A 53,534-nucleotide genomic window follows, 5' to 3' on the forward strand; every position below is an offset into this window, starting at 1 on the left:
ACGTAGACCAGCGCCCGCGCGCCCGAGTCCTTGAACTGGTGGCGCATCTCGCGGGCGGTGTACAGCGGGTTGGTGTTGACCACCACCAGGCCGGCGCGCAGGGCGCCGAACACGGCGATGGGGTATTGCAGGATGTTGGGCATCTGCACGGCGATGCGCTCGCCGGGCTTGAGGTCGGTGTTGCGCTGCAGGTAGGCGGCGAAGGCGGCGGACAGGCGGTCCAGCTCGGCGTAGGTGAGGGTCACGCCCATGTTGCTGAACACCGGGCGGTCGGCGAAGCGCTTGCAGGAGCGCTCGAACACTTCCACCACCGATTTGTAGGCGCCCAGGTCGAGCTGGCTGGGCACGCCGGCGGGACGTTTGTCGTTCCAGAATTCCGCTTGCATTGGCTGTTGTCCTCTTTATTACCTGCAAGGCTGTTCCCGGCCGGCTCCCTCGGGCATCCGGCGCAGGGGCATCCGTCGCAAAGTAGCAGTTGCCCGGTGCAGCGCAAATACTTCGGCCGTTCCCATTTACTTCGTGAATCTTGCGCCACCGCCGGCGGGATGCTGCGCGGCGCCAGGCGCTGCTAGAATGCCGCCACCCCGAGCCGGCACAAGGATTGCCCATGCCGTACGCCGCCTACTGGCTGACCGCCAGCGACCAGACCCCGCTGTACACCCACCATTGGACCGCAGACGCAGCCAAGGGAGTGGTGATGCTCTCCCACGGCATGGCCGAGCACGCAGGGCGCTACGCCCGCCTGGGCGAGGCGCTGAACGCCGCCGGCTGGTCGCTGCTGGCCATCGACCAGCGCGGCCACGGCCGCACCGCCGAGCACGGCGACCTGGGCCACTACGCCGACCAGGGCGGCTGGGGCAAGGTGGTGGGCGACCTGCTCAGCCTCAACCGCCACGCGCGCGAACAGCACCCCGGCCTGCCGGTGGTCCTGCTCGGCCACAGCATGGGCAGCTACATCGCCACCGCCTACCTGCTGCAGCACAGCGCCACGCTGCAAGGCGCGGTGCTCTCCGGCTCCAACTACCAGCCGATAGCGCTGTACCGCGCCGCGCGCCTGGTGGCCCGCTTCGAGCGCTGGCGCCAGGGCCCGCTGGGGCGTAGCGCGCTGATCGAGTTCCTCTCCTTCGGCTCGTTCAACAAGGCCTTCAAGCCCAACCGCACCGAGTTCGACTGGCTCAGCCGCGACACCCGCGAGGTGGACAAGTACATCAGCGACCCGCTGTGTGGCTTCCGCTGCAGCAACCAGCTGTGGCTGGACCTGCTCGGCGGCCTGGAGGACATCACCCCGGTGCAGCACCTGGCGCGCATCGACAAGGCCCTGCCGCTGCTGATCATCGGCGGCGAACGCGACCCGGTCAGCCAGGGCAGGCGCCTGCGCGACCTGGCCGGGGCGCTGGGCCGCGCCGGGCTGCGCGACGTGCAGACGCAGATCTACCCCGAGGCCCGCCACGAGTTGTTCAACGAGACCAACCGCGACGAGGTCACCCGCAACCTGATCGCCTGGCTGGACGGAGTCCTTTCCGCAGGCCAAGGCGCGAACCACGAGGAAAAGCCATGACCCAGGTGCAGAACGTTCCCTACGCCGAGCTCGAAGTCGGGCAGAAGGCCAGCTTCCAGCGCCCGGTCGGCGAGCGCGACATCCAGCTCTTCGCCGAAGTCTCCGGCGACCGCAACCCGGTCCACCTGGACGCCGACTACGCCGCCACCACCCTGTTCAAGGAGCGCATCGCCCACGGCATGCTCAGCGGCGCGCTGATCAGCGCCGCGATCGCCACCACCCTGCCCGGCCCGGGCACCATCTACCTGGGCCAGAGCCTGCGCTTCACCCGCCCGGTGAAGATCGGCGACGTGCTCGACGTGGAGCTGGAAGTGCTGGAAAAACTGCCGAAGAACCGCGTGCGCATCGGCACCCGCGTGCTCAACCAGAACGGCGAGGCGGTGGTCGAAGGCGAAGCCGAGGTGCTGGCGCCGAAGCAGAAGCTGGACATCGAACTGCCGGCGCTGCCGCCGATCACCATCGGCTGATCAGCGCCCACAAAAAAACGCCGCTTTCCCCCGGGGAAAGCGGCGTTTTTCATTGGCCAACCGTAGGGCGCATAACGCCTACGGCGTTATCCGCCGCCTGGCCCTGGTCTCCGGCACCTTCGGGGCCAACCTTGGCATCGACCGTGGCCCCGGCGTATCGGCGGATAACCGCGAACGGTTATGCGCCCTACTCTTCAGGGACGCACGGTCGTAGCCGACTGCGCCGAGATGCTTTTCGTAGGATGGCGTTTCTCCTACCCTACCCGGCCCCATGAAAAATCGCAGGCAAAAAAAACGGGCGACCGAAGTCGCCCCAAGTGCCTTGCGTGCTCTGTGATCGGGAAGGAGATCAGCCCTTCTTGTGGCTGTCCTTCCAGATGAAATATCCGACTCCACCGCAGAACAGGACCATCAGACCAACGGTGACAATGCCGGCGAGAACCACTTCGTCGATGAACATGATGCTGGCCTCCTGATTCCCTGTGCGTTTTGAAGATGAGCTCAGGTTAGCGTCGGCCGGGGGCGCGATATTGACCTGGATCAATGGCCGCAAAGCCCCGGTTCACGGGGCTTCGGATAACTGATCCAGATCAAGTTCGGGGCGGGTTGGGATGCGGTGCATGGCCGCGCGGGGCGGCTTCTGGCGGGATGTTCGGAACGGGCGGAGCGGATTCAGCGCTTCTTCGGCTTGCCCTTGCCCTTCTTGCGTGCCTTGCCCAGCGGCAGGGCCTGCTCGAAGGCCTTGCGCACTTCCTGCAGGCGCTTCTCGTGGACGTCGTGGATGCGCTTGTCGCGCTCGGCGTTGAAGTCGATCAGCTTGTCGTCGTTGCTCATGATCAGGCATGCACCAGGCGGAAAGTCAGGTTCAGGCGGGGGGCGACCGGGCGCCGCGTCTTGGCCACCTGATGTTGCCAATAATGCTGCGTTGCGCCGGACATGACCAGCAGGCTGCCGGAATCCAGTTGCAGGGAGTGTTCGATGGCCGCGCGGCCCTTGCGGCGCAGGTCGAAGCGCCGCGTGCCGCCGAGGTTCAGCGAGGCCACCAGCGGGTTGCGGCCCAGCTCCGGCTCGTCGTCGCTGTGCCAGCCCATGGAATCCTGGCCGTCGCGGTAATAGTTGAGCAGCACGCCGTTCAGGCGCTGGCCGGCCTCGGCCTGCACGCGCTCGCGGATTTCCGCCAGCAGCGGCGTCCACGGCAGCGGCCGGTGGACCAGGCCGGAATAGCGGTAGCTGGCCTCGGCGTCGCCGTACCAGGCCAGCAGGCGCGGCACCGGGTAGTCGCGGCCGTGCAGGTGCACGCTGGGCTGTTCCCAGGGAGTGTGCTCGACCAGCTCGGCGAACCAGGCCGTGGCGCAGGCTTCATCGCACCAGTGCGGGATCAGGCGCAGCTCGGCGTGTTCGAGGTGGATGGGCGCGTCGGCGAAGAGCATGGCGGTGACAGGAGGCAGGTCGGAAAGAACAGCTTACTACGCGGCGCGCTCAGACCTCGATGTCGATCCACACGCCCTTGCGCGGCGCCTCGCCCAGGCCGTCGTCGGCGGGCTCCTCCGGTGCCTCGGGCTCAGCCTCCTCGCCCTGCGCCTGCTGCCGGCGCCGCTGGTGCTGCGGGTACTCTTCCTCCGGCGTCATTTCCGCCGGGCGGCGCTCCAGGCCCACGGCGGCATCGCCCGTGGCAGGAACCACCGGCGCCACCGGGGCGACGTCCGGGCGCGAGCGCGCCGGGTCCTGCTGCGCGGTGACCGGCAGTACGTCGCTGGGGATCGGCGGGATCATGGCTGTCGCTGGCTCCTCGCGGGCTTCAGGTTGTCGGCTGGCGGCGGCAGGCGCCGGGGCCGTCGCTACACTTCACGGAACAATCCGCATCCATCCCGGTCCTGGCCGGCGGCGCGGAGCCGGCGCAGGCCCATCGCCCCCCGAGGCGGCGATGCCACCCGGCCGCTGCGTGCGAACGGGCGTCGCTGAAAGCCGCGTGTTCCGTTACCATAGCCGGCTTTTTGCGGGAGGTGTCCATGGCGCAGTATCAACCGGGTCAACGCTGGATCAGCGACAGTGAAGCAGAATTGGGGCTGGGCACCATCCTGGCGCTCGACGGACGGCTGCTCACCGTGCTCTATCCGGCCACCGGGGATACCCGCCAGTACGCCGAACGCAACGCCCCGCTGACCCGCGTGCGCTTCGCCCCGGGCGACGAGGTGACGCATTTCGAAGGCTGGAAGATGACCGTCCGCGAGGTCGAGGAGGTCGACGGCCTGCTGGTCTACCACGGCATCAACTCGCACAACGACGCCAAGATACTCCCGGAAACCCAGCTGTCCAACTTCATCCAGTTCCGCCTGGCCAGCGACCGCCTGTTCGCCGGGCAGATCGACCCCATGCCCTGGTTCGCCCTGCGCTACCACACCCTGGAACACCGCACCCGCCTGCTGCAATCCTCCCTCTGGGGCCTGGGCGGCGCCCGCGCCCAGCCCATCGCGCACCAGCTGCACATCGCCCGCGAGGTCGCCGACCGCATCGCCCCGCGCGTGCTACTGGCCGACGAAGTGGGCCTGGGCAAGACCATCGAGGCGGGCCTGGTGATCCATCGCCAGCTGCTTTCCGGGCGCGCCAGCCGCGTGCTCATCCTGGTGCCGGAGAACCTGCAGCACCAGTGGCTGGTGGAGATGCGCCGGCGCTTCAACCTGGAAGTGGCGCTGTTCGACCGCGAGCGCTTCGCCGAAAGCGACGCCAGCAACCCCTTCGAGGACAGCCAGCTGGCCCTGGTGGCGCTGGAGTGGATCCGCGCCGACGAGCGCGCCCAGGACGCCCTGTGCGCCGCCGGCTGGGACCTGCTGGTGGTCGACGAGGCCCACCACCTGGTCTGGCATCCGGAGCAGGCCAGCCGCGAGTACCAGTTGGTGGAAACCCTGGCGCAGATCATCCCCGGCGTGCTGCTGCTCACCGCCACCCCGGAACAGCTGGGCCTGGACAGCCACTTCGCGCGCCTGCGCCTGCTCGACCCGGACCGCTTCCATGACCTGGAGGCCTTCCGCCGCGAGAGCAGCCAGTACCGCCCGGTCGCCGAGGCGGTGCAGGAACTGATCGACCAGGGCCGCCTGTCCCCCGCCGCGCGCGAGGCCATCCATGGCTTCCTCGGCGCAGCCGGCGACGAGCTGCTGGCTGCCGTCGAGGGCGGCGACGACGATGCCCGCGCGCGCCTGATCCGCGAACTGCTGGACCGCCACGGCACCGGCCGCGTGCTGTTCCGCAATACCCGCGCCGCGGTGCAGGGCTTCCCCGAGCGCCAGCTGCACAGCTACCCGCTGCCCAACCCGGTGGAGTACATGGAGCTGCCGGTCGGCGAGCACCCGGACCTGTACCCGGAAGTGAGCTTCCAGGCGCAAGTCGACGACAACACCGACGAGAACGCCCGCTGGTGGCGCTTCGACCCCCGCGTGGAATGGCTGATCGACACCCTGAAGATGCTCAAGCAGTTCAAGGTGCTGGTGATCTGCGCCCACGCCGAGACCGCCCTGGACCTGGAAGACGCCCTGCGCCTGCGCTCGGGCATCCCGGCCACGGTGTTCCACGAGGGCATGAGCATCCTCGAGCGCGACCGCGCCGCGGCCTACTTCGCCGACGAGGAATTCGGCGCCCAGGTGCTGATCTGCTCGGAAATCGGCAGCGAGGGCCGCAACTTCCAGTTCGCCCACCACCTGGTGCTGTTCGACCTGCCGGCCCACCCGGACCAGTTGGAACAGCGCATCGGCCGCCTGGACCGCATCGGCCAGCGGCACACCATCCAGATCCACGTGCCGCACCTGGAGAACAGCCCGCAGGAACGTCTGTTCCAGTGGTACCACCAGGCGCTCAACGCCTTCCTCGCCACCTGCCCCACCGGCAACGCCCTGCAGCACCGCTACGGCCCGCGTCTGGTGGAACTGCTCGAAGGCGGCGACGACGACGCTTTCGCCGCCCTGCTCGAAGAAGGCCAGGCCGCGCGCCTGGCCCTGGAAGCGGAAATGCACAGCGGCCGCGACCGCCTGCTGGAGCTGAACTCCGGCGGCGCCGGCGAGGGCGAGGCACTGGTGGAAGCGATCGAGGAACAGGACGACCAGTTCGCCCTGCCGATCTACATGGAGAAGCTGTTCGACACCTACGGCATCGACAGCGAGGACCACTCCGAGAACGCTCTGATCCTCAAGCCCAGCGAGAAGATGCTCGACGCCAGCTTCCCCCTGGGCGACGACGAGGGCGTGACCGTCACCTACGACCGCGCCCAGGCCCTGGCCCGCGAGGACATGCAGTTCCTCACCTGGGAGCACCCCATGGTGCAGGGCGGCATGGACCTGGTGCTGTCCGGCTCGCTGGGCAACACCTCGGTGGCGATCATCAAGAACAAGGCGCTCAAGCCCGGCACCGTGCTGCTGGAGATGCTCTTCGTCAGCGAGGCGGTGGCCCCGCGCAAGCTGCAGCTGGGGCGCTTCCTGCCGCCGGTGGCGCTGCGCTGCCTGCTCGACGCCAACGGCAACGACCTGGCCGCCCGGGTGGCCTTCGAGACGCTGCACGAGCAGTTGGAAAGCGTACCGCGCGCCAGCGCCAACAAGTTCGTCCAGGCCCAGCGCGACGTGCTGGCCAAGCAGTTCGCCATCGGCGAGGCCAAGATCGCCCCGCGCCACGCCGAGCGCGTGGAGAAGGCCCGTCAGCAACTGGTGGCGAGCCTGGACGAGGAACTGGCGCGCCTGACCGCGCTCAAGCAGGTCAACCCCAGCGTGCGCGACAGCGAGCTGGAAGCCCTGCGCACCCAGCGCGACGAGAGCGTCGCCCTGCTGGACAAGGCCTCGCTGCGCCTGGAGGCGATCCGCGTGCTGGTCGCCGGCTGATCCGCGCCACGCCAAAGAGGCCGCCCCGGGAAACCGCGGCGGCCTTTTTCATGCCTGCCCAATTGGCGTCACCCCGTAGGAGCAACTGTCTTGCCGGCTGCGCCGAGGTGCGCTTCGTAGGATGGGTTGAGCTTGCGAAACCCATGCTGCCATGGCGATGGGTATCGCTTCGCTCAACCCATCCTACGGGGCTTCCCCACCCCCGCCATTCCCATGTAGGAGCGCGCCCTGCGCGCGAAATCGCGGGCAGGGCCCGCTCCTACAGGTTGCCGGGAAGCACGGCATTCCTCCCGTAGCGGACCTTGTCCGCGATAGCCGGACGAACCGGCGCGATTCGCGGATGAGATCCGCGCTGCCCCACCCACGCCATTCCCAATGTAGGAGCGCGCCCTGCGCGCGATTTCGCGGGCAGGGCCCGCTCCTACAGGTCGCCGGGAAGCATGGCATGCCTCCCCGTAGGAGCGGACCTTGTCCGCGATAGCCGGAGCCACCAGCGCGATTCGCGGATGAGATCCGCTCCTACGCTGCCCCACCCTCGCCATTCCCATGTAGGAGCGCGCCCTGCGCGCGAAATCGCGGACGAAGTCCGCTCGCGCGGAGCCCCTTCCGCCGGCACATCAGCCCTCACGGTCTACTATTGACGCTGCGCAAGGGAATCCACCCCGGGGAGAGCTAGAGTTTTCCCACCAAGCCACTCATTGAGGGATACATCATGTACGAGCGCATTCTGGTAGCAGTGGACGGCAGCCCGGTTTCCGACCGCGCGCTGGGCGAGGCGGTCAAGCTGGCGCAACTAACTGGCGGCGAGCTGCGCGTCATCACCATCGTCGACAGCCCGCTGCGCCACCTGCCCGACTATGCCGTCTACTACAACCCCGAGCCGCTGCGCGAAGCCGCGCTGAAGGCCGCCGACGACGTGCTGGCCAAGGCCCGCGAGCAGGTCGGCGACAAGGTCAAGGCGAAGTTCGACCGTGTGTGCCAGGAGCGTGCCAGCGAGGAAGTCGCCGAGCGTATCGAGCTGGAGGCCGAGGACGCCAAGGCCGACGTGATCGTCATGGGCACCCATGGCCGCCGCGGCGTGCGCCGGCTGATGCTGGGCAGCGTGGCCGAGGGCCTGCTGCGCGTCAGCAACCGCCCGGTGCTGCTGGTCCGCGACAAGTAAGTCCAACCCCTATGAAAAAGGCCGTGCGGGATGACCCGCACGGCCTTTTTTTCGCCTGAAGCGCCCCTGTAGGAAAAGCGGAAGGCTACGGCATCGGCGTCATTCGCCCGCCGCCACCGCGTTGCCGCGGCAGGAGTGGAAGATGTCCAGGCCGGGCTGATACAGGCTGGTGCGCACGTCCAGCAGGCCGAGCACCGAGTGGAACAGGTTGTCGTGGCTCAGGTCCTGCTCGTCGCGCTTGCCGGCCAGGCAGCCGCGGTCGATGCCCAGGTCGCGCAGGGTCGAGGGGCCGAACCACATCACCATCGGCACGTGGGTCTGCACCGCCGGGGCAATGGCATAGGGCGCGGCGTGCAGGTACACGCCGTTCTCGCCCAGCGACTCACCGTGGTCGGAGACGTAGAGCATCGAGGTGTCGTACCTGTCGCTGTTCTTCTTCAGCAGCTCGATGACCTTCGACAGGAAGAAATCGGTGTAGAGGATGGTGTTGTCGTAGACGTTCACCAGCTCGTCTTTCGAACAGCTGCCCAACTGGTTGGTGCGGCACACCGGCTTGAAGCGCTCCATGTCCGCCGGGTAGCGGTCGTAGTACTCCGGGCCGTGGCTGCCGTCGGCGTGCAGGACGATGATGGCGTTGTCCTTCAGGCCGTCGATGTACGCCTGCAGGTCCTGCAGCAGGGCCTCGTCCAGGCAGCGGTTGCCATCGCAGAACGGCCCGGGCTGGTTCTTCGGGATGTCGCGGTGCGGCACGCGCAGGCAGGTGCCCTTGCAGTCGCTGTTGTTGTCCAGCCAGAGCACCTGCAGGCCGGCGCGTTGCAGCACGTCCAGCAGGCTCTCGTAGGTCTTGCCCTTCTTGTCGCTGTAGTCCTCGCGGGGGAACTTGGAGAACATGCAGGGCACCGACACCGCGGTGGAAGTCCCGCAGGAATGCACCTGGGTGAAGTTGAGGATATCCAGCTTCGCCAGCTCCGGGTTGGTTTCGCGGGCGTAGCCGTTGAGCGAGAAGTGGTCGGCCCGCGCGGTCTCGCCGACCACGAAGACGAACAGCGACTTCTTCGCCCGTTGCGCGGCCTTGGCGCTCTGCACCGCGTCCTCGCCGATCTTCTGCACCACCAGGTCGGCCTTCTTGATGCCCAGGCGCTGCTTGCCGTACTTGCTCACGGCGTAGATGTAGTTGGTCGGGTTGATGAAGTGGGTCAGCTTGTCTTCCTCGCGGAAGATCGGCGCGTAGGTGGAATAGAAACTACCCACCATCACCGCCACTGCGGCCACGCAGGCGAACACCACCAGCACCTTGTTCAGCAGCCCGCGCAGGAACGGCTTGTAGGCCACCGGCAGCGCCCAGACCAGCGCCGAGGGCAGCGCCCCGAGCAGCAGCAGGTAGGCCACCAGCCGGCCGCTGAACAGCGCCTCGGCCTCGCCCGGGTTGGTCTCGAAGACGTTCTGCACCATCACCGTGTCGATGGCGATGCCGTAGCTGTTCATGAAGTAGGCCGCGGCGGCCGAGCACAACGCCACGAGGGTCAGCACCGGCTTGAGCAGCGGGCGGAACGACACCAGGGTCAGCAACAGGGTGAAGGCGGCCCAGAGGAAGACGCCGAAGGAGGCGAAGAAGGCGATGCGATACGCCCCCTGCAACGGCACCAGGCCATCCAGGGCCTTCCAGGTGGCGAGGTTGTAGAACAGCACCAGGGCCAGGGAAAACAGCAGGACCAGGCGGTTGGAACTGATGGTGGGTAACAGGCGGCGGTTGCCCTCGGACATCGAGGCACTCCTTGACTGGGCGCAGCGGAAAGAACGGCATCGCCCGCCGTCGCGGCGGGCGCGCCGAATCTACTGATCAGTTAGTCAAAAAAGTGTCAAATTTGCCACTGAATCGATACAACGTTTGTCGGCTCAGGCCGATTTCAGACGTTCCCGCCACGCCGGCAGCCAGCCCAGGCCTGCGCTGGTGGCGCCCTGCGGACGGTATTCGGCGCCCAGCCAGCCGGTGTAGTCCTGGGCCCGCAGGGCTGCCAGCGCCGGTTCGAAGTCCAGTTCGCCGCTGCCCGGCTCGCCGCGCCCGGGGGCGTCGGCGAACTGCACGTGGCCGATATGCCCTTGCAGCTGGCGCACGCAGTCGGCCAGGTCCAGGCCCATGCGCGCCATGTGGTAGAAGTCCAACTGCGCCGCCAGGTTCGGGTGGCCGACGCGCGCCAGCATGTCCAGCAGATGCTGCGGGGTGTTGAGCAGGAAGCCGGGCATGTCGTGCAGGTTGATCGCCTCCATCAGCACCGCGATGCCGCGCCCGGCGAAGGCCTCGGCGGTCTGCCGCAGGTGTTCGGCCAGCAGCGCCAGCGCCTGCTCGCGTTCGACGCCCTCGGCCAGGCGCCCGGCCAGCACGTTGATCTTCTGCGGCCGCGCCACCTCGGCGTACTCCAGGGCCTGGCGCAGCCCGGCGGCGAACTGCGCCTCGCGCCCCGGCACCGCGGCCAGCCCGGCGCCGCCCTGCATCAGGTCGCCGGCCGGCAGATTGAACAGCACCAGCGGCAGGCCACTGCGCTGCAGCTCGGCCTGCAATGCCGCGGCCGGCACCTCGTAGGGAAACTGGATCTCCACCCCGGCGAAACCGGCCTCGGCGGCGGCGCGCACGCGTTCCAGCAGCGGCAGCTCGGTGAACAGCAGGGACAGGTTGGCGCAGATCGGCATGGCGGCTTTCCTCAATCGCGGGGTTGGCGGTACTGCTCGACCAGGGTGGCCGGGTCGTGCGCCAGGTGGCCCTGGCTGCCGTGCAGGCGCATCAGCTGCGCGGCCAGGCCGCTCATGGGCGTGGCCGAGCCCTGCTCGCGGGCCAGCTTGACCGCGGTGTCCAGGTCCTTGAGCAGGGTGCGCACGTGCCACTTGATCGGCTCGAAGCGGCTCTCGGCCATCTGCGGGGCGAGGATCTGCAAGGGCTTGGAGTCGGCGAAACCGCCGGCCAGGGCCGGAGCGATCAGGCTGGCGTCGACCCCGGCGCTCTCCGCCAGGGCTACCACTTCGGCGATCACCAGGGCGTTGCAGGCGACGATCATCTGGTTGCACACCTTGGTCACCTGGCCGGCGCCGACCTCGCCCATGCGCGTCAGGCGCTGGCCGAGGTGGGCGAGGACGGGGCGGACGCGCTCGATGTCCTCCACCCGGCCGCCGGCCATGATCGCCAGGCTGCCGGCCTCGGCGCCCGGGGTGCCGCCGGAGACCGGCGCATCGACCCAGCGCATGCCGCTGCGGGATTCGAGTTCGGCGGCCATCTCGCGGGTGGCGGCCGGTTCCAGGCTGGAGAAGTCCACCAGCAACTGCCCCGGTTTCGCCCCTTCGACGATGCCGCCGGGGCCGAACACCACTTCGCGCACGGCGGCGGTGTCGGCCAGGCAGAGCATGACGATCTCGGCATCCGCGCACAGCTGCGCGGGGCTCTGCGCGACGCGGGCGCCCTCCCCGGCCAGCAGCTCGCGCTTGGCGGCGGAGCGGTTCCACACGGTCAACGGGTAGCCGGCGGCCAGCAGGCGGCGGCTCATGGGCACGCCCATCAGGCCGAGGCCGGCGAAGGCGATGGAGGGCAAGGCAGACATGGATGGCTCCTGTCGGGCAAAATGGCGGGCACGGGGACGGCCATCTTAACCGTCCACCATCACCTTCGCCGAGCCTGCGAGCCCGCCGCCGTGGTCATTTCCACGCGCACCGGCAGACCGCCACTATACTTCCCAGGCTTTTTCCGCTATTGAACCGGAGACTGCTCCCATGCTGAAACGCACCCTGGCGCTCGCCGCCTGCTTTGCGCTGTCCCTTTCCGCCAGCTTCACCCAGGCCGAAACCCTGAAGGAACTCAAGGTCTCGGCGATCCCCGACGAAGCCCCCACCGAGCTGCTGCGCAAGTTCAAGCCGCTGGGCGAATACCTGCAGGAACGCCTGGGCATGCCGGTGAAGTTCATCCCGGTGTCCGACTATGCCGGCGTGGTCGAGGCCCTGGCCGCCGACCGCCTGGACATGGCCTGGCTGGGCGGTTTCACCTTCGTCCAGGCGCGGCTGAAGACCGGCAACGCCATCCCCCTGGTGCAGCGCGAGCAGGACCAGCAGTTCACCAGCAAATTCATCAGCGCCGACCCGCACGTGAAGTCGCTGCAGGACCTCAAGGGCAAGACCTTCGCCTTCGGCTCGGTATCCTCCACCTCCGGCAGCCTGATGCCGCGCTACTTCATGCAGAAGGACGGCATCGTCCCCGAGCAGTTCTTCTCCCGCGTGGCCTACTCCGGCGCCCACGACGCCACCGTGGCCTGGGTCCAGGCCGGCAAGGTGGACGCCGGCGTGCTCAACGCCTCGGTGTGGCAGAAGCTGGTGGACGCCGGCAAGGTCGACACCAATAAAGTGAAGGTCTTCGCCACCACCCCAACCTACTACGACTACAACTGGACGGTGCGCGGCAACCTCGACCCGGCCCTGGCCGAGAAGATCAAGCAGGCCTTCCTCGACCTCGACCCGAGCAAGCCGCGCGACAAGGCCATCCTCGACCTGCAGGCGGCCAGCCGCTTCATCGAGACCAAGCCGGAGAACTACAAGGGCATCGAGGAGTCGGCCCGCGCCGCCGGCCTGTTGAAGTGAGCCTGCGCCTGACCGGCGTGGAGCACCAGCACGCCAACGGCCAGCGCGCCCTCGTCGGCATCGACCTGAGCATCGAGGCCGGCGAGCGGGTGGCGATCATCGGCCCCTCGGGCGCCGGCAAGACCACCCTGCTGCGCGTGCTGGCCACCGCGCTGAAGCCCAGCCATGGCGAGATCGAACTGCTCGGCAGCCGGCCCTGGCGCCTGGGCGCCCGGGCCCGCCAGCGCCTGCGCGCGCGCATCGGCCTGATCCACCAGGCGCCGCCGCTGCCGCCGCGCCAGCGGGTGGTCAACGCCGTGCTGGCCGGGCGCCTCGGCCAGTGGCCGCTGTGGAAGAGCCTGGCCAGCCTGCTCTACCCGCTGGACATCGACGGCGCCCGCGAGACCCTGCGCAGCCTGGACCTGGCCGACAAACTGTTCCAGCGCTGCGACCAGCTTTCCGGCGGCCAGCTGCAGCGCGTCGGCATCGCCCGCGCGCTGTACCAGCAGCCACAGCTGCTGCTGGCCGACGAGCCGGTCTCGGCGATGGACCCGGTGCTCGCCGGGCACACCCTCGACCTGCTCACCCGCGAGGCCGCCAACCGTGGCCTGACGCTGCTGGCCAGCCTGCACGCGGTGGACCTGGCCCTGGCGCACTTCCCGCGCATCGTCGGCATCCGCGACGGGCGCATCGTCTTCGACAAGCCGGCCGCCAGCGTCAGCCCGGACGACCTGCAGCAGCTCTACGCCAACGAACAGCTGAGCCTGGATGCCCCGACGCCGGTCGAGCCCCTGCACGTGGTGCAGATCCCGCGATGCTGAAACCCCGCGACCCCGCCGCTCTGCCGCGGCTGCTGCTGACCGCCCTGACGCTGCTGTTGCTGTGGCCCGGCCTGCGCCTGAGCGAACTGGACATCCCCGGCCTGTTCACTGGCGACAACGCGCGCACCATGGCCGGCTTCCTCGCCGGGTTCTGGCCGCCGGCCCACGACGCCGAATTCCTCGCCATCCTCGGCCGCGCCACCCTGGAAACCCTGGCCATCGCCACCGCCGGCATGGCCCTGGCCTGGCTCATCGCCTTCCCCGCGGCGCTGCTGGCCACCCGCGCGCTGTCGCTGTCCGCCCTGCCCCGTGGCGGCCTGCCGGCCTGGTGGGCGCGCGCCCTGCGCTGGCCGGTGCGGCTGCTGCTGATCGTGCTGCGCAGCATCCCGGAAATCGTCTGGGCGCTGCTGTTCGTCCGCGCCGTCGGCCTGGGCCCCACCGCCGGCGTCATGGCCATCGCCATCACCTACGGCGGCATGCTCGGCAAGGTCTACGCGGAAATCTTCGAATCGGTGGACCCGCGCCCCACCCGCGCGCTGCTGCTGGGCGGCGGCTCGCGCCTGGGCGCCTTCGCCTACGGCCTGCTGCCCCAGGCGGCGAGCGAGATGATTTCCTACACCGTGTACCGCTGGGAGTGCGCCATCCGCGCCTCGGTGGTCATGGGCTTCGTCGGCGCCGGCGGGCTCGGCCAGCAGGTCGACCTGTCGCTGCGCATGTTCGCCGGCGGCGAAGTGGCGAGCATCCTGCTGACCTTCCTGCTGCTGGTGCTGGGCGCCGACCAGCTCAGCCGCTTCCTGCGCCGGAGGCTGGAATGAACCGCGCCCGCGCCGGCCTCTTGCGCGCCATCGGCTGGAGCCTGGCGATCCTGCTCGCGGTGGTGGCCTCCTTCGTCTACCTGCAAGTCGACAGCGACGGCCTGCTCAGCGGCGAAGGCCTGCGGCAGATGTTCGGCTACGCCGGCGACTTCTTCCCGCCGGACCTGTCCGCCACGCACCTGAGCGCGGTGGGCCGCGGCGCCCTGGAAACCCTGGCCATGTCGGCCCTGGGCACATTGCTCGCGGCCGTGTTGGGGATGCTCTTCGCGCTGCCGGCCGCCGGCCGCTTCGGCGCCGCCGCGCAGAGCCTGGCGCGCTTCATCCTCAACGCCCTGCGCGCGGTGCCGGAACTGGTGTGGGGCGCGCTCATGGTGCTGGCCGCGGGCCTGGGCCCCAACGCCGGCACCCTGGCCCTGGCCCTGCACACCGGCGGCGTGCTCGGCCGGCTGTTCGCCGAAGCCCTGGAAAACACCCCGGCCGAACCCGCCGAGGCCCTGCGCCTGGGCGGCAGCGGGCGGGTCGCCGCCTTCGCCTACGGCACCCTGCCGGCGGTCTGGCCACAGCTGGTGGCCTACATCCTCTACCGCTGGGAGAACAACATCCGCATGGCCAGCGTGCTCGGCTTCGTCGGCGCCGGCGGCCTGGGGCAGATGCTCTACTTCAGCCTCAGCCTGTTCCAGCAGGCCCAGGCGGCCACGGTGATCCTCGCCATGCTGGTGCTGGTGCTGGGCGTCGACACCCTCAGCGCCTGGGCGCGGCAGCGGTGGGTCAGTGCCTGAGGGCGGCTAGCGGGAGCGGTATTTCCAGAGCAGGAACGACAAGCGGGCGATGCGCTTTACGTATCGCATGGCGAACAGGGCCAGAAGCAGGGATACCACCAAGGCAACGGTGGCCACGAAATCCATAAAGTTTTCCATGCCATACAGGCCCATGGCATTGCTTGCCCAATCCAATACCTTGACGGGTAGTGGGCTATACAAAAAACGTCCTACGAAGGGGAGAAATAAATAGATAAGGCCTGCAGTAGCGGCGATGTACAAAGATGCAAGGATTATCCATCTCATACCACTCGGAACACTCCCAGAACAGGTTTCCATCAGTTGACGCACATTTCAATGCAGCCTGAAGCTCATCGAACGGGTCCCACGCAAGCTCTGCTGCTTCTCCGAGCCCTCGCCGGGTGCAATCTGAAATTTCCTCATCGGATGCGGCATGACACCGGCCCTGCCGGCGCAACCGCGGACGGTTATGCGCCCTACTGCCTCTGCGAGGAACGAATCGGAGAGGACTCCATCCGCGATTCACGCACAGGGCGCACTCCTGCCACTGGGGCCGAGGCTAACCCCGTAGGATGGCGTTGAGCGAAGCGATACCCATCGCCATAGCCACATGGGTTTCTTAAGCTCAATCCACTTACAAAAAGCGCCTCAGGGCAGCTAACCAAACAGTTGCCATTACCGCTGAACCATGGAAGCGGCGTATAGCCAAGTCAGCAAGTACCCCGGTGTTCCGACTATCAAAAGTGGCGCATCATCGGGAGCGGTGTTTCCAGAGCAGGCACAGCAAATAGGCAATGCGCCTTACATATCGCATTGCGAATATGGCCAATAGCAGAGAGGCGAAAAGGACGACGGTGATATAGAAATTCTGAACTCCCTCCATGCTATGGATGCCCAGCGACTTGGTTAACCAGAACAAAACATCCGTGGACCACGAGGCATAGAAGATGCGCGCCAAACACCATGCAAAAACATAAGTGAGGCCCGCAGTGGCAGGGATGTACAAGAGTACAAAAGCTATCCACTTCATACTACTCGAAGCACTCCATAAGCACGGCTTCCATCAGCAAGAATAAGTGGCAAGGTACATTTCAATGCGGCCCGGAGCCAATCGAACTGAGTCGGGTACATCAATGTCACGCAACCTTTGCTGCTTCTCCGAGGTCCCATTGGGTGCAGTCTGAAATTGCCTCGTCTGATGTTCTGAACAAACGTCCAGTCATCAAACACTCCATCATCTCTGTAGAGCGAAAACCAGCGCTCATGATCGACGCCGAAGACACGATCTAAGCTGTTGTAAAGCCAGCCGAGGCGCCCCCCGGACTGGCGATCGAGTATGTAGTAACGTCCCCGGGGCAGAGGTCCTTCATCCACCTTTGCGACGAACCTCGGATCATTTCGTGCTGCCCCATATCCAGAAAAGGCCGGAAATCGCCCCACCCCGCCACAATCCAGATCACTGAACAGTTGGCCATTTAGTCTGAATGTGCAGTAAACGGGCACGCCGATGCACTCCGAGTAGCTTTGATGGCCACCCAGGCTGCCCCTGCCGTTGATTGGAAAATATCGCCGGGATCCTCGAATCGTTTCGGAAAGGTCCGTTATCAGTTACGAAATCAGCGCATAGGGCGAATAACGCGAAGCGTTATCCGCCGATTGGAGGGTTCATATTGCAGCCGGAGTGCCCATTGGAAACCGCTACCCATGTCTCCCGGCAGAACACCTGCGAAACCCATGCTGCCGTGACGATGGGTATCGCTTCGCTCAACACCATCCTACGATGGTGTTTCTCCTGCGCCTTGCGGGAGACGCCGTTCGCGGTTACCGGTGGCAACCCAGCGGTTTCGCGCCCATGAAAAAGCCCGGCACACGCCGGGCTTCTTCGTATCGCGGCTCACTCGCCGCCATGGAGCACCTTGTCCAGGTCCACCGGATCCCCCGGATGGGTCCCCAGCTTGACGCGGATGTCCTCGAACATCGCATCGTATTCCTTGTGGATACGCACGATCGGCCCAAAGCGCGGGTGCAGACCATGCTTCTGCGCAATGCGGGTGGCATCGCTGGCGAAGTTGAAGGCCTGGTCCTTGGGCATGTCGAACTCTTCCTTGAAGGCATTGCCGTCGATGCTGCCGTCCATGGTGAAGTGGACGTAGGCGCCCTTCTCGGCGTCGTGGCGAATCTCGTAGTACAGGTTGATATCCAGCGCCTGCTGGTCAAGGCCCGGCAGGGCGTGGAGATGCAGGTGACCAGGCTCGAACATGACGTGACTCCTTGCAGTGGTCCCGCAAGTCTAGCTCGCCTGCGGGCAACGCAAGCCGCCCCGGGTCAATGCAGCGTGTTTTTTTCCGCACGCTCCTGAACCAGCACCCAGGGCGCCACCACCACCGCCCACAGCTGCGGGTCGCGCTCCAGGAAGTCGCGGGCGCGGGCCTCGTCGACCCGCGCCAGGTCGCCGCTGGCCAGCCAGGCGGCGACCTTCTGGCGGTCGTCCTCGGCCACGGCCTGCGCGGCCTCCACCAGGTCGACGGCCTCGCCCACCTGCAGCAGGGCGCCGCGGGCGAAGAACGGCTGCAGCTCCTGCCAGGAAATCATCGCGGTCTCGCCGAGCAGCTTGGCATAGAGGGTGCTAGTTTGTTCAGTCATGGTACTCACCGGGAAATCAGGCGGCGCCATGATACCGCCCGGTCGTCGCCAGGCAAGTTTCCCGGGAGTTGCGCGGGGGTGGATGTGACCAAAGGAGGGCTACTGGCACAACGCCGTTTTTCTATACGTTTGTTTCGTCTTTGCGACATGGGGCGAAACGCCCCGCCGCCAGCGGCTTTTCAAGCGGCGAAGCGGCACTCTACACTGTACCGGTACAGTTGCCGGCGGCTTCCCCCGGGCGCAAAGCCCGTCGAACCGCGGCCACGAACCACAAGAACGAAAACACAAGAAAGAGTGGAGCATTATGAAAAAGGGTACCCAACGTCTTTCCAAACTGTTGACCGCCATGGCCCTGGCCGGCGTCGCCAGCTATTCGATGGCCGCCGATACCATCAAGATCGCCCTGGCCGGTCCGGTGACCGGTGCGGTCGCCCAGTACGGGGAGATGGAGTTCGTCGGCGCCAAGATGGCCATCGAACAGATCAACAAGGCCGGCGGCGTCGACGGCAAGCAGCTCGAAGGCGTGGTCTACGATGACGCCTGCGATCCGAAGCAGGCCGTGGCGGTCGCCAACAAGATCGTCAACGACGGCGTCAAGTTCGTCGTCGGCCACCTGTGCTCCAGCTCCACTCAGCCGGCCTCGGACATCTACGAGGACGAAGGCGTCCTGATGATCTCCCCGGCCTCCACCAGCCCGGACATCACCAGCCGCGGCTACAAGCTGATCTTCCGCACCATCGGCCTGGACAACATGCAGGGCCCGACCGCCGGCAAGTTCATCGCCGAGCACGTCAAGCCGAAGATCGTCGCGGTCATCCACGACAAGCAGCAGTACGGCGAAGGCATCGCCACCGCGGTCAAGAAGACCCTGGAAGACGCCGGCGTGAAAGTCGCCCTGTTCGAAGGCATCAACGCCGGCGACAAGGACTTCTCCTCGCTGATCGCCAAGCTCAAGCAGGCCAAGGTCGACTTCGTCTACTACGGCGGCTACCACCCGGAACTGGGCCTGCTGCTGCGCCAGACTTCCGAGAAAGGCCTGAAAGTCGGCTTCATGGGCCCGGAAGGCGTCGGCAACAAGGAAATCTCCGCCATCGCAGGCCCGGCTTCCGAAGGCCTGTACGTGACCCTGCCGAAGTCCTTCGACCAGGATCCGAAGAACCAGGCCCTGGTCGCCGCCTTCAAGGCCAAGAACCAGGACCCGAGCGGCCCGTTCGTGTTCCCGGCCTACGCCGCCGTGCAGGTCATCGCCGACGGCATCAAGAAAGCCGGCAGCGAGGATACCGAAAAGGTCGCCGCCGCCCTGCGCAGCAACACCTTCGACACGCCCACCGGCGCCCTGGCCTTCGACGAGAAGGGCGACCTGAAGAACTTCAACTTCGTGGTCTACCAGTGGCACAAGGACGGCACCAAGACCGAAGTCAAATAAGGTCTGCCGCCTGAGGTCCAGAGCCCACTGCGCCCGCAGTGGGCTTTGTTTATTCCGCGTATTCCGGGGGTCCGTCGCGCCACAAGCGCCGCTTCACGCGACGCCCGAGGAGTTAGGTGATGCCTGAGCTCTATCACTACCTGCAACAGCTGGTCAACGGCCTTACCGTTGGCAGCACCTATGCCCTGATCGCCATCGGCTACACCATGGTCTACGGCATCATCGGCATGATCAACTTCGCCCATGGCGAGGTCTACATGATCGGCTCGTACGTAGCCTTCATCGTGATCACCGGCCTGGCCATGATGGGGATCGTCAGCCTGCCGATCGTCATCTTCTGCACCTTCGCCGCCGCCATCATCGTCACCAGCGCCTATGGCTACAGCATCGAACGGATCGCCTACCGCCCGCTGCGCGGCAGCAACCGGCTGATCCCGCTGATCTCGGCCATCGGCATGTCGATCTTCCTGCAGAACGAGGTCCTGCTCGCCCAGGACTCCAAGGACAAGGCCATCCCCAACCTGCTGCCGGGGAACTTCGTCTTCGGCGATCCCACCTACGGGGTGACCGTCTCGTACATGCAGGTGCTGATCTTCATCGTCACCCTGCTGGCCATGTACGGCCTCAGCCTGTTCATCTCCCGTTCCCGCCTGGGCCGCGCCTGCCGCGCCTGCGCCGAGGACATCAAGATGGCCAACCTGCTGGGGATCAACACCAACAACATCATCGCCCTGACCTTCGTCATCGGCGCCACCCTGGCCGCCGTGGCCGCGGTGCTGCTGGGCCTGCAGTACGGCGTGATCAACCCGAACATCGGCTTCCTCGCCGGCATCAAGGCCTTCACCGCCGCGGTGCTCGGTGGCATCGGCAGCATCCCGGGCGCCATGCTCGGCGGCCTGGTGCTGGGCGTCGCCGAAGCCTTCGGCGCCGACGTGTTCGGCGACCAGTACAAGGACGTGGTGGCCTTCAGCCTGCTGGTCCTGGTGCTGCTGTTCCGCCCCACCGGTCTGCTCGGTCGTCCGGAGGTGGAGAAGGTATGAACAAGCGACTCAAGACGGCTTTCTTCAGCGCTCTGCTGGTGCTGGCGGTGGCCTACCCGATCCTCGGCCTGAAACTCAGCGTCATCGGCATCGGCCTGCAGCTGGAAGGCGTCAGCCCCAGCACCCTGTGGACCATCGCCGCGTGCGCCGTGGCCATGTTCGTCTGGCAACTGGTGCGCGATCGCTTCAGCTTCAGCCGTGGCCGTACCCTGCACATGGGCGAGAACAACTTCCTGTACCGCTCGCTGACGCAGCCTTCGGTGCAGCGCAAGGTGATCATCGTGATGATCCTGGTCGCCCTGGCCTGGCCCTTCTGGGGCTCGCGCGGGGCGGTGGACATCGCCACCCTGGTGCTGATCTACGTGCTGCTGGGCCTGGGCCTGAACATCGTGGTGGGCCTCGCCGGCCTGCTCGACCTGGGCTACGTCGGCTTCTACGCCGTGGGCGCCTACAGCTACGCGCTGCTCTCGCACTACTACGGCCTGGGCTTCTGGACCTGCCTGCCGATCGCCGGGGCGATGGCCGCGCTGTTCGGCTTCCTGCTCGGTTTCCCGGTGCTGCGCCTGCGCGGCGACTACCTGGCGATCGTGACCCTGGGCTTCGGCGAGATCATCCGCGTGCTGCTGCGCAACCTCACCGGCCTGACCGGCGGCCCCAACGGCATCAGCAGCATCGAGAAGCCGACCCTGCTCGGCCTGACCTTCGAGCGCCGCGCCCCCGAGGGCATGCAGACCTTCCACGAGTTCTTCGGCATCGCCTACAACTCCAACTACAAGGTCGTGTTCCTCTACCTGGTGGCGCTGCTGCTGGTGCTGCTGGTGCTGTTCGTCATCAACCGCCTGCTGCGCATGCCCCTGGGCCGCGCCTGGGAAGCGCTGCGCGAGGACGAGATCGCCTGCCGCGCGCTGGGCCTGAACCCGACCATCATCAAGCTCTCCGCCTTCACCCTCGGCGCCTGCTTCGCCGGCTTCGCCGGCAGCTTCTTCGCCGCGCGCCAGGGCCTGGTGACCCCGGAGTCGTTCACCTTCATCGAGTCGGCCACCATCCTCGCCATCGTCGTCCTCGGCGGCATGGGCTCGCAGCTGGGCGTGATCCTCGCCGCCGTGGTGATGATCCTGCTGCCCGAGCTGATGCGCGAGTTCAGCGAATACCGCATGTTGATGTTCGGCGCCATCATGGTGCTGATGATGATCTGGCGTCCGCAGGGCCTGCTGCCGATGCAGCGCCCGCACCTGGAGTTGCGTAAATGAGTCGACCGATTCTTGAAGTATCCGGCCTGACCATGCGCTTCGGCGGCCTGCTGGCCGTCAACGGCGTCGCGCTCAAGGTCGAGGAAAAGCAGGTGGTCTCGATGATCGGCCCCAACGGCGCCGGCAAGACCACCGTGTTCAACTGCCTGACCGGCTTCTACCAGCCCACCGGCGGGCAGATCCTGCTGCGCGGCGAGCCCATCCAGGGCCTGCCGGGCCACAAGATCGCCCACCGCGGCGTGGTGCGTACCTTCCAGAACGTCCGCCTGTTCAAGGAAATGACCGCGGTGGAGAACCTGCTGGTGGCCCAGCACCGGCACATCAACACCAACTTCTTCGCCGGCCTGCTGAAGACCCCCGGGTTCCGCCGCGCCGAGGCCGAGGCGCTGGACTACGCGGCGCACTGGCTGGAAGTGGTCAACCTCAAGGACGTCGCCAACCGCCCGGCCGGCACCCTGGCCTACGGCCAGCAGCGCCGCCTGGAGATCGCCCGCTGCATGATGACGCGCCCGCAGATCCTCATGCTCGACGAGCCGGCCGCCGGCCTCAACCCGCGCGAGACCGAGGACCTCAAGGCGCTGATCGCCATGCTGCGCGCCGAGCACGGCGTGACCGTGCTGCTGATCGAGCACGACATGAAGCTGGTGATGAGCATTTCCGACCACATCTACGTGATCAACCAGGGCACGCCCCTGGCCGACGGTACCCCGGAGCAGATCCGCGACAACCCGGACGTGATCAAAGCCTATCTGGGGGAGGCCTGAGCCATGCTGAAGTTCGACAAGGTCTCCACCTTCTACGGCAAGATCCAGGCCCTGCACGAGGTCAGCCTGGAAGTGCAGCAGGGCGAGATCGTCACCCTGATCGGCGCCAACGGCGCCGGCAAGTCGACCCTGCTGATGACCCTCTGCGGCTCGCCGCGGGCGGCCTCCGGCAGCATCAAGTACCTCGGCGAGGAACTGGTCGGCCAGGAGTCTTCGCACATCATGCGCAAGAGCATCGCGGTGGTCCCCGAAGGCCGCCGGGTGTTCGCCCGCCTGACCGTCGAGGAAAACCTGGCCATGGGCGGTTTCTTCACCAGCAAGGGCGACTACCAGGAGCAGATGGACCGCGTCCTGGGCCTGTTCCCGCGCCTGAAGGAACGCTTCAGCCAGCGCGGCGGCACCATGTCCGGCGGCGAGCAGCAGATGCTCGCCATCGGCCGCGCGCTGATGAGCAAGCCCAAGCTGCTGCTGCTCGACGAGCCATCCCTGGGCCTGGCGCCGATCATCATCCAGCAGATCTTCGACATCATCGAACAGCTGCGCAGCGAAGGCGTGACCGTCTTCCTCGTCGAGCAGAACGCCAACCAGGCGCTGAAGCTCGCCGACCGCGGCTACGTGCTGGAGAACGGCCACATCGTGATGCAGGACACCGGCGCCAACCTGCTGGTCAACCCCAAGGTGCGCGACGCCTACCTGGGGGGTTGAGCCTCTTGCGGCAAGAGAAAACGGCCCTTCGGGGCCGTTTTTCTTTGGCTCTTCGCAGGATGGGTCGAGTCCTGGCGATGGGTATCGCTTCGCTCAACCCATCCTACGACTGCGCCCTCTGCGGAGCTGCGAAAACGGCAGGATGAAACCTCCCTCCCCGGTCGCACGGACAGCCCCCTCTCCCGCTTGCGGGAGAGGGTTGGGGAGAGGGAGCGGAGTCAATCCGAAACACAGTTGCCGCCGGTAAACACCATTCGCGAGTAGGAGCGCGCCCTGCGCGCGAAATCGCGGGCAGGGCCCGCTACATCGGCATGACATGGCAGATAGCCACAGGAATGCACGGTCGTAGGAGCGGACCTTGTCCGCGATAGCCGGACCCACCGGCGCGGTTCGCGGATGAGATCCGCTCCTACGCGGCCCCACCCGCGCCATTCCCATGGGGGGATTCAACCCGCCGCCCGCGCCTCGTCCTCTTCGCGCTGGGCGAGGAACTCCAGCATCTTCTGGCTGCCGTCGGTGAGGTCGGCGCAGATGGCCGCGCGGGCTGCCGCGCCATCGCCTTTCTGCAGCGCATGCAGCACTTCCCAGTGGTGCTCCACCGCCATGCGTTCGTTGAAGCTGCCGTAGGTCCGCGCGATCAGCGGCCCGGTGCGCATCCACAGGCTGTCGAGGAAGCCCTTGAGCAGCGGCATGCCGGCGATCTCGGCGAGGGCGAAGTGGAAGGCCTGGTTGAGTTTGAGCGCCGCCACCAGGTCGTCGGCGTGGATGGCCGCGAGGTTGTCGCGGATGTTCTTCTCCAGCATCGCCAGTTGCGCGGGCGTGACGCGGCTGGCCGCGGTCTCGGCGGCCAGGCCCTCCAGGGCCACGCGGATGCTGCGGATTTCCAGGTACTGCTCGCGGCTCAGCACCGGCACGCGGATGTCCCTTGGCGTGCGCAGCACCAGGGCCTGCTCCTTGGCCAGTTGCAGGATGGCGTCGCGCACCGGCGTCACGCTGGTGCCCAGTTGCTGCGCCAGGTCGCGGATGCGCAGGCGGTCGTCGGGCTGGAAGCGTCCGGTGATCAGCGCCTCGCGCAGCAACGCGTAGACGCCGCTGCCCAGGTAGGCGTGGTTGAGGCCGTCGATGGGGTAGTTCATGGGCTCCTCGCAGGTTCCGGGCGCGATGATGCGGTGCTGGCCGGCGAATTGCCAGCCACCGGCTCAGACGTGCTGGCCGCCGTTGACGTGGATTTCCGCGCCGTTCACGTACGAAGCCCCCTGGGTGCACAGGAAGTGGATCAGCGAGGCCACCTCCTCCGGCTTGCCCAGGCGGTGCATGGGGATGTCGCGCTCGACGATCAGTTCGGTGCCCGACGACAGGATCGAGGTATCGATCTCCCCCGGCGCGATGGCGTTTACCCGCACGCCGTGGCGGCCGAAGTCGTAGGCCATCTCGCGGGTCAGCGCCGCCAGCGCGGCCTTGGACGAGGCGTAGGCGACGCCGGCGAAGGGGTGCACCCGCGAGCCGGCGATGGAGGTGACGTTGATGATGCTGCCCTGGGCCGCCTTCAGCTCCTCGAACAGGCCGCGGGCCAGCAGCGCGGTGGAGAACAGGTTGACGTTGAACACCTTCAGCCAGGTGCCGTAGTCGCTCTCCAGCACGCCCATGCGCTGGCCTTCCGGGCCCTTGGGCGAAATGCCGGCGTTGTTCACCAGGGCGTCCAGGCGACCGCCGAGCTTCTCGCGGATGGCTGGCAGGGCGGCCTCGACGCTGGCGATGTCCTCGAGGTCCAGGTGGATGTGATTGAGCAGCCCCTCGGCCCAGGGGCATTCGGCCACCCAGTCCTGGCGCGAGGCGGTGAACACCCGCCAGCCGGCGGCGTTGAAGTGCTTCACGGTGGCATGGCCGATGCCGCGGCTGGCGCCGGTGAGCAGCAGGGTCCTGGGTTCGCTCATGTGCGTGTCCATCCATTCGGGCTTGCGGAGTGCGTTCGATGATGACGCAATCGACCGCCGAATAAAATATGATGCATCATATTTTCTTTATGCTTTAATGGCCGCCAGCCCCACAAGAACGACAAGCACGACAAGAACCGGAGCCCCCGCGCATGCCGCTGACCGCCCTCGCCCACGATCCCCTGCTGGAAGCCGCGCCCGCCCAGGTCACGCCGGACCAGGCCGCGGCCATCGCCCGCGATTGCTTCGGCCTGGAAGGCCCGCTGCAACGCCTGGCCGGGGAGCGCGACCTGAACTTCCAGATCGGCGCCCACGACAGCGCCAGCCGCCTGCTCAAGCTGTCCCACCCGCTGGAGGACCCGCAGGTGGTGGACTTCCACAACCGCGCCCTGCTGCGCGTCCAGCAGGCCGACCCGAACCTGCCGGTGCAGCGCGTCTATCCGGCCCTCGACGGCCAGTACCAGACCTGGGTGGAAGTGGACGGCCAGCGCATGCTGGCGCGGCTGATGTCCTTCGTCGAAGGCCTGCCGCTGCACCGCGTGCCCCAGCGCTCGACGGCGCTGCGGCGCAACCTGGGCGAAGCCCTGGCGCGCCTGGACCTGGCCCTGCACGGCTACCAGCACCCGGCCTCCGGCCACGAACTGCTCTGGGACCTGCAGCACGCCCAGCGCCTGCGCCCGCTGCTGCGGCACATCGACGACGGCGAGCTGCGCGCCCTGGTCGAGCGCGCCCTGGACAACTTCGAGGAACACGCCCTGCCGCGCCTGCCGACGCTGCGCGCCCAGGTGATCCACAACGATCTCAACCCGCACAACGTGATAGTCGACGCCGCGCACCCCGAGCGGCTGCGCAACATCCTCGACTTCGGCGACATGGTCCACGCCCCGCTGGTCAACGACCTCGGCGTGGCCGCCGCCTACCAACTGGGCAGCGAGGGCGACGTGCTGGCCCCGGCCCTGGAGTTCATCGCCGCCTATCACGCGCGCAACCCGCTGCTGGAAGCCGAGCAGGACATCCTCTGCGACCTCATGGCCACCCGCCTGGTGCTCACCCTGGGCATCACCGCCTGGCGCGCCAGCCTGCACCCGGAGAACCGCGACTACATCCTGCGCAACGCCCGCCAGGCCCGCGCCAGCCTGCAGGGCCTGGCCGGGCTGTCCCGATCCGAGGCGCGCGAACGCATCGCCCGCGCCTGCCACGAGGAGTCCCCCGCATGACCATGACCAATGGCTACAGCCCGGCCGACGCCGAGCGCCTGAGCGACAAGGAACGCAGCCTGATCGAGCGCCGCGAGCGCCTGCTCGGCCCGGCCTACCGGCTGTTCTACGAACGCCCGCTGCACACGGTGCGCGGCGAGGGCGTGTGGCTCTACGACGAGCAGGGCCGGCGCTACCTCGACGCCTACAACAACGTCGCCTCGGTCGGCCACTGCCACCCGCGGGTGGTCGAGGCCATCGCCCGCCAGGCGGCGGTGCTGAACACCCACACGCGCTACCTGCAGGAAGGCATCCTCGACTACGCCGAGGACCTGCTGTCCACCTTCCCCGCCGAACTCGGCCAGGTGATGTTCACCTGCACCGGCAGCGAGGCCAACGACCTGGCCCTGCGCATCGCCCGCCACCACACCGGCGGCAGCGGGGTGATCGTCACCCGCTTCGCCTACCACGGCGTCACCGGCGACATTTCCGAACTCTCGCCGGCATTGGGCAGCGGCATCACCCTGCCCGCCCACGCGCGCACCGTGCGCGCGCCGGACGCCTACCGCCTGGGCGCGGAGAACGTCGCCCGCCTGCTCGCCGAGGACGTGCGCGCCGCCATCGCCGACCTGCGCGCCAACGGCATCGAGCCCGCCGCGCTGCTGGTGGATGGCATCTTCGCCAGCGACGGCGTGTTCGCAGGCCCCATCGGCGTCCTCGCCGAGGCGGTGGCCGTGGCCCGCAGCGAAGGCCTGCTCTACATCGCCGACGAAGTGCAGAGCGGCTTCGCCCGCACCGGCGAACGCATGTGGGGCTTCCAGCGCCACGGCGTGCAGCCGGACCTGGTCACCCTGGGCAAGCCCATGGGCAACGGCCAGCCCATCGCCGGCGTGGTGGCGCGCCCCGAGGTGCTGGAAAGCTTCGGCCGCAGCGTGCGCTACTTCAACACCTTCGGCGGCAACCCGGTGAGCTGCGCCGCCGGCCAGGCGGTGCTCGACGTGATCCGCGAGGAAGGCCTGCAACAGCGCTCGGAACGGCTCGGCACCTACCTGCGCGAAGGCTTCCAGCGCCTGGCCCGGCGCCACGAACTGATCGGCGACGTGCGCGGCGCCGGGCTGTTCCTCGGCGTGGAGCTGGTCGCCGACCGCGCCAGCAAGGCCCCGGCCGCCGCGCAGACGCGCCGGGTGGTCAACGCCATGCGCGAGCGCGGCGTGCTGATCAGCGCCGCCGGGCCGCAGGAGAACATCCTCAAGATCCGCCCGCTGCTGGCCTTCGAGCAGGAACACGCCGACCTGCTGATCGACACCCTGGACGCCGCCCTGGCCGAAACCGCCGGCTGAACGGGGCGCGCCGCTACAGGTGCACGCCCAGGTTGAGCATCCCGGCCGAGTTGCCCAGCACCACGAACTCGCTGGCGAAGCGGCCGACCTGGGCGCCGACCGAGGGGATGACGGCCGGCGCTACGCCGTAGCGGTTGAGCGGGATCTTGTCGCGGTACTCGCCGCGGTAGCCCTGGATGGCGCCGCCGGTGACCTTGAAGTAGAACGGCGAGTCGTCCAGGTCGAAACGCTTGCCGGCGTAGACGTAGTTGGAGCGCTGGCGGAACGAATTGCGGAAGGTCGCGCCGCCCCACACCCAGCCATCGGCGCGGTTGCGCTCGACGCCGATCAGGTCCTGGTGGTTGTTGTGTTGCGGGTCGTGGTTCCAGTGCCGGGTGAACACGCTGGTCTGCAGGTACCAGGAATCGCCCTCGCCGGCCCAGGCGACGGGTGCCGCCAGCAGCGCCACCAGCAGGATCAGTGCCTTGTTCATGACTGTGCCTCCTGCACGGCGGCCTCAGAGCGTCACGCGGCTGGCGCCGTTGACGCTCATGATGCGAACGCGGTCGCCAACGCGGAAGCGCTGGCCGGCATCCACTGCCTGGACGTAGGCGCGGGACATGCCGTCGTCCTCGCGGACCACGATTTCCACGCCCTGGGTACGCGTCAGGCCCTCTTCCAGCGCCGAGCCGGCGGCCCCACCGGCGACGCCGCCGAGGACGGTGGCGATGGCGGCGCCACGGCCACCCCCGATGCCGCTGCCGGCGATACCGCCGACGGCGGCGCCGGCCAGGGTGCCGATCGGCGTCCTGGTGCCTTCGATCTGCACCGCGCGCAGGGATTCGATGGTGCCCATGCGTACGCTCTGCACCGCGCGGGCATCGGCGCGGGAATAGCTGCTGCCGGACAGGTTCGAGGCACAGCCGGACAGCACCAGGGCGCTGCCGACGAAGGCGGCGAGCAGCAGGGAGCGGGAGGCTTTCAGGGTCGGGGTTTTCATGCTCAGGTCCTCGCGGACGGTCACTAAGGGAATGGACAAAGCCTATTCCCTCGTCACTGACCCCCCCCTGAACTCCAGCTGAACCCGCACTGAACGAAGCTGAACGAAGCCGTTTTCAGCCCTGCAATTGCAGCAGACGCTGGCGGGCGCGCTCGAACCAGGCCAGCAGGTAGTCCACCAGCAACTGCGTGCGCCGCGGCAACCCGCCCTGGTAGGGGTGCACCAGGAACACTGGCGTGCTGCGCGTCTGGTAGTCGCGCAGCAACCAGCGCAGGCGGCCGTCGGCCAGTTCGTCCTGGAGCATGTAGGACGGCAGCCGGGCGATGCCGACGTCGGCCAGCGCCGCCTTCTTCAGCAGGGTGTAGTGGTTGCTCGCCAGCACCCCGCCAACCTCCACGCGGAACAGCTCGTGCTGGCGCTGGTACAGCCACGGTCCGGGGCCCGGGTAGTGGGTGTTGAGCAGGCAGTTGTGCCCGGCCAGGTCCGCTGGCCGCTGCGGCTCGCCGTGGGCGGCGAGGTATGCCGGGGTGGCGCAGGTCAGCTCCTGCAGGGCGAACAGCGGATGCGCCACCAGGCGCTCGTCGCCGCCGACGCCGGAGCGGATCGCCAGGTCGAAGCCGTCGGCCACCAGGTCGCGGCGCTCGTTGGCCAGGTCCAGCTCCAGGCGGATGCCCGGGTGCTTGCGGGAGAACTCCACCAGCCAGGCGTCGAAGAAGGTCTCGCCGAGGGACACCGGCACGCTCATGCGCACCGTGCCGCGCGCCTCCTCCTGCAACCGCGCCACCGCCTGCCGCGCCCGCGCCGCCTGGGCGTTGAGCGCCTGGGCCTCGGGCAGCAGCGCCTGGCCGGCGGCGGTCAGCGCCAGGCTTCGCGTCGTGCGATGCAGCAGGGTCACGCCCAGGGCCTGCTCCAGGGCGCTGATGCGCTTGGACAACTGCCCCTTGCTGCAGCCCAGGCGCTCGGCGGCGCGGGTGAAGCTGCCGCATTCCAGCAACACGGCGAAAGCCGAGAGGTCTTCCAGTTCGCCCATGATTGTTTCCCCACGAAAACGCCAGGTTGCCGATTACCCCGGTTATCTCAACAAAATACGTCCCTAGACTGGCTCCGTCATCCACTCACTCCCGGAGTCAGCATGAAGATCATCCTCGTCGGCGCCAGCGGCACCCTCGGCCAGGCCGTGGCCAGCGAACTGGGCCAGCGCCATGAAATCGTCCGCGTCGGCCGCAGCAGCGGCGACCTGCGGGTGGACATCACCGACAGCGCCTCGATCCGCGCCCTGTTCGAGCAGGTGGGCCCCTTCGACGCCCTGGTCAGCGCCACCGGCAAGGTGCACTTCGCCCCGCTCGCCGAGATGGGCGAAGCCGAGTACGCCGTCGGCCTGAAGGACAAGCTGATGGGCCAGGTCAACCTGGTGCTGATCGGCAGCCGCTACGCCAACGACGGCGCATCCTTCACCCTGACCACCGGCATCCTCAGCGAGGAGCCGATCCGCCAGGGCAGCTCGGCGACCCTGGTCAACGCGGCAGTGGAAGGCTTCGTGCGCAGTGCCGCCATCGAACTGCCACGCGGGCAGCGGATCAATGCGGTGAGTCCGAATGTGCTGGTGGAGTCGATGGCGGGCTACGGGCCGTTCTTCCGCGGCTTCAAGCCGGTGCCGGCGGCGGATGCGGCGCTGGGGTTCGCGCGGAGTGTGGAGGGGGCGGAGACGGGGCGGGTCTACAAGGTTTGGTGAGTGGGGGGCGGCTGGCTACTTGTAGGAGCGAGGGGGACGCCTAGTTCTTGCTCGCGAACGAGGTTATCCGGCGACTTCGGTGCGCATCCTCAAGAGCGCCCTCTCCCTAACCCTCTCCCTGAAGGGAGAGGGGACCGTTGGGCAGACACGGATGTTCTGGAGTTAGCCGGTAACACCGAAAGCTACCGGCTGAAACCTGACCCTCTCTCGGCACGGACAAGCCCCCTCTCCCTTCAGGGAGAGGGTTGGGGAGAGGGGACGGCGTCAACCCCAAACACCGAAGCCACCGGATAACTCCGTTCGCGAGCAAGAACTAGGCGTCCCCCTCGCCCCTACGAAAAGCCAACCCCCTCACTCCTTCTTCCCCGCATAGCAAACCGGCGAACTCCCCTCCCCCACCCTTTCCATCTCATCCTCCAGAAACTCCGCCAACACCCGCGCATTGTTGTGCTCGGTATCCTTCGCGCCATAGAGCAGCGTCAGGTCGCCCTTGCCAGCGATCCCCAGCAGCTTCCACCAGTGCTCCGGGTGCGCCGCCAGTTCGGCGTGGTAGGCGCGGCGGAATTCCTCGAACAGGCCGGGATCGTGGTGGAAACGCTGGCGCAGCTCGGTGGACGGCGCCACGTCCTTGAGCCATTCGTCCATGTGCAGTTCTTCCTTACTGATGCCCCTGGGCCAGAGCCGGTCCACCAGAACCCGGTAGCCGTCCTCCGCGGCCGGGGCCTCGTAGGCGCGCTTGTAGCGAATCATCGGATGCCTCCTTTTGCGACTGTCCCTACCACTGTAGCCCTTGAGCCGGTGCCATTGGCTCGGTAACGTGGGCGCATTTTTCCGGGAGCCCTATCTCATGCGTCAAGCCCGCCTCTTCCTCTATGCCCTGCTGCCCCTGTTCGCCGCCTGCCAGGTGTGGAAGCCCGAGCCCACCCGCCAGGACGCGCCGACGCGGGTACAGGGCGAGGTCACCCGCGAGGACGGCGGCCTGGTGCTGCGGCCGTGCAACGAGCAGCGCCGCTTCAACCTGGTGGACGGCGCCGACAGCGCCGTGGCCCGCGAGTCCCGCGACCTGTTCGCCGACGGCGCCGGCAAGCTGTTCATCGACGCGCGCGGCGCCTATTCCGGCGGCCAGGCCAGCAACACCGACGGCAAGTTCGAAGTGCGCTCGCTGTACCGCCTGCAGAACGAGGGCCACGGCTGCGACGACCCCAACTTCAGGCAGACCATCGTCCAGGCCGGCGGCAACGAGCCGGGCTGGAGCGTGATGGTCAACGCCCAGGGCCTGCTGCTGCAGCGCCCGGGGCAGCCGGACCAGGTGCTGCCCTACGTGGTGGAAAGCGTGCCCGGCGGCAGCAGCAGCTATTCCACCGAGGCCAACGGCGAGAAGCTGGAGCTGTGGGTGGCCCCGGCGCGCTGCGTCAACAGCATGAGCGGCGCGGTGAACAACCTCACCGCCGAGCTGCGCCTGGACGACAAGGTCATGCGCGGTTGCGCCTACCCCGGCGCCGCCTACCAGGAATAAGCCGGCCCGTCACAACCCCAGCGCCGGCAGCGCCTCCGGCAGTGCGCTGCCCTGCTCCACGCAGGCGCGCACCGCGTCGATCAGCGGCTCCAGCTGGAAGCCCTGCTGGATCAGCCACAGCGGCTCGTAGTAGCTGGTCGCGTAGCGTTCGCCGCCATCGCAGAGGATCGCCACGATCGAGCCGGACTCGCCGCGATCGAGCATGCTCCGCGCCGCCAGCAGCGCGCCCACCAGGTTGGTCCCGCTGGAGCCGCCGACGCGCCGGCCCAGGCGCTGCGCCAGGTAGTGCATGGCCGCCAGCGACCAGGCGTCGGGCACCTTGACCATGGCGTCGAGCACCGCCGGCAGGAAGGACGCCTCCACCCGTGGCCGGCCGATGCCCTCGATGCGCGAGCCGCAGTCCAGGGTCAGGCTGCGGTCGCCGGTGCGGTAGGCATCGAAGAACACCGAGCGCTCGGCGTCGGCGCAGAGCACGCGGGTCTGGTGCCGGCGGTAGCGGGCGAAGCGCCCGAGGGTGGCCAGGGTGCCGCCGGTGCCGGGGCTGGAGACCAGCCAGGCCGGCTCGGGAAAGCGCTCGTGGCGCAGCTGCTGGAAGATCGATTCGGCGATGTTGTTGTTCGCCCGCCAGTCGGTGGCGCGCTCGGCGTAGGTGAACTGGTCCATGAAGTGCCCGCCGCTCTCGCGGGCCAGGCGCTCGGACTCGGCGTAGATCTGCGTGGGGTCGTCCACCAGGTGGCTGCGGCCGCCGTAGAAGGCGATCTGGGCGATCTTCTCCTTCGAGGTGCTGGCCGGCACCACGGCGATGAAGGGCAGCCCCAGCAGGCGCGCGAAGTAGGCCTCGGAGATCGCCGTGGAACCGCTGGATGCCTCGATCACCGGCGCCCCCGGCCTCAGCCAGCCGTTGCACAGCGCATAGAGGAACAGCGAGCGCGCCAGGCGGTGCTTGAGGCTGCCGGTGGGGTGGCTGGACTCGTCCTTGAAGTACAGGTCGATGCCGGGCAGGCCGGGCGCTTCCAGGGGGATCAGGTGGGTGTCGGCGCTGCGCTGGAAGTCCGCCTCGATGATGCGGATGGCTTCGCGGGTCCAGTCACGGATGTCGATGGACATGGGGCGGTTCCTCGTTCGGTCAGTCGAGCACCCCGGCGGGCGCGGGCGTGGCGCTGCGCCACTGGCTGAGGGCGACGCCGGCGAACACCAGGCCGGCGGCCAGCAACTGCTGGCCGTTCAGACGCTCGCCCAGCAGCAGCCAGGCGAATACCAGGGTGAACACCGGGATCAGGTTGATGAAGCCGGTGGCCTGGCTCGCCGGCAGCCGGCTGACGCCGAAGTTGTACAGGCCGTAGGCGCCGACGGTGACCACGCTGCCCAGGTAGACCAGGGCGAACAGCCCCTGGCCGCTGGGCGCCGGCGGCACGCCCGAGCCGACAGCCGCCAGCGGCAGGAAGAACACCGAGCCGATGAAGGCCTGCATGGCGGTCAGGATGAAGGGCGAGTAGCGCGCCGACAGGTGCTTGAGCAGCAGGGTGTAGCCGGTGGCGCAGACCATCGCCAGCAGTTCGAAGAAGTTGCCCAGCAGCGGCTGAGGCGCGTGCTGGTCGGGCTCACCGGCGAGGCTCAGCCAGAGCGCGCCGAGCACCGCCAGGGCGAAGCCGGCCCAGGTGTTGCGGGCGATGCGCTCGTGCAGCAGGAGGAAGGCGCCGACCGCCATCAGCAACGGCAGCAGCGCGGTGATCATCCCGGCCTGGGCGGCGCTGGTGTACTGGAGGGCGAAGGATTCGCAGACGAAGTACAGGCACGGCTCGCACACCGCCAGGCCCACCAGGTACTTCCAGTCGCCCGCCTGGTAGTCCATCCGCCCGCGCCAGCGCCAGGCGGCGAGGAAGATCAGGCTGCCGATGGCCATGCGGGCGAAGATCACCCACATCGCCGGCCATTCGGCGAAGGCCAGTTTCAGGGCGATGAAGGAACTGCCCCACAGCGCCATGGCCAGGACCAGGCATGCCAGGGCGAAGGGCCGGGACTGCTGCACGGGACGCTCCAGGAAATGAATCCCCGCAGTATAGAAGCGCGCCGCGGGTGGCCGACAGGTACAGCGCCGGGGGAAAACTGTAATGGCCTGCGCCAGCGTCTCTCCCGCCCGTAGGCGCGGATCTCATCCGCGAATCGCGCCGGAACCTCCGGCTATCGCGGACAAGGTCCGCTCCTACCCTCTCCGGCAAGCACGAGACCCGTAGGATGGTGTTGAGCGAAGCGATACCCATCAGCGCAACCGCATGGGTTTCGCCAAGGCTCAACCCATCCTACGAAGAGCACCCCGGCGCAGCCGGAAGCCCTACTCCCAGGGCTCCCCGCGGGTACGCGGGGTGCGCGGCAGGCGCGCCTGCATGGCGGCCTTGGCCAGCAGGTGGGCGCTGACCGGCGCGGTGATGAACAGGAACAGGGTGATCAGCACCTCGTGCAGGCTCACGCCGTTGCCGCTGGTGCTGAAGTACAGCAGCGAGCCCAGCGCCACGCCGCCCACGCCGAGGGTCGAGGCCTTGGTCGGCGCGTGCAGGCGCGTGTAGAAGTCCGGCAGGCGGTACAGGCCCACGGCGCCGAGCAGGGCGAACAGGCTGCCGCCCAGCAACAGCGCGCTGACGAGGATTTCCATGAACAGGTTCATTCGATGATGTCTCCACGCAGCAGGAACTTGCACAGCGCCACGGTGCTGACGAAGCCCATCACCGCGATCAGCAGCGCCGCCTCGAAGTACAGGCCGCTGCCGCTCCACAGGCCGTACAGCAGGATCAGCGCGATGGCCTCCACCGACAGGGTGTCCAGCGCCAGGATGCGGTCGGCCGCGCTCGGCCCGCGCACCAGGCGCGCCACCGTCAGCAGCAGGGCCAGGGCGATCAGCGCCAGGCACAGCGGGATCACGTAGGCGAGCATTCGAACACCTCCTTCAGCGGCGCCTCGTAGCGCGCCTTGATGTCCGCCACCAGGGCCTGCGCGTCGGGCACGTCCAGGCCGTGCACCAGCAGGCTGCGGCGGTCGGCGCTGAGGTCGGCGGAGACGGTGCCGGGGGTCAGGGTGATGACGCTGGCGAGGATGGCGATGGGCAAATCCTCGCGCAGTTCCAGCGGCACCTCGACGAAGCCCGGCTGCAGCTTGCCGGTGGGCCCGAGCACCAGGCGCGCGACCTGCAGGTTGGCCATGACGATGTCGTACAGCACCAGGCCGATGAAGCGCAGCAGCAGGCCCGGGCGGCGGATGCGCAGCGGCGCCAGCAGCATGTCGCGGCACAGCAGCGGCAGCGCCAGGCCGAGCACTGCGCCGAGCAGCCAGTGGCCGAAGGAGAAGTCGTCGACCAGCAGCACCCAGCCCAGCAGCAGGCACAGGCTGAGCAGCGGATGCGGCAGCAGGCGGCGGATCATGCGCCACCTCCGGCCAGGATCGCCCGGCGATAGAGGTCGACATCCAGCAACTGCTCGGCGGTGGCCTGCAGGTAGGCCTGCAGCGGCTTGGCGAACAACACCAGCAGCACCGCCGAGGCCAGCAGCGCCACCGCAGCCAGCAGGCGCAGCGGGTCACGCTCGGCGTTGCCGAGGACGCTGCGCCCGGTGTTCCAGAACAGCGTGCTGCCGGCGCGGCTGAGGGTCACGGTGACCAGCAGGCCGCTGCCCAGCACCACCGCCCACAGCGCCAGCGCCTCGCCGCCGCTGGCCGAACGCAGGATCAGCAGCTTGGCGAAGAAACCGGAGAACGGCGGCAACCCGGCCACCGCGATGGCGCCGACGAAGAACAGCGCGCCCAGCAGCTGCGGCTGCAGCAGTGCCGGGCCCTGCACCAGTTGCCCGGCCTTGTCGCCACGCTGGCGGGCGATCAGGTCGGCGAGCAGGAACAACCCGCCCACCACCCAGGTGCTGTGCAGCAGGTAGAACAGCAGCGCCGCCAGGGACTGCGCCGAGCCCAGCGCCAGCACCGCCAGCTGGGTGCCGGCGGAAATCACCACCAGGTAGGCCAGCAGGCCCTGCAGACGGGTGGCCGCCAACGCCCCGAAGGTGCCGACCAGGATGCCGGCCAGGGCCAGCGGCCACAGCCAGGCCTGGGCCAGGTTGGCCAGCTCGCCGGCGTGGTCGCCGAAGATCAGCGTGTACACCCGCAGGATCGAGTAGATGCCCACCTTGGTCATGATCGAGAACAGCGCCGCCACCGGCGCGCTGGCTTCGGCATAGGCCCGCGGCAGCCAGAAGTACAGCGGCAGCAGCGCCGCCTTGAGGCCGAACACCACCAGCAACAGCAGCGCCGCGGCGCGTACCAGGGGCGCGTCGGCCGCGCCCAGCTGGGCTACGCGGACGGCCATGTCGGCCATGTTCAGGGTGCCGGTCACGCCATAGAGCGTGCCCACGGCGATCAGGAAGAACGCCGAGCCCACCAGGTTGAGCACCACGTAGTGCACCCCGGCGCGCACCCGTCCTGCCCCGCCGCCGTGCAGCAGCAGCGCGTAGGAGGCGATCAGCAGGATCTCGAAGAACACGAAGAGATTGAACAGGTCGCCGGTGAGGAAGGCGCCGTTGAGGCCCAGCAGCTGGAACTGGAACAGCGCGTGGAAATGCTTGCCGCGGCGGTCGTCGCCGCGCAGCGCGTACAGCAAGGCAAAGCTGGCCAGCACCGCGTTGGCCAGCAGCATCAGCGCGCTCAGGCGGTCGAGCACGAGGATGATGCCGAACGGCGGCTGCCAGTTGCCCAGGGCGTAGAACTGCACCTGGCCGCCGGCGGCCTGTTGCAGCAGCAACGCGGCGGTCGGCAGCAGCGCCAGGGTGGCCAGCAGCGAGATGCCCCGCGCGGCGCGCGAGGCGTGCCCGGCGAGCAGCAGCAGGCAGCCGGCGAACAGCGGCAGCAGGACTGGCGCAATCAGCAGGTGATTCATTCGCCCTCCTCCCGCGCCTTGCCGTCGACGTGGTCGTCACCGGTCTCGGCCAGGCCGCGCAGGGCCAGGACGATGACGAAGGCGGTCATGGCGAAGCCGATGACGATGGCGGTCAGCACCAGCGCCTGGGGGATCGGGTCGCCGGGGTTGGCCACCTGGCCCAGCACCGCCGGCTCGCCGGCCAGGCGGCCCATGGCGAAGAGGAACAGGTTCACCGCATAGGAGATCAGGGTCAGGCCCAGCACCACCGGGAAGGTGCGTGCCCGCAGCAGCAGGTACACGCCGCTCGCGGTGAGCAGGCCGAGGGTGATGGCGAACAGTGCTTCCATCAGCGGGCCTCCTTGGCCGGCGCCGGCTGCGGCGGCGCGTTCAATTCGCCGAGGCCGGCGAGGATCAGCAGGGTCGCGCCCACCACGGTGAGGTAGACGCCCAGGTCGAAGAGCATGGCCGTGGCCAGCTCGAACTCGCCCACCAGCGGCAGCTGGAAGTGGCCGAAGGACGAGGTCAGGAACGGATAGCCGAAGGCCCAGCTGCCCAGTCCGGTGAGGCCGGCGACGAACACGCCCAGGCCGGCCGTGCGCGAATAGTTCAGCGGCAGGCGGGTATGCACCCAGCGGCTGCCGCAGGCGATGTACTGGAGGATCAGCGCCACCGCGGTGATCAGCCCGGCGATGAAGCCGCCGCCCGGCAGGTTGTGCCCGCGCAGGAAGATGAACACCGCCACCAGCAGGGCCAGCGGCAGCAGCAGCCGGGCCAGGGTGGCGAGGATCGGCGGATGGACGTCGGCCGACCAGGCCAGGCCCTCGGCGTCGCGGGCGCGGCGCGGCAGGCGCAGGCCGTCGAGCAGGGCGAAGATGCCCACCGCGGCGATGGCCAGCACGCTGATCTCGCCCAGGGTGTCGAAGCCGCGGAAGTCGACCAGGATGACGTTCACCACGTTGTGCCCGCCGCCGCCGGAAACGCTGTGCTGCAGGTAGTAGCCGGCGATGCTGTCGTAGGGCCGGCTGAACACCGCGTAGGCCAGCAGCGCCACCATCACGCCGCAGGCCAGCGCCACCAGGAAGTCGCGCAGGCCACGCAGGCTGCTGCTTTCCTTCGGCGTGCGCTGCGGCAGGTAGTAGAGCGCGAGCATCAGCAGCACCATGGTCACCACTTCCACCGCCAGCTGCGTCAGCGCCAGGTCCGGCGCGGCGAAGCGGGCGAAGGCCAGGGCCACCAGCAGCCCGGCGATGCTCAGCAGCACCAGCGCCACCAGGCGCTGGCGATGGAACACCACGGTCAGCGGCCCGGCCAGGGCCAGCAGCGCCAGGCACAAGGCAGTGACGGCATCGACCTCGACGAAGGCGCGGCTGCCGGCGAGCGCGGGCAGGCCCGCCAGGCCGGCGCAGACCACCACCACCGCGGCCAGCAGCAGCCAGAGCACGTAACGTTGCAGCGAACCGTTCTCCAGCAGCCCGGTCAGCCCGCGGGCGAAGCGCGCCAGGCGTTGTACCTGCGCCTCGAACACCTCCTTGGCATCCACCGCCGGCAGGCCGGCGAACCAGGCGAACAGCGGCCGCCGCTGCAGGTACAGGGCGATGCCGCCGACCAGCGCGATCAGGCTCATCGCCAGCGGCGCGTTGAAGCCGTGCCAGATCGCCAGGCTGTAGGCCGGCAGCGCGCCGTTCAGGCTCGCCGAGGCGGCCGCCGACAGCAGCGGCGCCACCGTCCAGGCCGGGGCCATGCCCACCAGCAGGCACAGGCCCACCAGCACCTCCACCGGCACCTTCATGTAGCGCGGCGGCTCGTGGGGCGTCTTCGGCAGGTCGACCGGCTCGCCGTTGAAGAACACATCGTGGATGAAGCGCACCGAATAGGCCACCGAGAACAGCGTGGCCACGGTGGCGAGGGTCGGGATCAGCCAGTTGAAGGCGCCGGCCATGTTCTGCGAGAGGGTCTCGCCGAAGAACATCTCCTTGCTGAGGAAGCCGTTGAGCAGCGGCACCCCGGCCATGGACGCGGAAGCCACCATCGCCAGCACCGCGGTGTGCGGCATGTACTTCCACAGGCCGTTGATGCGGCGCATGTCGCGGCTGCCGGTCTCGTGGTCGATGATGCCGGCGGCCATGAACAGCGAGGCCTTGAAGGTGGCGTGGTTGATGATGTGGAAGATCGCCGCGACGTTGGCCATGGGCGAATCCAGGCCGAACAGCAGGGTGATCAGGCCCAGGTGGCTGATGGTCGAGTAGGCCAGCAGGCCCTTGAGGTCGTTCTGGAACAGCGCCAGGAAGGCGCCCAGCAGCAGCGTCGCCAGGCCGGTCAGGCCGACCAGGTAGAACCACAGGTCGTTGCCGGCCAGCGCCGGGTACAGGCGCGCCAGCAGGAACACCCCGGCCTTGACCATGGTCGCCGAGTGCAGGTAGGCCGACACCGGCGTGGGCGCCGCCATGGCGTGGGGCAGCCAGAAGTGGAAGGGGAACTGCGCCGACTTGGTGAACACGCCCAGCAGCACCAGCACCAGGATCAGCGGGAACAGCGCGCTGGCCTGCAGCACCTGGCGCGCGGCGAGCACGTCGCTCAGCTCGAAGCTGCCCACCACCTGGCCGATCAGCAGGATGCCGGCGAGCAGCGCCAGGCCCCCGCCGCCGGTGACCGCCAGGGCCATGCGCGCGCCGCGGCGGGCGTCGGAGCGGTGGCTCCAGAAGCCGATGAGCAGGAACGACGACAGGCTGGTGAGCTCCCAGAACACCAGCATCAGCAGCAGGTTCTCGCTGAGCACCACGCCGAGCATGGAGCCCATGAACAGCAGCAGGAAGCCGTAGAAGCGCCCGGTGGGCTCGCGCTCTGAGAGGTAGTAGCGGGCGTAGAGGATCACCAGCAGGCCGATGCCGAGGATCAGCAGGGCGAACAGGAAGCCCAGGCCGTCCAGGCGCAGGCTGAGGTTCAGGCCCAGCTCCGGCAGCCAGTCGTAGCGCGCCAGCAGGCGCTCGCCGCCGAGCACGCCGCGCTGGCCGAACAGAATCCCCAGGCCCAGCAAGGGCGCGACGGCCGCCGCCGCGGCGCAGGCGTTGCGGCCCAGGCGCTCGAACAGCGCCGGCAGGCAACAGCCCAGGAAAGGCAGCGCGATCAACAGCGCCAGCATCATCACCTTCTCCTTAATCCTTCAGACATGGCTGACTTACCAGGAAAGCCATGGAACCGGGCGATTATCCATATCTATCGAATGCGCGTCTTGGATAGAACTATTACGAAAGGCTGGGCGCGGGAAAAAGCGCTACCCGGAAACGATAGCGCGCGACACCGGAAACCGGTGTCGCGCGCCAGGAAAGGCTGCCGCCCGGGTGGGCGGAGCAGGCCGATCAGTGGGAAACGCGGATGGTGCCGTTGACGGTCAGGATGCGCACGCGCTCGCCGACGCGGAAGATGGCGCCCTGGTCGACTTCCTGCACGTAGGCGCGGGAGCTGCCGTCGTCTTCGCGGACGGTGATCTCCACGCCCTGGGTGCGCGTCAGGCCCTCTTCGGTGGCCGCGCCCAGCAGGCCGCCGGCCACGGCGCCGATGATGGCGGTCACGTAGCTGCCCTTGCCGCCGCCGATGGCGCTGCCGCCGATGCCGCCCACGGCGGCGCCCGCCGCGGCGCCGATCGGCGTCTTGGTGCCCTCGATCTTCACCGGACGCAGGGCTTCGATGGTGCCCCAGCGCACGTTCTGCACGGTGCGGGCCTCGTCACGGCTGTAGGTGTCGCCGGTCAGGCTGGACTGGCAGCCGCCGAGGGCCAGGGCCACTGCAGTGAAACCGGCGAGCAGGAAGGCGGATTTACGCATACGGGAACCTCCGGATAGATATGTGAATATTAGACTCTGCCGCGCCACTTGCTGTCACGCCGGCCAGGTCAAAGTTTTCGTTCGATTCAGCCGCCGTACAGCTTCGTCCTACAGCTGCGGCAAAAGCGCGCGTTCATTCCCCCATCCCGCCTGGGGTAAGGTCAGCATCCCCACGAGGAAGGCCCATGGACTACTTCATCATCGTCGTCACCACCGCCGCCGGCCTGTACTTCCACTGGTGGCTGTTCGTGCGCATCCGCCGCTGGATGGACCGCGACCTGGCGCTGTCGCTGGCCGGCGACGACCCGCACAAGCGCGAGTACCTGCTGCAATGCCTGCAACTGGCCCGCGACGAAGGCGTGTCGCGCAGCGAGCTGCCGGCCTGGCTACAGCGCGCCGCCGACGACTACCGCGCCGGCTGAGCCAGGCTCCACAGCCGCGCCAGTTCTTCGGCGCGCGCCTCCAGCTCGCCCGCGGCGCCGGCCATGGCCTCGGCCAGGCTGATCGGCCCCGGGACCAGGCTGAAGGCCGCGGCGATGCCCGCCTCGTGCAGGCGGCCATAGCCCTTGCCCAGGCTGCCGGCCAGGGCGATCAACGGAACCCCTGCCTCCCGTGCCAGCCGAGCCACGCCGATGGGCGTCTTGCCGTGCAGGCTCTGCTCGTCCAGGCGGCCCTCGCCGGTGATCGCCAGGTCCGCGCCCTGCAGCGTCTCGGCCAGGCCGGAAACCTCGGCCACCAGCTCCACGCCGGGACGAAAGCGCGCCTTGAGGAAGGCCCGTGCGGCGAAGCCCAGGCCACCCGCCGCACCGACGCCGGGGAACAGGCTGTGGTCCTGGCCCAGGGTGCGCGCGGCGACTTCGGCGTAGCGCGCCAACGCGGCATCGAGCTGGCGGACCTGCTCGGGGCTGGCGCCCTTCTGCGGGCCGAACACCGCCGAGGCGCCATGCTCGCCGCACAGCGGATTGTTCACGTCGGCGGCGACTTCCACTTCGACTGCGGCCAGGCGCGGGTCCAGGCCAGCCAGGTCGATCGCGTGCAGTCCGGCCAGCGCCGCGCCACCGTCGCCCAGGGGCTCGCCGCGTTCGTCGAGGAAGCGCACGCCCAGCGCCTGCAGCAGGCCCATGCCGCCGTCGTTGGTGGCGCTGCCGCCGAGCCCGAGGATGATCTTGCGCGCGCCGGCCTCCAGCGCCGCGCGGATCAGCTCGCCGGTGCCGTAGCTGGTGGTGCGGGTGGCGTCGCGCTGCTGCGGGGCGACCCAGTGCAGACCGCTGGCGGCGGCCATCTCGATCACCGCGGCGCCCTCCTCCAGCCAGCCCCAATGGGCCTGTACCGGCGCGCCCAACGGCCCGCGCACCGCGCATTCGCGGCGCTCGCCGCCGGTGGCCGCCAGCACCGCATCCACGGTGCCCTCGCCGCCATCGGCCATGGGCCGCAGCAGGATCTCGTCGAGCGGCCGCGCCCGCGACCAGCCCCGCGCGATGGCGGCGGCGACCTCGGGGGCGGACAGGCTTTCCTTGAAGGAGTCGGGGGCGATGACGAGTTTCATGGGTGGGTCCGTGGGCAAGGCGAGAGGAGGAATCCTACACCGCATTACCCAGGGTTTCCCTGTAGGGCGCATAACGCCTACGGCGTTATCCGCCGTTTGACCTTGGCCGTATCCCACTCGGACTCATGCCGGAGCGCTCTTCGTAGGATCGAGGGGGACGCCTAGCTCTTGCTCGCGAATGAGCCCCGCAGCGGAGTCTGTTCGCGAGCAAGCTCGCTCCTACGAGAAGCCGTGCCCGCCGGGCCCTGCCCGCGAATCGCGCGCAGGGCGCGCTCCTACATGGAAGGGCGCGGAGCTTTGTACGAGCCGCCGTAGGATGGCGTTGAGCGAAGCGATACCCATCACCGTGACCGCATGGGTTTCGCAAGCTCAACCCATCCTACGAAAAGCACCGTGCGGGATCAGGGCGCCAGGCGCTCGCGCTGCCACGCGCCGTCCACCAGGCGGTAGTTCAGGCGGTCGTGCAGGCGGCTCGGGCGGCCCTGCCAGAATTCGATGCGCTGCGGCAGCAGGCGGTAACCGCCCCAGTGGTCAGGGCAGTGCGGGGCGACGTCCATGAAGCGCTTCTCGGTTTCCGCCAGCATCCGCTCCAGTTCCTCGCGGCTGCCGATCACCCGGCTCTGCGGCGAGGCCCAGGCGCCCAGGCGGCTGCCCAGCGGGCGCACGCGGTAGTAGGCGTCGGACTCTTCCGGCGAAACCTTCTCCACCCGGCCTTCGATGCGCACCTGGCGCTCCAGCGCCGGCCAGAAGAAGGTCATGGCCGCGCGCGGGTTGGCCGCCAGTTGGTCGCCCTTGGCGCTGTCGTAGTTGCTGAAGAAGGTGAAGCCGCGGTCGTCCAGCCCCTTGAGCAGGAGCACGCGGCAGTGCGGTTGGCCGTCGGCGTCCACCGTGGCCAGGGTCATGGCGTTGGGCTCGACCGGCAACTGCTCGGTCTTCACCGCGTCCTCGAACCATTGCTGGAACAGCACGAAGGGCTCCGCGGGCGCCTGGGCCTCGTTGAGTCCGTCCCGGGTGTATTCGCGGCGCATGTCGGCCAGGGTCTGGGCCATCGTCGTCTCCTCGAAAAAGCCAGTGCATTAGCTTAACCAGTGGTAGCCGAGATTGCTTGACCGGCGACAAGCGCCGCGTTGCTTCAGTTGCTCTGGGCCAGGGCCAGCAGGCCGCCGCGCGGGGTCAGCATGACTTCGACGCGGCGGTTCTTGGCGCGGCCGGCCTTGGTCTTGTCGTCGGCGACCGGTTGCGCGTCGCCCACGCCCTTGTAGCGCAGGCGGTCGTTGCCCAGGCCGCTCAGGCGGAAGATCGCGGCGATGGCCACGGCGCGCTGCTGGCTGACCTTGTCGTTGGCCGCCTTGTCGCCGCTGCTGTCGCTGTGGCCGAGGATGAACACGCCGGCCTGCGGGTCCTTCTCGACGATCTTGGCGACGTTGGCCAGCGGCGCCAGGGTGATCGGCAGCAGCAGTTCCTGGCGCTTGGGATTGAAGGAGCCGTCCACCGGCGCGGTCAGCACCAGGGCGTTGTCGCGGCGTTCGACGCTGAACTTGCTGCCGGCCACGGCGGCGCGCACGGCGGCTTCGTGCTGGTCCAGCCAGGCCTTGGTGTCCTGGGCGCTGGGCGCGGCCACCGGGTTTTCCGCCTTGGCCTGGGCCGAGGCGGAATCGCCGAAGGGCCACCACCAGTGGCCGCCGGCGGACTTGTCGGTGGCCGCGTCCACCTGGGCCACCACCGGCTTGGGCGCCACCGCGGGGGCCTTGGCCTCGGCCTGGGCGCTGGCTGCGCTGTTACCGAACGGCCACCACCAGTGGTTGCCGCCGTCGGCCTTGGCCTGGCTGGGCGCCGGCGCGGCGGCGTCCTGGGACTGGAAGTGGCTGCAGGCACCGAGGGTGACGCAGAGGGTCAGGGTGGAAAGCTTGAGCAGTCTCATGGGCGGAATTCCATTGGACGGTCTTGGGCAACAGGGACGGACACAAGTTAATGTCGCGAATCAAGATTCGAACATAACTTACTAAGGGAAATGGGTATTTTGCTCTTCAACTGACGAGCGGTGGAACCCCGGCCGTAGCAGCGGGGGAAAAACCGCGGCGAAACCCGGCGCGGTTTCCCCATGAAGTCGCCATTCGAGCGGAGCCGCGGCGGAAGGTTCCGCCGCTTCGTCGGCCAGGCGCTGCGCGGCGTCTGGCCCGGGCGCCTACAGGCAGTCGCCGGCGATGCGCGCCAGCTTCTGCGCGCGCGGGTCCATCAGCACGTAGGGGCCGAGGGTGTTGGTGACGAAGCCGAAGGCCAGGCTGCGCTCGGGGTCGGCGAAGCCCACCGAGCCACCGGCGCCGGGGTGGCCGAAGGCCTGCGGGCCGAGGCCGTAGGTGGCGTTGGCCAGTTCCGGCTGGTCGAGCATGCAGCCCAGGCCGAAGCGGGTGCCGGTGAGCAGGGTGCGGTCCTCGCCGCGGGCGTGTTCGCAGGTCAGCTCGGCGAGCAGCGCGGCATCCAGCAGCTTGCCCTGCAGCAGGCCGTCGTAGAAACCGGCCAGGGCGCGGGCATTGCCGTGGCCGTTGGCGGCCGGCTGCTGCATGCGCCGCCACTCGGGCTTGTTGGTGCTGGTGAGGATCGACGGCGGGTTGGTGAAGGCGCGGGTAGTCAGCGCGTTCGGCTCGCTCATCATTGTGCGCAGCAGGCGCTGCGCCGCCGCGTCGCCGAGGTTGCCCTTGGCGCGGGCGATGTGCGCCACGCGGGGGAACTCGGCGTCGTCCAGGCCGATGTGGAAGTCCAGGCCCAGGGGCCTGGCGGTGCGCTCGACGATGGCGGCGCCGGGCTCGCAGCCATCCACCCGGCGGATCACCTCGCCGATCAGCCAGCCGTAGGTGATGGGCGCGTAGCCGTGCTCGCTGCCCGGCGTCCACCAGGGCGTTTCGGCGGCCAGCGCGGCGGTCATCGCCTGCCAGTCGTACAGCGCCTCGGCGGGCAGCATCTCGTGCAGCGCCGGCAGCCCGGCGCGGTGGCAGAGCAACTGGCGCACGGTGATGGCCTGCTTTCCGGCGGCGGCGAACTCCGGCCAGTAGCGCGCCACCGGGGCGTCCAGCTCCAGGCGGCCCTCGCCCACCAGTTGCAGGGCGGCCACGGCGGCGAAGGTCTTGGTGCAGGAGAACAGGTTGAGGATGGTGTCGGCCTGCCAGGCCTGGCCCTCGTCCTTGCCGGCGTTGCCGGCCCAGAGGTCCACCAGGGTCTCGCCGCCGACCTGGATGCACAGCGCGGCGCCTCGCTCCTGCGGGTCCTCGAAGAGCGCGGCGAAGGCGTCGGCTACGGGGGTGAAGCGGCTGTCGCAATGGCCTTGCAGGGTCATGGGGCACTCCGGGCTGTGGGCGAAAGGCGCATTCTTCCAGCCCCCTGCCGGCTTGTGAACCCGACCTGGGTAGGGCCGCGGCCATCATGGCCGCGGCGAATGCCGCTCTATTGCACCGCCGGCGCGTCCGGCGCGGCGCTGGCGGTGGCGTCCGGATCGACCCGCGGGGTGGGCACCTCGGGCGCCGCCTTGGCGGCGGCGCGGGCCTCCTCCAGCATGGTCTTCATCACCTGCTGGTTGCCCTTGCGCACCGCGTCGATGAAGCCGGCGAACGGCAGGTCGGTGATGCCGACCAGGCCGATGTGGCCGTTCTCGCCGTCGAGCAGGCGGCCGCTGGCGGGCTGGTCGAGGTACTGGAACCAGTGCGCGCCGACGATCTGCGGGTCCTTCACGGCGGCGGCGAGGAACTGCTGGTAGCGCTCGCCGCGCTGCTGCTCGTTGTACACCTCGGAAACCCCGCCCCAGAACGGGCCGCGGTCGCGGGAGCCGAAGTGGAACTCGCTGATCAGCACCGGCTTGTCGAGGCTGCGCACGTAGGCGGCGTCGTAGCCCTGCTGCGGAGTCGGCGCGTAGAGGTTGAAGCTCAGCAGGTCGCAATACTGCGCGCAGGAGGCCAGGGCTTCGGGGGTGTTCACCGCGAAGCGCCCGCCCAGCAGCAGGTGGTTGGGGTCGTGCCAGCTGAGGGAGTCGCGCAGGGTCTTGAAGTACTGGTCGGCGTACAGGCGCAGGAAGGCGCTGTAGTCCTGCTCGATGGCCGGGTGCTCGGCCTGCACTTCGGGGGCCTGGTAGCCCGGCGCGTCCAGGTCTTCCCAGGCGCCCAGCTCGACGCCCCAGGCTGCGGCCAGGGCCTCGTGCTCGTGGTACTTGTCCTTCAGCTGCTTGATGAAGGCGCGCTTGGCCGGGCTGTCGGTGGACAGCGCCAGGGTGCCGAAGGCCAGCGCGTAGCGGTTGCGCGGCTCGCTGCCCTGCCCGGCCCAGGCCAGTTCGTTGTCGGCGTAGTAGCCGAGTAGCCAGGGGTCTTCGCGGTGGTCGCGGGTGGCGATGGCGATGGCGCGCTCGGCGGCCATGGCGAATTTCGGGTCGAAGGGGTCGGGCATGGCGCCCCACCAGTCGTAGCCGGTGCTGACCGTGGCGTAGTCGCCGCCGATGGCCAGCGGCAGGCTGTAGGGTATCCGCGAGGCGCCGGCGAAGGCCGGCTGGCTCCAGTTGCCCAGGCCGTTGAAGCCCCAGGCATCGAGGCGCGCCAGGGTGCGCTCCAGCCAGGCGTCGGCGGCCGGCTGGCCGCTCAGCCCGCCCGTGGCGCGGTAGCGGTTGGCGGCGTAGAAGTCGTACCAGCGGCCGTGGCCGAAGGCCCTGCCCTGCTGGGCGCCGACGCCGTCGCGGTCGTCGCTCTGGCCGTAGAAGTCGGCCAGCGGCTCGCCCTCGGCGGGCAGTTCGGCGAACATGTATTCGCGGCCTTCGACGTAGGTCTGGCTGCTTTCGCTGTTCACCGTGTTCACGCCCAGGGACCAGTACGGGTGCCCATCCGGCGTCACCAGCCACCAGCGGCCGTTGCGCTTTTCCGTGCGGAAGAAGCCGGTGGCCTGGAAGTCCGGGCCTTCCAGCAGGCCGCCGAAGGTGTCGGTGGGCTGCGCCTGGGCCTGCCATTTCTTCAGTTGCTCGCCTTCGGCCTTCCAGGCATTGGCCAGTTGCTCGACGCTCCTGACCTTCTCCGGCCAGTCGCTGCGGGTGGACTGGCCATAGGCGTCGATGATGCCGGTGTAGGCCTTGCGCAGCTCGTCGCCGCCGGAACGGGTGCCGAAGCGGCCGACGAGGATGTCCTGGGCCGCCTTCGGGGCGTTCAGGTAGATGCGCACCGCGCCGACCTTGTTGCGCTGCAGCTCGCCGGTGACCACCGGGGCGATGAGCACGCGCTGGCCGTCGAGGCTCATCGGCATCGGCACCCCGGCGCGCATGCCGAACAGTTGCGGCGCGGAGGCCTGCAGCGGCACCAGCAGGGTCTGCGCCGGGCCTGCGGGCAGCGCGACGCTGGCGTGCAGGCCGGGCGTGCCGTCGAGGTTGTCGATGTCGATCTCCAGGGTCAGCGCCCAGTCCATGGCGCTCTGGATACGCAGGCTCATGGCGTCGGCCCGCGACCAGTCCCAGCTGCCGCTGGCGGGCTTGAGGGTGAGCGTGGGGCGCGCCGCCGGGTGGAACTTCACCCGCCGCAGGATCTCGCCCTCGGGCGTGGCCTCGGCGGTGGCGCTGGGCAGGTCGGCGTCCTGCAGGCCGACGCTGACCACCGCCATCGGCTTGACGAAGTTGAACAGGACGTCCTCGCTGGGCGCGGCCCACAGCGGGGCGCAGGCGAGGCTCAGGCTGAACAGCAGGGGCAGATGCCAACGGAGTGAACGCATGCAACCTTGTCCTTGGGGCGGCGCCGGGCGCCACCGGGATTTGCGACCTGGGACGGCGCGCCGCCCCTGTTACGGATGCCGCGCCTTAGGCGATCTCGCGGCGGAACGGCGGCAGCGCGTTGAGGATGGCCTTGCCGTAGCGCTGCGTCACCACACGGCGGTCCAGCAGGCTGATGGTGCCGCGGTCCTGCTCGGTGCGCAGCAGGCGCCCGCAGGCCTGCACCAGGCGCAGCGAGGCGTCGGGCACGGCGATCTCCATGAAGGGGTTGCCGCCGCGCGCCTCGATCCACTCCGAGAGCGCCGCTTCCACCGGGTCGTCCGGCACCGCGAAGGGAATCTTGGCGATCACCACGTGCTCGCAGTAGGCCCCCGGCAGGTCGACGCCCTCGGCGAAGCTGGCCAGGCCGAAGAGCACGCTGGGCTCGCCGTCGTCGACGCGGGCCTTGTGCTTGTTGAGGGTCTCCAGCTTGGACAGGTTGCCCTGGATCAGCACGCGCTTGCGCCAGTCGCGCTCCAGGCCGTCGAACACGTCCTGCATCTGCCGCCGCGAGGCGAACAGCACCAGGGTGCCGCGCGCGCCCTCGACCATGGCCGGCAGCTCGCGGACGATGGCCGCGGTGTGGGCGGCGGCGTCGCGCGGGTCGGCCTTCAGGTCCGGCACCCGCAGCAGCCCGGCATCGGCGTGGTGGAAGGGGCTGGGCACCACGGCGGTGACCGCCGCGCGTGGCAGGCCGGCGCGCATGCGGTAGCGGTCGAAGGTACCCAGGGCGGTCAGGGTGGCGGAGGTCACCAGCACGCCGTAGGCCACGTTCCACAGGTTGCGGCGCAGGGTCTCGGCGGCGAGGATCGGGCTGGCGTTGGCCTCGATGTCGTAGAAGCTGCCGCTCTCGGCGAGGGTCAGCCAGCGCGCCATGGGCGGGCTGTCCTGTGGGTCCTCGCAGGTGAAGGCGGTCCACAGTTCCCAGTTGCCCTGGGCGCGCGACAGCAGGCTGCCGAACAGCGGGTACCACTCCTCGGCCTGGTAGCTGGCGACACCGGCGGTGCCCTCGCCGTCCATGGCCTGCTTGAGCAGTTCGGTGAGGCGGGTGAAGAGGTCGGTGAGTTTGGAAAAACCCTTCTTCAGCTCGATGCCCATCTCGCGGATGTGCTCGGGGACCACCCCGCCCACGAAGCGGTGGCGCGGGCGCTCGCGGCCTTCCATGTCCTCGCCGGCGCGGAAGTCGCCGATCTCCTCGCAGGCGGTGAACATGAACTGCTGCTGGGTGCGCAGCTCGCGGGCCAGTTCCGGCACCTGCTCGATCAGCCGGCCGAGGTCGCCGGGCAGCGGGTTCTGCGCCAGCAGCTTGCTCAGGTTCTTCTCCACCTGCCCCAGCCAGTCGGCGGTGGCGCGCAGGCGGGTGAAGTGGGCGAAGTGGCCGATGGCCTTGTCCGGCAGGTGGTGGCCTTCGTCGAAGACGTAGAGGGTCTCGCGCGGGTCGGGCAGGATGGCGCCGCCGCCCAGGGCCAGGTCGGCCAGCACCAGGTCGTGGTTGGTGACGATGACGTCGACCTTGGTCATGCCCTCGCGCGCCTTGTAGAAGGCGCACTGCTGGAAGTTCGGGCAATGCCGGTTGGTGCACTGGCTGTGGTCGGTGGTCAGTTGCGCCCAGTGGGCGTCCTCGATGGCCTCGGGCCAGGAGTCGCGGTCGCCGTCCCAGCGGTTGCCGGCCAGGCGCTCGATCATCTGGTTGAACAGCTTGCTGCCGCTCTCGTCGACGTCGATGCGGAAGCCTTCTTCCTCGAACAGCTGGGCGGTGGCGTTCTGCGCCTGGCCTTCCTGCAGCAGGTGGTCGAGCTTGGACAGGCACAGGTAGCGGCCGCGGCCCTTGGCCAGGGCGAAGCTGAAGGCCAGGCCGCTGTTGCGCAGCAGGTCGGGCAGGTCCTTGTGGACGATCTGCTCCTGCAGCGCCACCGTGGCGGTGGCGATCACCAGGCGCTTGCCGGCGGCCTTGGCGCAGGCGATGGCGGCCAGGCTGTAGGCCACGGTCTTGCCGGTGCCGGTGCCGGCCTCCACGGCGACCACCGCGGGCTCGCCGCTGCGCTGGCCTTCCTCGTCGGTCTCGATGGCGCCCAGGACCTTGGCCACTTCGGCGATCATCAGGCGCTGGCCGTAGCGCGGCTTGAGTTCCTTGGCTTCCAGGAAGCGCGTGTAGGCGCCCTGGATGGTGGCCTTGAGTTCGTTGCTGAGCATGGAATTCCCGGGCATGCGGGACTGTCCATCGGGACATGTCCGGATGCTGGATAAATTTTCAGTAGTTCGATTGGGCGGCTATGATAGCGCGCTTATTTTCAACCGCCAGCGGAGATCGCCGAATGACCGCCTTTGCCCCCGTCTACGCCCTGCACGTCCTGGCCGCCCTGGTCTGGGTCGGAGGGATGTTCTTCGCCTGGATGATCCTGCGGCCTGCGGCCGTCGCCGCGCTGGATGCGCCGGCGCGGCTGAAGCTGTGGGCCGAGGTGTTCCGGCGCTTCTTCGTGTGGGTCTGGGTGGCGGTGCTGGCGCTGCCGGTGACTGGTATCGGCATGTTGCAGCTGAGTTTCAACGGCGTGGCCGGCGCGCCGCGCTACGTGCAGGTGATGATGGGACTGTACGTGGCCATGCTGGCGCTGTTCCTGCGGGTACAGGCGCTGCAGCTGCCGGAGCTGCGCCGCGCCATCGAGGCGTCCGACTGGCCCGCCGGCGGCGCGGCGCTGGGGCGCATCCGCCGCACCGTGGGCGGCAACCTGCTGCTGGGCATGGCGCTGGTGGCGATAGTCGCCGCGCGCCCGCACTGGTGAGCCTTGGCGCGGGCCGCGGGGCCCGCGCCGGTTTCAGTCAGAAACGCACTGCAGTCAGAAACGCACCACGTCCAGACGGCCCTGGGCACCGCTGGGGCCGGGCTTGCCGGCGCCACCGTCATGGCCGGCCTTGCCGCCGTCCACCGAGTACAGCAGGCAGCCCTTCTCGCCGCTGCGCGCGCCGGCCTTGCCCGGCTTGCCCGGGGCACCGCCGGCGCCGCCTTCCAGGCGCACCTTGACCAGTTCCACGGGGAATTGCTGGGGCACTTCCAGGCGCACCACGCCGCCGGCGCCACCGGTCTGGCCGTCGCCGGCGTCCTGGCCGTCGCCGCCCTGTTCCGCGCCGCCCCACAGGCAGCCGCCGCTGCGCGCGTGGGCGCCGTCGAGGCCGTCGTAGCCCGGCGCGCCGACGCCGCCGCGCACGTCGACCAGCAGGTTCTCCACCTGCACGTCCTGCAGGCGCAGGGTCAGGGTGCGGCCGGCGCTGGCCGGGCGATGGAAGCTGCCGGAAGCGCCCTGGGCGGCGATCACGCTGCCATCGGCGAGGTGCCCGCGGGCCACCTCGATGCGCAGCGGCTGCTCGCCGGGGAAAACGCCGAGGCGGGCGTTCTTCTGCAGGTCGAGTTCGTCGATGTGCAGCACCTTCACCCGCGACGGGATCAGCAGCGCGCCGCCCTCCGCTACGCGGACGTGTTCCAGGCTCAGGGACTCGCCCTTCACCGGCAGGCGCAGCACGGTATTGGCCTCCACCTGCACCGAAGCGGCGCTGGCGGCCTCGATCGGCGCCAGCAGCATCAGGCCCAGCAGCAGCTTACGCATGGCCGCCCTCCTTGGCCGGTGCCGGCAGCGAGAGGAAATGGAAGATGCCGAACAGCAGGACCTGGATGCGGTCCAGCCAGGGGGACGAACGCCCCTTCAGGCGTGCGCCGAGCGCCAGCAGTTCAAGGATGTGGATCAGCAGGATGAGGCCCCCGGCGACCTTCAGCAGGGTCGCGAACGGATGGGCGAAGGGATGCAGCAGATTGGCCAGCACCGCCAGCCAGAACAACAGGGCAACCAGCTTGCCCAGCCCCACAAAAGCCTTCATGTAGATGCTCCCCCGGTTTCTTGTGCCGGCACCATACTCCGGAGGCGGTGACGATTTCCATAGGCGGCGGAAACACGAAAGGGGCGCATAGGCCCCTTTCGCTTCAGCACACGCCGGGTGTCACTGGCGCTTGATCAGGATTTCCACGCGACGGTTTTCCGCGCGGCCTTCCTTGGTCTTGTTGTCGGCGACCGGTTTGCTTTCGCCGTAGCCTTCCACCGACTTGATGCTGCTGGCAGGCACGCCGGCATCCACCAGGTAGTTGGCCACCGCGTGGGCGCGGCGATCAGACAGTTTCTGGTTGTAGGCGTCGGTGCCGACGCTGTCGGTGTGGCCGGAGATATCCAGCGTGGTGGTGGAGGCTTCCTCTTTCAGGCGGGTAGCGATGGTGTCGAGCTTGTCCTTGTCACGGTTGTCGATCTTCGACGAGTCGAAGGCGAAGTGCAGGTCCCTGACAACGATGGTCTCTTCCTTCGGCAGCGGTGCCGGAGCCGGTTCGGGAGCCGGTGCGGGCGGCGGCGCCTCGACCACCTTCTCGCCTTCGCCATGCACCCAGCAGTAGGACGCGCCGAGCACGCCGCCGATCAGCGCGCCCCAGCCCGCCCAGGCACTGCTTTCGATGGAGCCCAGGCCAGCGCCCCCTACACCACCGACCAATGCGCAGGTCGGCCAGTCGGACTTCTGCAACCCTGCGCAACCGGTGAGCAGCGTGCTTACCAGCAGCAGGGGTAAAGCGGTCCTTTTGATGCTCATATATCAGTCTCTCCTGTGAGATGGGTCTGAACCGACAATTACCGAGTAAAGACGGCGATGCACGAATACGCCAGCACTAGGCCATGAAGGGGTTCACAGGCTAGTCTCTGCGCATTCCGAACGAGAGTTTCCGCACACCGATGATTTCCGCTCGCACGCCCCAGCAGGCGCTGGCCGCCCTGCTCGACCGCTACGCCCCGCAACGCCTGCTGCTGGTAGGCGCCAGCGGCATTCCCGCCGTGGAAGCCTTCCGCCAGGCCCACCCCGATTGCCAGGTGCACGGCGCCGCCGCAGGCGAGCTGCCGGCGGAACTGGCGGCGCAGCGTTACGACCTGGCGCTGCTGGCCGACTGCCTGGAGCATCTGGAGCGCCGCGCGGCGCTGCAACTGGTCGGCGGCATCCGCAACCTCAACAGCAGCCGCGTCGCCGTGCTGGTCGACCTGGCCGAGGCCGGCGTCGCCGAAATCGACTTCTACGCCCTGGGCATGCAGGCCAGCGAACGCTTCCAGCGCGACGATCAGACACTCACGCTGTTCACCTACGATCTGCGTGAATACAAGCAGGTCCCGGATTGGCTGAACGCCAAGTTCTGGGCCAACCCGGAAAACTTCGGCAAGTACTGGTGGTGACCATGACCGAGCCCTGCTGCCCCTGTGGAAGCGGCCTGTCCCTGGCGGACTGCTGCGGCCGCCTGCACGCCGGCCAGCCGGCGCCCACCGCCGAGGCGCTGATGCGTTCGCGCTACAGCGCCTACGCCCTGGGCCTGGTGGACTACCTGCGCGACACCACGCTGCCGGCCCAGCAGCCCGGCCTGGACCTGGAGGCCATCCGCGCCTGGAGCCTGGGCAGCACCTGGCTGGGCCTGGAGGTGGAAAGCCACGAGGTGCTCGGCGGCACGCCCGAGCATGCCCGCGTCACCTTCACCGCGCGCTGGCACGACGCCAACGGCGAGCACAGCCACCGCGAATGCTCCGGCTTCGTCCAGCGCGACGGCCGCTGGTATTTCCTCGACCCGACGGTGCCGCTCAAGCTGGGCCGCAACGATCCCTGCCCGTGCGGCGCCGGCGGCAAGCTGAAGAAATGCTGCGGGCCGTGGATCGGTTGACACGGCGGACGCACCGAGGCATGCCTCGTAGGATGGGTTGAGCGAAGCGATACCCATGCGGCCATGGTGATGGGTATCGCAAGCTCAACCCATCCTACGTCAGCGTTTCTCTTGCACCGGTAGCCAGCGGCCTTCCGGCGGGCGTGGATAGCAAAGGATTCATTGCCACCCAAAAGGGACACCTCATGCACCCATTGGGTGCATCGGG

At 68.5% G+C, this 53,534-nt stretch carries 57 protein-coding genes (1 of these 57 cut by a window edge); 21 read left to right on the top strand and 36 right to left on the bottom strand.

Annotation, left to right across the window (positions count from 1 at the left end):
- A protein-coding gene (fadD2, locus tag QSJ95_RS11835) for a long-chain-fatty-acid--CoA ligase FadD2 (RefSeq protein WP_043267841.1) crosses the window boundary here: on the bottom strand, window positions 1-386 show its 5' end (the start). 1,303 nt of this gene lie to the left of the window's left edge; 386 of the gene's 1,689 nt are visible here — the first part of the coding sequence; its start codon is at window positions 384-386; the stop codon falls past the left edge of the window.
- Window positions 387-607: 221 nt separating this feature from the next.
- On the opposite strand from fadD2, the gene QSJ95_RS11840 reads away from it, so the two are divergent.
- Both QSJ95_RS11840 and QSJ95_RS11845 read left to right on the top strand, forming a co-directional pair.
- On the top strand, window positions 608-1,558 hold the full coding sequence (locus QSJ95_RS11840) for an alpha/beta hydrolase (RefSeq protein WP_043267843.1): 951 nt from the start codon (window positions 608-610) through the stop codon (window positions 1,556-1,558).
- A complete protein-coding gene (locus QSJ95_RS11845; RefSeq protein ID WP_009618521.1) occupies window positions 1,555-2,025 on the top strand; it encodes a MaoC family dehydratase in 471 nt (156 codons plus the stop codon). The genes QSJ95_RS11840 and QSJ95_RS11845 overlap by 4 nt, the downstream gene beginning before the upstream one ends.
- A 349-nt stretch (window positions 2,026-2,374) precedes the next feature.
- On the opposite strand, the gene ccoM is transcribed toward QSJ95_RS11845, so the two are convergent.
- The 4 genes from ccoM to QSJ95_RS11865 form a co-directional block, all read right to left on the bottom strand.
- The gene (ccoM, locus tag QSJ95_RS11850; protein ID WP_009618523.1) at window positions 2,375-2,485 is read right to left on the bottom strand and encodes a cytochrome c oxidase subunit CcoM; all 111 of its coding nucleotides are present in this window, start codon (window positions 2,483-2,485) and stop codon (window positions 2,375-2,377) included.
- Between the two features lie 212 nt (window positions 2,486-2,697).
- Entirely contained in the window at window positions 2,698-2,859 is a 162-nt protein-coding gene (locus tag QSJ95_RS11855) for a hypothetical protein (RefSeq protein WP_009618525.1), read from the bottom strand.
- 2 nt (window positions 2,860-2,861) lie between these two features.
- Window positions 2,862-3,455 carry an alpha-ketoglutarate-dependent dioxygenase AlkB family protein gene (locus QSJ95_RS11860; protein WP_285642548.1) on the bottom strand — a complete coding sequence of 198 codons (594 nt, stop codon included), beginning with the start codon at window positions 3,453-3,455 and terminating at the stop codon, window positions 2,862-2,864.
- A 49-nt stretch (window positions 3,456-3,504) separates the two neighbouring features.
- Window positions 3,505-3,798, bottom strand: a complete 294-nt coding sequence (locus QSJ95_RS11865) for a hypothetical protein (RefSeq protein WP_043314185.1) — start codon at window positions 3,796-3,798, stop codon at window positions 3,505-3,507.
- Between the two features lie 230 nt (window positions 3,799-4,028).
- On the opposite strand from QSJ95_RS11865, the gene rapA reads away from it, so the two are divergent.
- Both rapA and uspN read left to right on the top strand, forming a co-directional pair.
- Entirely contained in the window at window positions 4,029-6,884 is a 2,856-nt protein-coding gene (gene rapA / locus QSJ95_RS11870) for an RNA polymerase-associated protein RapA (RefSeq protein WP_285642551.1), read from the top strand.
- Window positions 6,885-7,596: 712 nt separating this feature from the next.
- A complete protein-coding gene (uspN, locus tag QSJ95_RS11875; RefSeq protein WP_009620619.1) occupies window positions 7,597-8,046 on the top strand; it encodes a universal stress protein UspN in 450 nt (149 codons plus the stop codon).
- A gap of 99 nt (window positions 8,047-8,145) precedes the next feature.
- Here the strand turns inward: uspN and QSJ95_RS11880 are convergent, their stop codons facing one another.
- The 3 genes from QSJ95_RS11880 to QSJ95_RS11890 form a co-directional block, all read right to left on the bottom strand.
- Window positions 8,146-9,810, bottom strand: a complete 1,665-nt coding sequence (locus QSJ95_RS11880; protein WP_285642553.1) for a phosphoethanolamine transferase — start codon at window positions 9,808-9,810, stop codon at window positions 8,146-8,148.
- Between the two features lie 132 nt (window positions 9,811-9,942).
- The gene (locus QSJ95_RS11885) at window positions 9,943-10,734 is read right to left on the bottom strand and encodes a hydroxypyruvate isomerase family protein (RefSeq protein ID WP_285642555.1); all 792 of its coding nucleotides are present in this window, start codon (window positions 10,732-10,734) and stop codon (window positions 9,943-9,945) included.
- A gap of 11 nt (window positions 10,735-10,745) precedes the next feature.
- Window positions 10,746-11,633 carry an NAD(P)-dependent oxidoreductase gene (locus QSJ95_RS11890; protein ID WP_009620625.1) on the bottom strand — a complete coding sequence of 296 codons (888 nt, stop codon included), beginning with the start codon at window positions 11,631-11,633 and terminating at the stop codon, window positions 10,746-10,748.
- A gap of 169 nt (window positions 11,634-11,802) precedes the next feature.
- On the opposite strand from QSJ95_RS11890, the gene QSJ95_RS11895 reads away from it, so the two are divergent.
- The 4 genes from QSJ95_RS11895 to phnE are packed head-to-tail and all read left to right on the top strand — an operon-like array spanning window position 11,803 to window position 15,054.
- Window positions 11,803-12,660, top strand: a complete 858-nt coding sequence (locus QSJ95_RS11895) for a putative selenate ABC transporter substrate-binding protein (protein WP_061560913.1) — start codon at window positions 11,803-11,805, stop codon at window positions 12,658-12,660.
- A complete protein-coding gene (locus tag QSJ95_RS11900) occupies window positions 12,657-13,460 on the top strand; it encodes a phosphonate ABC transporter ATP-binding protein (RefSeq protein ID WP_285642559.1) in 804 nt (267 codons plus the stop codon). The genes QSJ95_RS11895 and QSJ95_RS11900 overlap by 4 nt, the downstream gene beginning before the upstream one ends.
- Window positions 13,454-14,275: a PhnE/PtxC family ABC transporter permease gene (locus tag QSJ95_RS11905; RefSeq protein ID WP_043272538.1), complete on the top strand. Its 822-nt coding sequence runs from the start codon at window positions 13,454-13,456 to the stop codon at window positions 14,273-14,275. Before QSJ95_RS11900 ends, QSJ95_RS11905 begins: the two co-directional genes overlap by 7 nt.
- Entirely contained in the window at window positions 14,272-15,054 is a 783-nt protein-coding gene (gene phnE / locus QSJ95_RS11910; RefSeq protein ID WP_285642561.1) for a phosphonate ABC transporter, permease protein PhnE, read from the top strand. Before QSJ95_RS11905 ends, phnE begins: the two co-directional genes overlap by 4 nt.
- A 6-nt stretch (window positions 15,055-15,060) precedes the next feature.
- Here the strand turns inward: phnE and QSJ95_RS11915 are convergent, their stop codons facing one another.
- From QSJ95_RS11915 to QSJ95_RS11930, 4 genes are all read right to left on the bottom strand, one after another.
- Window positions 15,061-15,339, bottom strand: coding sequence for a hypothetical protein (locus QSJ95_RS11915; protein ID WP_285642563.1), 279 nt, complete (start codon window positions 15,337-15,339; stop codon window positions 15,061-15,063).
- A gap of 741 nt (window positions 15,340-16,080) precedes the next feature.
- Window positions 16,081-16,557 carry a DUF2778 domain-containing protein gene (locus QSJ95_RS11920; RefSeq protein WP_488446257.1) on the bottom strand — a complete coding sequence of 159 codons (477 nt, stop codon included), beginning with the start codon at window positions 16,555-16,557 and terminating at the stop codon, window positions 16,081-16,083.
- Between the two features lie 391 nt (window positions 16,558-16,948).
- The gene (locus QSJ95_RS11925; protein ID WP_043314178.1) at window positions 16,949-17,314 is read right to left on the bottom strand and encodes a DUF5064 family protein; all 366 of its coding nucleotides are present in this window, start codon (window positions 17,312-17,314) and stop codon (window positions 16,949-16,951) included.
- Between the two features lie 65 nt (window positions 17,315-17,379).
- Window positions 17,380-17,697 (bottom strand): DUF2288 domain-containing protein, encoded by a 318-nt coding sequence (locus QSJ95_RS11930; RefSeq protein ID WP_043272537.1) that lies wholly within the window; start codon window positions 17,695-17,697, stop codon window positions 17,380-17,382.
- 304 nt (window positions 17,698-18,001) lie between these two features.
- Here QSJ95_RS11930 and QSJ95_RS11935 point away from each other — a divergent pair, with 304 nt between their 5' ends.
- From QSJ95_RS11935 to QSJ95_RS11955, 5 genes are all read left to right on the top strand, one after another.
- Complete coding sequence (locus QSJ95_RS11935) at window positions 18,002-19,123, top strand: branched-chain amino acid ABC transporter substrate-binding protein (protein ID WP_009620634.1); 1,122 nt, start codon at window positions 18,002-18,004, stop codon at window positions 19,121-19,123.
- A 119-nt stretch (window positions 19,124-19,242) separates the two neighbouring features.
- Window positions 19,243-20,163 carry a high-affinity branched-chain amino acid ABC transporter permease LivH gene (livH, locus tag QSJ95_RS11940; RefSeq protein WP_009620635.1) on the top strand — a complete coding sequence of 307 codons (921 nt, stop codon included), beginning with the start codon at window positions 19,243-19,245 and terminating at the stop codon, window positions 20,161-20,163.
- Window positions 20,160-21,413 carry a high-affinity branched-chain amino acid ABC transporter permease LivM gene (locus tag QSJ95_RS11945; protein WP_058488743.1) on the top strand — a complete coding sequence of 418 codons (1,254 nt, stop codon included), beginning with the start codon at window positions 20,160-20,162 and terminating at the stop codon, window positions 21,411-21,413. The genes livH and QSJ95_RS11945 overlap by 4 nt, the downstream gene beginning before the upstream one ends.
- Window positions 21,410-22,177, top strand: a complete 768-nt coding sequence (gene livG / locus QSJ95_RS11950; RefSeq protein WP_009620637.1) for a high-affinity branched-chain amino acid ABC transporter ATP-binding protein LivG — start codon at window positions 21,410-21,412, stop codon at window positions 22,175-22,177. Before QSJ95_RS11945 ends, livG begins: the two co-directional genes overlap by 4 nt.
- A gap of 3 nt (window positions 22,178-22,180) precedes the next feature.
- On the top strand, window positions 22,181-22,882 hold the full coding sequence (locus tag QSJ95_RS11955; RefSeq protein ID WP_009620638.1) for an ATP-binding cassette domain-containing protein: 702 nt from the start codon (window positions 22,181-22,183) through the stop codon (window positions 22,880-22,882).
- Window positions 22,883-23,328: 446 nt separating this feature from the next.
- Here QSJ95_RS11955 and QSJ95_RS11960 read toward each other — a convergent pair whose 3' ends face one another.
- Both QSJ95_RS11960 and QSJ95_RS11965 read right to left on the bottom strand, forming a co-directional pair.
- Window positions 23,329-24,018, bottom strand: a complete 690-nt coding sequence (locus QSJ95_RS11960; protein WP_249917615.1) for a GntR family transcriptional regulator — start codon at window positions 24,016-24,018, stop codon at window positions 23,329-23,331.
- A 63-nt stretch (window positions 24,019-24,081) separates the two neighbouring features.
- Window positions 24,082-24,816 carry an SDR family NAD(P)-dependent oxidoreductase gene (locus QSJ95_RS11965; RefSeq protein ID WP_009620642.1) on the bottom strand — a complete coding sequence of 245 codons (735 nt, stop codon included), beginning with the start codon at window positions 24,814-24,816 and terminating at the stop codon, window positions 24,082-24,084.
- A gap of 152 nt (window positions 24,817-24,968) precedes the next feature.
- Here QSJ95_RS11965 and QSJ95_RS11970 point away from each other — a divergent pair, with 152 nt between their 5' ends.
- Both QSJ95_RS11970 and QSJ95_RS11975 read left to right on the top strand, forming a co-directional pair.
- Entirely contained in the window at window positions 24,969-26,033 is a 1,065-nt protein-coding gene (locus QSJ95_RS11970; protein ID WP_285642570.1) for a phosphotransferase, read from the top strand.
- Window positions 26,030-27,352 carry an aspartate aminotransferase family protein gene (locus tag QSJ95_RS11975; protein WP_285642571.1) on the top strand — a complete coding sequence of 441 codons (1,323 nt, stop codon included), beginning with the start codon at window positions 26,030-26,032 and terminating at the stop codon, window positions 27,350-27,352. Before QSJ95_RS11970 ends, QSJ95_RS11975 begins: the two co-directional genes overlap by 4 nt.
- A 13-nt stretch (window positions 27,353-27,365) precedes the next feature.
- On the opposite strand, the gene QSJ95_RS11980 is transcribed toward QSJ95_RS11975, so the two are convergent.
- The 3 genes from QSJ95_RS11980 to QSJ95_RS11990 form a co-directional block, all read right to left on the bottom strand.
- The gene (locus tag QSJ95_RS11980) at window positions 27,366-27,824 is read right to left on the bottom strand and encodes a sn-glycerol-3-phosphate transporter (protein ID WP_281688131.1); all 459 of its coding nucleotides are present in this window, start codon (window positions 27,822-27,824) and stop codon (window positions 27,366-27,368) included.
- Window positions 27,825-27,848: 24 nt separating this feature from the next.
- Window positions 27,849-28,331, bottom strand: coding sequence for an outer membrane lipoprotein (locus QSJ95_RS11985; RefSeq protein ID WP_009620647.1), 483 nt, complete (start codon window positions 28,329-28,331; stop codon window positions 27,849-27,851).
- Between the two features lie 115 nt (window positions 28,332-28,446).
- The gene (locus QSJ95_RS11990; RefSeq protein ID WP_285642575.1) at window positions 28,447-29,361 is read right to left on the bottom strand and encodes a LysR family transcriptional regulator; all 915 of its coding nucleotides are present in this window, start codon (window positions 29,359-29,361) and stop codon (window positions 28,447-28,449) included.
- 102 nt (window positions 29,362-29,463) lie between these two features.
- Between QSJ95_RS11990 and QSJ95_RS11995 the strand changes: the two genes are divergently transcribed.
- Window positions 29,464-30,063, top strand: a complete 600-nt coding sequence (locus tag QSJ95_RS11995; protein WP_058488736.1) for a short chain dehydrogenase — start codon at window positions 29,464-29,466, stop codon at window positions 30,061-30,063.
- 351 nt (window positions 30,064-30,414) lie between these two features.
- Here QSJ95_RS11995 and QSJ95_RS12000 read toward each other — a convergent pair whose 3' ends face one another.
- Window positions 30,415-30,813, bottom strand: a complete 399-nt coding sequence (locus QSJ95_RS12000; protein ID WP_009620653.1) for a DUF488 domain-containing protein — start codon at window positions 30,811-30,813, stop codon at window positions 30,415-30,417.
- Between the two features lie 97 nt (window positions 30,814-30,910).
- Between QSJ95_RS12000 and QSJ95_RS12005 the strand changes: the two genes are divergently transcribed.
- Window positions 30,911-31,579 carry a COG3650 family protein gene (locus QSJ95_RS12005; RefSeq protein WP_043314168.1) on the top strand — a complete coding sequence of 223 codons (669 nt, stop codon included), beginning with the start codon at window positions 30,911-30,913 and terminating at the stop codon, window positions 31,577-31,579.
- A 9-nt stretch (window positions 31,580-31,588) separates the two neighbouring features.
- Here QSJ95_RS12005 and QSJ95_RS12010 read toward each other — a convergent pair whose 3' ends face one another.
- The 9 genes from QSJ95_RS12010 to QSJ95_RS12050 form a co-directional block, all read right to left on the bottom strand.
- Window positions 31,589-32,686, bottom strand: coding sequence for a PLP-dependent cysteine synthase family protein (locus QSJ95_RS12010; protein WP_285642578.1), 1,098 nt, complete (start codon window positions 32,684-32,686; stop codon window positions 31,589-31,591).
- A 19-nt stretch (window positions 32,687-32,705) separates the two neighbouring features.
- Window positions 32,706-33,608: a DMT family transporter gene (locus tag QSJ95_RS12015; RefSeq protein ID WP_285642580.1), complete on the bottom strand. Its 903-nt coding sequence runs from the start codon at window positions 33,606-33,608 to the stop codon at window positions 32,706-32,708.
- A 303-nt stretch (window positions 33,609-33,911) separates the two neighbouring features.
- The gene (locus QSJ95_RS12020; RefSeq protein ID WP_285642581.1) at window positions 33,912-34,241 is read right to left on the bottom strand and encodes a Na+/H+ antiporter subunit G; all 330 of its coding nucleotides are present in this window, start codon (window positions 34,239-34,241) and stop codon (window positions 33,912-33,914) included.
- Window positions 34,238-34,507: a K+/H+ antiporter subunit F gene (locus tag QSJ95_RS12025; protein ID WP_043272521.1), complete on the bottom strand. Its 270-nt coding sequence runs from the start codon at window positions 34,505-34,507 to the stop codon at window positions 34,238-34,240. The genes QSJ95_RS12020 and QSJ95_RS12025 overlap by 4 nt, the downstream gene beginning before the upstream one ends.
- Complete coding sequence (locus QSJ95_RS12030) at window positions 34,492-34,992, bottom strand: Na+/H+ antiporter subunit E (RefSeq protein WP_249917621.1); 501 nt, start codon at window positions 34,990-34,992, stop codon at window positions 34,492-34,494. Before QSJ95_RS12030 ends, QSJ95_RS12025 begins: the two co-directional genes overlap by 16 nt.
- Window positions 34,989-36,488 (bottom strand): monovalent cation/H+ antiporter subunit D, encoded by a 1,500-nt coding sequence (locus QSJ95_RS12035; RefSeq protein WP_285642584.1) that lies wholly within the window; start codon window positions 36,486-36,488, stop codon window positions 34,989-34,991. The genes QSJ95_RS12030 and QSJ95_RS12035 overlap by 4 nt, the downstream gene beginning before the upstream one ends.
- Window positions 36,485-36,817: a Na+/H+ antiporter subunit C gene (locus tag QSJ95_RS12040; RefSeq protein ID WP_061560898.1), complete on the bottom strand. Its 333-nt coding sequence runs from the start codon at window positions 36,815-36,817 to the stop codon at window positions 36,485-36,487. The genes QSJ95_RS12035 and QSJ95_RS12040 overlap by 4 nt, the downstream gene beginning before the upstream one ends.
- Window positions 36,817-39,612, bottom strand: coding sequence for a monovalent cation/H+ antiporter subunit A (locus QSJ95_RS12045; protein ID WP_285642586.1), 2,796 nt, complete (start codon window positions 39,610-39,612; stop codon window positions 36,817-36,819). The genes QSJ95_RS12040 and QSJ95_RS12045 overlap by 1 nt, the downstream gene beginning before the upstream one ends.
- Window positions 39,613-39,826: 214 nt before the next feature.
- On the bottom strand, window positions 39,827-40,291 hold the full coding sequence (locus QSJ95_RS12050; protein ID WP_285642588.1) for an outer membrane lipoprotein: 465 nt from the start codon (window positions 40,289-40,291) through the stop codon (window positions 39,827-39,829).
- A 185-nt stretch (window positions 40,292-40,476) separates the two neighbouring features.
- Here QSJ95_RS12050 and QSJ95_RS12055 point away from each other — a divergent pair, with 185 nt between their 5' ends.
- Complete coding sequence (locus QSJ95_RS12055) at window positions 40,477-40,713, top strand: hypothetical protein (protein ID WP_009620668.1); 237 nt, start codon at window positions 40,477-40,479, stop codon at window positions 40,711-40,713.
- On the opposite strand, the gene QSJ95_RS12060 is transcribed toward QSJ95_RS12055, so the two are convergent.
- The 6 genes from QSJ95_RS12060 to dinG all read right to left on the bottom strand — a co-directional run bounded on the left by QSJ95_RS12060 (window position 40,698) and on the right by dinG (window position 49,794).
- The gene (locus tag QSJ95_RS12060; protein ID WP_285642591.1) at window positions 40,698-41,837 is read right to left on the bottom strand and encodes a glycerate kinase; all 1,140 of its coding nucleotides are present in this window, start codon (window positions 41,835-41,837) and stop codon (window positions 40,698-40,700) included. The genes QSJ95_RS12055 and QSJ95_RS12060 overlap by 16 nt on opposite strands.
- 401 nt (window positions 41,838-42,238) lie before the next feature.
- Window positions 42,239-42,886, bottom strand: a complete 648-nt coding sequence (pdxH, locus tag QSJ95_RS12065) for a pyridoxamine 5'-phosphate oxidase (protein ID WP_058488727.1) — start codon at window positions 42,884-42,886, stop codon at window positions 42,239-42,241.
- An 83-nt stretch (window positions 42,887-42,969) separates the two neighbouring features.
- Complete coding sequence (locus QSJ95_RS12070) at window positions 42,970-43,758, bottom strand: OmpA family protein (RefSeq protein ID WP_009620673.1); 789 nt, start codon at window positions 43,756-43,758, stop codon at window positions 42,970-42,972.
- Window positions 43,759-44,022: 264 nt separating this feature from the next.
- Window positions 44,023-45,168 carry a serine hydrolase domain-containing protein gene (locus QSJ95_RS12075; protein WP_285642594.1) on the bottom strand — a complete coding sequence of 382 codons (1,146 nt, stop codon included), beginning with the start codon at window positions 45,166-45,168 and terminating at the stop codon, window positions 44,023-44,025.
- A 107-nt stretch (window positions 45,169-45,275) separates the two neighbouring features.
- Window positions 45,276-47,564, bottom strand: a complete 2,289-nt coding sequence (locus QSJ95_RS12080) for a beta-galactosidase (protein WP_285642596.1) — start codon at window positions 47,562-47,564, stop codon at window positions 45,276-45,278.
- An 85-nt stretch (window positions 47,565-47,649) separates the two neighbouring features.
- On the bottom strand, window positions 47,650-49,794 hold the full coding sequence (gene dinG, locus QSJ95_RS12085) for an ATP-dependent DNA helicase DinG (RefSeq protein WP_285642633.1): 2,145 nt from the start codon (window positions 49,792-49,794) through the stop codon (window positions 47,650-47,652).
- Between the two features lie 122 nt (window positions 49,795-49,916).
- Here dinG and QSJ95_RS12090 point away from each other — a divergent pair, with 122 nt between their 5' ends.
- The gene (locus QSJ95_RS12090) at window positions 49,917-50,381 is read left to right on the top strand and encodes a CopD family protein (RefSeq protein ID WP_061560892.1); all 465 of its coding nucleotides are present in this window, start codon (window positions 49,917-49,919) and stop codon (window positions 50,379-50,381) included.
- A 54-nt stretch (window positions 50,382-50,435) separates the two neighbouring features.
- Here the strand turns inward: QSJ95_RS12090 and QSJ95_RS12095 are convergent, their stop codons facing one another.
- From QSJ95_RS12095 to QSJ95_RS12105, 3 genes are all read right to left on the bottom strand, one after another.
- Complete coding sequence (locus tag QSJ95_RS12095) at window positions 50,436-51,200, bottom strand: hypothetical protein (RefSeq protein WP_058488722.1); 765 nt, start codon at window positions 51,198-51,200, stop codon at window positions 50,436-50,438.
- Window positions 51,193-51,468 carry a DUF1145 domain-containing protein gene (locus QSJ95_RS12100; protein WP_043315788.1) on the bottom strand — a complete coding sequence of 92 codons (276 nt, stop codon included), beginning with the start codon at window positions 51,466-51,468 and terminating at the stop codon, window positions 51,193-51,195. The genes QSJ95_RS12095 and QSJ95_RS12100 overlap by 8 nt, the downstream gene beginning before the upstream one ends.
- A gap of 120 nt (window positions 51,469-51,588) precedes the next feature.
- Window positions 51,589-52,221: an OmpA family protein gene (locus tag QSJ95_RS12105; protein ID WP_009620687.1), complete on the bottom strand. Its 633-nt coding sequence runs from the start codon at window positions 52,219-52,221 to the stop codon at window positions 51,589-51,591.
- A 140-nt stretch (window positions 52,222-52,361) separates the two neighbouring features.
- On the opposite strand from QSJ95_RS12105, the gene QSJ95_RS12110 reads away from it, so the two are divergent.
- Both QSJ95_RS12110 and QSJ95_RS12115 read left to right on the top strand, forming a co-directional pair.
- The gene (locus QSJ95_RS12110; RefSeq protein ID WP_043315790.1) at window positions 52,362-52,850 is read left to right on the top strand and encodes a DUF6231 family protein; all 489 of its coding nucleotides are present in this window, start codon (window positions 52,362-52,364) and stop codon (window positions 52,848-52,850) included.
- Window positions 52,851-52,852: 2 nt separating this feature from the next.
- Window positions 52,853-53,326: a YchJ family protein gene (locus tag QSJ95_RS12115; protein ID WP_043272511.1), complete on the top strand. Its 474-nt coding sequence runs from the start codon at window positions 52,853-52,855 to the stop codon at window positions 53,324-53,326.
- The last annotated feature ends 208 nt before the right edge of the window (window positions 53,327-53,534 follow it).

It is taken from the genome of Pseudomonas sp. NBRC 100443 (assembly GCF_030268185.1).
Classification (GTDB): domain Bacteria; phylum Pseudomonadota; class Gammaproteobacteria; order Pseudomonadales; family Pseudomonadaceae; genus Pseudomonas; species Pseudomonas citronellolis.

Coding starts and splice junctions, on each gene's coding strand:
- QSJ95_RS11840 (WP_043267843.1), top strand. CDS start 608: ATGCCGTACGCCGCCTACTGGCTGACCGCCAGCGACCAGACCCCGCTG.
- QSJ95_RS11845 (WP_009618521.1), top strand. CDS start 1,555: ATGACCCAGGTGCAGAACGTTCCCTACGCCGAGCTCGAAGTCGGGCAG.
- ccoM (WP_009618523.1), bottom strand. CDS start 2,485: ATGTTCATCGACGAAGTGGTTCTCGCCGGCATTGTCACCGTTGGTCTG.
- QSJ95_RS11855 (WP_009618525.1), bottom strand. CDS start 2,859: ATGAGCAACGACGACAAGCTGATCGACTTCAACGCCGAGCGCGACAAG.
- QSJ95_RS11860 (WP_285642548.1), bottom strand. CDS start 3,455: ATGCTCTTCGCCGACGCGCCCATCCACCTCGAACACGCCGAGCTGCGC.
- QSJ95_RS11865 (WP_043314185.1), bottom strand. CDS start 3,798: ATGATCCCGCCGATCCCCAGCGACGTACTGCCGGTCACCGCGCAGCAG.
- uspN (WP_009620619.1), top strand. CDS start 7,597: ATGTACGAGCGCATTCTGGTAGCAGTGGACGGCAGCCCGGTTTCCGAC.
- QSJ95_RS11880 (WP_285642553.1), bottom strand. CDS start 9,810: ATGTCCGAGGGCAACCGCCGCCTGTTACCCACCATCAGTTCCAACCGC.
- QSJ95_RS11885 (WP_285642555.1), bottom strand. CDS start 10,734: ATGCCGATCTGCGCCAACCTGTCCCTGCTGTTCACCGAGCTGCCGCTG.
- QSJ95_RS11890 (WP_009620625.1), bottom strand. CDS start 11,633: ATGTCTGCCTTGCCCTCCATCGCCTTCGCCGGCCTCGGCCTGATGGGC.
- QSJ95_RS11895 (WP_061560913.1), top strand. CDS start 11,803: ATGCTGAAACGCACCCTGGCGCTCGCCGCCTGCTTTGCGCTGTCCCTT.
- QSJ95_RS11905 (WP_043272538.1), top strand. CDS start 13,454: ATGCTGAAACCCCGCGACCCCGCCGCTCTGCCGCGGCTGCTGCTGACC.
- phnE (WP_285642561.1), top strand. CDS start 14,272: ATGAACCGCGCCCGCGCCGGCCTCTTGCGCGCCATCGGCTGGAGCCTG.
- QSJ95_RS11915 (WP_285642563.1), bottom strand. CDS start 15,339: ATGAGATGGATAATCCTTGCATCTTTGTACATCGCCGCTACTGCAGGC.
- QSJ95_RS11925 (WP_043314178.1), bottom strand. CDS start 17,314: ATGTTCGAGCCTGGTCACCTGCATCTCCACGCCCTGCCGGGCCTTGAC.
- QSJ95_RS11930 (WP_043272537.1), bottom strand. CDS start 17,697: ATGACTGAACAAACTAGCACCCTCTATGCCAAGCTGCTCGGCGAGACC.
- QSJ95_RS11935 (WP_009620634.1), top strand. CDS start 18,002: ATGAAAAAGGGTACCCAACGTCTTTCCAAACTGTTGACCGCCATGGCC.
- livH (WP_009620635.1), top strand. CDS start 19,243: ATGCCTGAGCTCTATCACTACCTGCAACAGCTGGTCAACGGCCTTACC.
- QSJ95_RS11945 (WP_058488743.1), top strand. CDS start 20,160: ATGAACAAGCGACTCAAGACGGCTTTCTTCAGCGCTCTGCTGGTGCTG.
- livG (WP_009620637.1), top strand. CDS start 21,410: ATGAGTCGACCGATTCTTGAAGTATCCGGCCTGACCATGCGCTTCGGC.
- QSJ95_RS11955 (WP_009620638.1), top strand. CDS start 22,181: ATGCTGAAGTTCGACAAGGTCTCCACCTTCTACGGCAAGATCCAGGCC.
- QSJ95_RS11960 (WP_249917615.1), bottom strand. CDS start 24,018: ATGAACTACCCCATCGACGGCCTCAACCACGCCTACCTGGGCAGCGGC.
- QSJ95_RS11965 (WP_009620642.1), bottom strand. CDS start 24,816: ATGAGCGAACCCAGGACCCTGCTGCTCACCGGCGCCAGCCGCGGCATC.
- QSJ95_RS11970 (WP_285642570.1), top strand. CDS start 24,969: ATGCCGCTGACCGCCCTCGCCCACGATCCCCTGCTGGAAGCCGCGCCC.
- QSJ95_RS11975 (WP_285642571.1), top strand. CDS start 26,030: ATGACCATGACCAATGGCTACAGCCCGGCCGACGCCGAGCGCCTGAGC.
- QSJ95_RS11980 (WP_281688131.1), bottom strand. CDS start 27,824: ATGAACAAGGCACTGATCCTGCTGGTGGCGCTGCTGGCGGCACCCGTC.
- QSJ95_RS11985 (WP_009620647.1), bottom strand. CDS start 28,331: ATGAAAACCCCGACCCTGAAAGCCTCCCGCTCCCTGCTGCTCGCCGCC.
- QSJ95_RS11990 (WP_285642575.1), bottom strand. CDS start 29,361: ATGGGCGAACTGGAAGACCTCTCGGCTTTCGCCGTGTTGCTGGAATGC.
- QSJ95_RS11995 (WP_058488736.1), top strand. CDS start 29,464: ATGAAGATCATCCTCGTCGGCGCCAGCGGCACCCTCGGCCAGGCCGTG.
- QSJ95_RS12000 (WP_009620653.1), bottom strand. CDS start 30,813: ATGATTCGCTACAAGCGCGCCTACGAGGCCCCGGCCGCGGAGGACGGC.
- QSJ95_RS12005 (WP_043314168.1), top strand. CDS start 30,911: ATGCGTCAAGCCCGCCTCTTCCTCTATGCCCTGCTGCCCCTGTTCGCC.
- QSJ95_RS12010 (WP_285642578.1), bottom strand. CDS start 32,686: ATGTCCATCGACATCCGTGACTGGACCCGCGAAGCCATCCGCATCATC.
- QSJ95_RS12020 (WP_285642581.1), bottom strand. CDS start 34,241: ATGAACCTGTTCATGGAAATCCTCGTCAGCGCGCTGTTGCTGGGCGGC.
- QSJ95_RS12025 (WP_043272521.1), bottom strand. CDS start 34,507: ATGCTCGCCTACGTGATCCCGCTGTGCCTGGCGCTGATCGCCCTGGCC.
- QSJ95_RS12030 (WP_249917621.1), bottom strand. CDS start 34,992: ATGATCCGCCGCCTGCTGCCGCATCCGCTGCTCAGCCTGTGCCTGCTG.
- QSJ95_RS12035 (WP_285642584.1), bottom strand. CDS start 36,488: ATGAATCACCTGCTGATTGCGCCAGTCCTGCTGCCGCTGTTCGCCGGC.
- QSJ95_RS12040 (WP_061560898.1), bottom strand. CDS start 36,817: ATGGAAGCACTGTTCGCCATCACCCTCGGCCTGCTCACCGCGAGCGGC.
- QSJ95_RS12045 (WP_285642586.1), bottom strand. CDS start 39,612: ATGATGCTGGCGCTGTTGATCGCGCTGCCTTTCCTGGGCTGTTGCCTG.
- QSJ95_RS12050 (WP_285642588.1), bottom strand. CDS start 40,291: ATGCGTAAATCCGCCTTCCTGCTCGCCGGTTTCACTGCAGTGGCCCTG.
- QSJ95_RS12055 (WP_009620668.1), top strand. CDS start 40,477: ATGGACTACTTCATCATCGTCGTCACCACCGCCGCCGGCCTGTACTTC.
- QSJ95_RS12060 (WP_285642591.1), bottom strand. CDS start 41,837: ATGAAACTCGTCATCGCCCCCGACTCCTTCAAGGAAAGCCTGTCCGCC.
- pdxH (WP_058488727.1), bottom strand. CDS start 42,886: ATGGCCCAGACCCTGGCCGACATGCGCCGCGAATACACCCGGGACGGA.
- QSJ95_RS12070 (WP_009620673.1), bottom strand. CDS start 43,758: ATGAGACTGCTCAAGCTTTCCACCCTGACCCTCTGCGTCACCCTCGGT.
- QSJ95_RS12075 (WP_285642594.1), bottom strand. CDS start 45,168: ATGACCCTGCAAGGCCATTGCGACAGCCGCTTCACCCCCGTAGCCGAC.
- QSJ95_RS12080 (WP_285642596.1), bottom strand. CDS start 47,564: ATGCGTTCACTCCGTTGGCATCTGCCCCTGCTGTTCAGCCTGAGCCTC.
- dinG (WP_285642633.1), bottom strand. CDS start 49,794: ATGCTCAGCAACGAACTCAAGGCCACCATCCAGGGCGCCTACACGCGC.
- QSJ95_RS12090 (WP_061560892.1), top strand. CDS start 49,917: ATGACCGCCTTTGCCCCCGTCTACGCCCTGCACGTCCTGGCCGCCCTG.
- QSJ95_RS12095 (WP_058488722.1), bottom strand. CDS start 51,200: ATGCGTAAGCTGCTGCTGGGCCTGATGCTGCTGGCGCCGATCGAGGCC.
- QSJ95_RS12100 (WP_043315788.1), bottom strand. CDS start 51,468: ATGAAGGCTTTTGTGGGGCTGGGCAAGCTGGTTGCCCTGTTGTTCTGG.
- QSJ95_RS12105 (WP_009620687.1), bottom strand. CDS start 52,221: ATGAGCATCAAAAGGACCGCTTTACCCCTGCTGCTGGTAAGCACGCTG.
- QSJ95_RS12110 (WP_043315790.1), top strand. CDS start 52,362: ATGATTTCCGCTCGCACGCCCCAGCAGGCGCTGGCCGCCCTGCTCGAC.
- QSJ95_RS12115 (WP_043272511.1), top strand. CDS start 52,853: ATGACCGAGCCCTGCTGCCCCTGTGGAAGCGGCCTGTCCCTGGCGGAC.